60 protein-coding genes (1 of these 60 cut by a window edge) are annotated in these 54,913 nt (G+C 62.8%); 39 read left to right on the forward strand and 21 right to left on the reverse strand.

Going from position 1 to position 54,913, the window contains the following annotated elements:
- Positions 1-155: 155 nt before the first annotated feature.
- From NMG80_RS26570 to NMG80_RS26585, 4 genes are read right to left on the reverse strand one after another with little or no spacing between them, the layout of a single operon-like run.
- Complete coding sequence (locus NMG80_RS26570) at positions 156-746, reverse strand: DUF447 domain-containing protein (protein WP_254020864.1); 591 nt, start codon at positions 744-746, stop codon at positions 156-158.
- A gap of 3 nt (positions 747-749) precedes the next feature.
- A complete protein-coding gene (locus NMG80_RS26575; protein WP_254020865.1) occupies positions 750-2,144 on the reverse strand; it encodes a DUF6513 domain-containing protein in 1,395 nt (464 codons plus the stop codon).
- Positions 2,137-2,688, reverse strand: a complete 552-nt coding sequence (locus tag NMG80_RS26580) for a flavoprotein (RefSeq protein ID WP_254020866.1) — start codon at positions 2,686-2,688, stop codon at positions 2,137-2,139. The genes NMG80_RS26575 and NMG80_RS26580 overlap by 8 nt, the downstream gene beginning before the upstream one ends.
- Positions 2,689-2,691: 3 nt before the next feature.
- Complete coding sequence (locus tag NMG80_RS26585; RefSeq protein ID WP_254020867.1) at positions 2,692-4,533, reverse strand: (5-formylfuran-3-yl)methyl phosphate synthase; 1,842 nt, start codon at positions 4,531-4,533, stop codon at positions 2,692-2,694.
- A 224-nt stretch (positions 4,534-4,757) separates the two neighbouring features.
- On the opposite strand from NMG80_RS26585, the gene NMG80_RS26590 reads away from it, so the two are divergent.
- The 6 genes from NMG80_RS26590 (at position 4,758) to NMG80_RS26615 (ending at position 9,967) form a co-directional block, all read left to right on the forward strand.
- The gene (locus NMG80_RS26590; protein ID WP_254020868.1) at positions 4,758-6,008 is read left to right on the forward strand and encodes an ABC transporter substrate-binding protein; all 1,251 of its coding nucleotides are present in this window, start codon (positions 4,758-4,760) and stop codon (positions 6,006-6,008) included.
- Positions 6,009-6,074: 66 nt separating this feature from the next.
- Positions 6,075-7,001 carry a YVTN family beta-propeller repeat protein gene (locus tag NMG80_RS26595; protein ID WP_254020950.1) on the forward strand — a complete coding sequence of 309 codons (927 nt, stop codon included), beginning with the start codon at positions 6,075-6,077 and terminating at the stop codon, positions 6,999-7,001.
- A gap of 73 nt (positions 7,002-7,074) precedes the next feature.
- Positions 7,075-7,578: a cupredoxin domain-containing protein gene (locus tag NMG80_RS26600; RefSeq protein WP_254020869.1), complete on the forward strand. Its 504-nt coding sequence runs from the start codon at positions 7,075-7,077 to the stop codon at positions 7,576-7,578.
- Between the two features lie 99 nt (positions 7,579-7,677).
- Entirely contained in the window at positions 7,678-8,466 is a 789-nt protein-coding gene (locus NMG80_RS26605) for an ATP-binding cassette domain-containing protein (protein ID WP_254020870.1), read from the forward strand.
- Positions 8,463-9,338: an ABC transporter permease gene (locus NMG80_RS26610; protein WP_436798689.1), complete on the forward strand. Its 876-nt coding sequence runs from the start codon at positions 8,463-8,465 to the stop codon at positions 9,336-9,338. Before NMG80_RS26605 ends, NMG80_RS26610 begins: the two co-directional genes overlap by 4 nt.
- Positions 9,338-9,967 (forward strand): hypothetical protein, encoded by a 630-nt coding sequence (locus tag NMG80_RS26615; RefSeq protein ID WP_254020871.1) that lies wholly within the window; start codon positions 9,338-9,340, stop codon positions 9,965-9,967. The genes NMG80_RS26610 and NMG80_RS26615 overlap by 1 nt, the downstream gene beginning before the upstream one ends.
- Before the next feature lie 27 nt (positions 9,968-9,994).
- On the opposite strand, the gene NMG80_RS26620 is transcribed toward NMG80_RS26615, so the two are convergent.
- The 4 genes from NMG80_RS26620 to NMG80_RS26635 form a co-directional block, all read right to left on the reverse strand.
- Complete coding sequence (locus NMG80_RS26620) at positions 9,995-10,195, reverse strand: hypothetical protein (protein ID WP_254020872.1); 201 nt, start codon at positions 10,193-10,195, stop codon at positions 9,995-9,997.
- Positions 10,196-10,454: 259 nt separating this feature from the next.
- A complete protein-coding gene (locus tag NMG80_RS26625) occupies positions 10,455-11,267 on the reverse strand; it encodes an oxidoreductase (protein ID WP_254020873.1) in 813 nt (270 codons plus the stop codon).
- Positions 11,268-11,338: 71 nt separating this feature from the next.
- Positions 11,339-12,643, reverse strand: a complete 1,305-nt coding sequence (gene fabF / locus NMG80_RS26630; protein WP_254020874.1) for a beta-ketoacyl-ACP synthase II — start codon at positions 12,641-12,643, stop codon at positions 11,339-11,341.
- 47 nt (positions 12,644-12,690) lie between these two features.
- The gene (locus tag NMG80_RS26635; protein ID WP_254020875.1) at positions 12,691-13,269 is read right to left on the reverse strand and encodes a TetR/AcrR family transcriptional regulator; all 579 of its coding nucleotides are present in this window, start codon (positions 13,267-13,269) and stop codon (positions 12,691-12,693) included.
- A gap of 122 nt (positions 13,270-13,391) precedes the next feature.
- On the opposite strand from NMG80_RS26635, the gene NMG80_RS26640 reads away from it, so the two are divergent.
- Positions 13,392-13,850, forward strand: a complete 459-nt coding sequence (locus NMG80_RS26640; protein ID WP_254020876.1) for a nuclear transport factor 2 family protein — start codon at positions 13,392-13,394, stop codon at positions 13,848-13,850.
- A gap of 376 nt (positions 13,851-14,226) precedes the next feature.
- Positions 14,227-14,586, forward strand: a complete 360-nt coding sequence (locus NMG80_RS26645) for a hypothetical protein (protein WP_254020877.1) — start codon at positions 14,227-14,229, stop codon at positions 14,584-14,586.
- A gap of 144 nt (positions 14,587-14,730) precedes the next feature.
- Here the strand turns inward: NMG80_RS26645 and NMG80_RS26650 are convergent, their stop codons facing one another.
- Positions 14,731-15,690: a LysR family transcriptional regulator gene (locus NMG80_RS26650; protein WP_254020878.1), complete on the reverse strand. Its 960-nt coding sequence runs from the start codon at positions 15,688-15,690 to the stop codon at positions 14,731-14,733.
- A 119-nt stretch (positions 15,691-15,809) separates the two neighbouring features.
- Here NMG80_RS26650 and NMG80_RS26655 point away from each other — a divergent pair, with 119 nt between their 5' ends.
- From NMG80_RS26655 to gph, 10 genes are read left to right on the forward strand one after another with little or no spacing between them, the layout of a single operon-like run.
- Positions 15,810-16,871 (forward strand): class 1 fructose-bisphosphatase, encoded by a 1,062-nt coding sequence (locus tag NMG80_RS26655; RefSeq protein ID WP_254020879.1) that lies wholly within the window; start codon positions 15,810-15,812, stop codon positions 16,869-16,871.
- A gap of 5 nt (positions 16,872-16,876) precedes the next feature.
- The gene (locus NMG80_RS26660) at positions 16,877-17,749 is read left to right on the forward strand and encodes a phosphoribulokinase (RefSeq protein WP_254020880.1); all 873 of its coding nucleotides are present in this window, start codon (positions 16,877-16,879) and stop codon (positions 17,747-17,749) included.
- Between the two features lie 10 nt (positions 17,750-17,759).
- Entirely contained in the window at positions 17,760-19,796 is a 2,037-nt protein-coding gene (gene tkt, locus NMG80_RS26665; RefSeq protein ID WP_254020881.1) for a transketolase, read from the forward strand.
- 13 nt (positions 19,797-19,809) lie between these two features.
- Complete coding sequence (fba, locus tag NMG80_RS26670; protein ID WP_254020882.1) at positions 19,810-20,889, forward strand: class II fructose-bisphosphate aldolase; 1,080 nt, start codon at positions 19,810-19,812, stop codon at positions 20,887-20,889.
- Positions 20,890-20,910: 21 nt separating this feature from the next.
- The gene (locus NMG80_RS26675; protein ID WP_436798690.1) at positions 20,911-22,404 is read left to right on the forward strand and encodes a ribulose-bisphosphate carboxylase large subunit; all 1,494 of its coding nucleotides are present in this window, start codon (positions 20,911-20,913) and stop codon (positions 22,402-22,404) included.
- 18 nt (positions 22,405-22,422) lie between these two features.
- Positions 22,423-22,857 carry a ribulose bisphosphate carboxylase small subunit gene (locus NMG80_RS26680; RefSeq protein ID WP_254020883.1) on the forward strand — a complete coding sequence of 145 codons (435 nt, stop codon included), beginning with the start codon at positions 22,423-22,425 and terminating at the stop codon, positions 22,855-22,857.
- A gap of 8 nt (positions 22,858-22,865) precedes the next feature.
- On the forward strand, positions 22,866-23,804 hold the full coding sequence (cbbX, locus tag NMG80_RS26685) for a CbbX protein (RefSeq protein ID WP_254020884.1): 939 nt from the start codon (positions 22,866-22,868) through the stop codon (positions 23,802-23,804).
- A 53-nt stretch (positions 23,805-23,857) separates the two neighbouring features.
- The gene (gene rpe, locus NMG80_RS26690; RefSeq protein ID WP_254020885.1) at positions 23,858-24,544 is read left to right on the forward strand and encodes a ribulose-phosphate 3-epimerase; all 687 of its coding nucleotides are present in this window, start codon (positions 23,858-23,860) and stop codon (positions 24,542-24,544) included.
- 20 nt (positions 24,545-24,564) lie between these two features.
- Positions 24,565-25,122, forward strand: a complete 558-nt coding sequence (locus NMG80_RS26695; RefSeq protein ID WP_254020886.1) for a thioredoxin family protein — start codon at positions 24,565-24,567, stop codon at positions 25,120-25,122.
- The gene (gene gph, locus NMG80_RS26700; protein WP_254020887.1) at positions 25,119-25,820 is read left to right on the forward strand and encodes a phosphoglycolate phosphatase; all 702 of its coding nucleotides are present in this window, start codon (positions 25,119-25,121) and stop codon (positions 25,818-25,820) included. Before NMG80_RS26695 ends, gph begins: the two co-directional genes overlap by 4 nt.
- A 99-nt stretch (positions 25,821-25,919) precedes the next feature.
- Here gph and NMG80_RS26705 read toward each other — a convergent pair whose 3' ends face one another.
- Complete coding sequence (locus NMG80_RS26705; protein ID WP_254020888.1) at positions 25,920-26,300, reverse strand: c-type cytochrome; 381 nt, start codon at positions 26,298-26,300, stop codon at positions 25,920-25,922.
- Positions 26,301-26,959: 659 nt separating this feature from the next.
- Here NMG80_RS26705 and NMG80_RS26710 point away from each other — a divergent pair.
- From NMG80_RS26710 to NMG80_RS26735, 6 genes are all read left to right on the forward strand, one after another.
- Positions 26,960-27,169 (forward strand): hypothetical protein, encoded by a 210-nt coding sequence (locus tag NMG80_RS26710; RefSeq protein WP_254020889.1) that lies wholly within the window; start codon positions 26,960-26,962, stop codon positions 27,167-27,169.
- Positions 27,170-27,211: 42 nt separating this feature from the next.
- On the forward strand, positions 27,212-28,195 hold the full coding sequence (locus NMG80_RS26715) for an ABC transporter substrate-binding protein (protein WP_254020890.1): 984 nt from the start codon (positions 27,212-27,214) through the stop codon (positions 28,193-28,195).
- Positions 28,192-29,019 carry an ABC transporter permease gene (locus tag NMG80_RS26720; RefSeq protein ID WP_254020891.1) on the forward strand — a complete coding sequence of 276 codons (828 nt, stop codon included), beginning with the start codon at positions 28,192-28,194 and terminating at the stop codon, positions 29,017-29,019. Before NMG80_RS26715 ends, NMG80_RS26720 begins: the two co-directional genes overlap by 4 nt.
- Entirely contained in the window at positions 28,988-29,728 is a 741-nt protein-coding gene (locus NMG80_RS26725; protein ID WP_254020953.1) for an ABC transporter ATP-binding protein, read from the forward strand. Before NMG80_RS26720 ends, NMG80_RS26725 begins: the two co-directional genes overlap by 32 nt.
- A 36-nt stretch (positions 29,729-29,764) precedes the next feature.
- Positions 29,765-30,736, forward strand: a complete 972-nt coding sequence (locus NMG80_RS26730) for a quinoprotein relay system zinc metallohydrolase 2 (RefSeq protein WP_254020892.1) — start codon at positions 29,765-29,767, stop codon at positions 30,734-30,736.
- Positions 30,737-30,841: 105 nt separating this feature from the next.
- The gene (locus tag NMG80_RS26735; RefSeq protein ID WP_254020893.1) at positions 30,842-31,705 is read left to right on the forward strand and encodes a quinoprotein dehydrogenase-associated SoxYZ-like carrier; all 864 of its coding nucleotides are present in this window, start codon (positions 30,842-30,844) and stop codon (positions 31,703-31,705) included.
- Between the two features lie 54 nt (positions 31,706-31,759).
- Here NMG80_RS26735 and NMG80_RS26740 read toward each other — a convergent pair whose 3' ends face one another.
- A complete protein-coding gene (locus tag NMG80_RS26740) occupies positions 31,760-32,113 on the reverse strand; it encodes a hypothetical protein (protein WP_254020894.1) in 354 nt (117 codons plus the stop codon).
- A gap of 720 nt (positions 32,114-32,833) precedes the next feature.
- Here NMG80_RS26740 and NMG80_RS26745 point away from each other — a divergent pair.
- The 9 genes from NMG80_RS26745 to pqqE all read left to right on the forward strand — a co-directional run bounded on the left by NMG80_RS26745 (position 32,834) and on the right by pqqE (position 40,359).
- Entirely contained in the window at positions 32,834-34,684 is a 1,851-nt protein-coding gene (locus NMG80_RS26745) for a methanol/ethanol family PQQ-dependent dehydrogenase (protein ID WP_436798693.1), read from the forward strand.
- A gap of 189 nt (positions 34,685-34,873) precedes the next feature.
- Positions 34,874-35,398, forward strand: a complete 525-nt coding sequence (locus tag NMG80_RS26750; protein WP_254020895.1) for a c-type cytochrome, methanol metabolism-related — start codon at positions 34,874-34,876, stop codon at positions 35,396-35,398.
- Between the two features lies 1 nt (position 35,399).
- On the forward strand, positions 35,400-36,260 hold the full coding sequence (locus tag NMG80_RS26755) for a substrate-binding domain-containing protein (RefSeq protein ID WP_254020896.1): 861 nt from the start codon (positions 35,400-35,402) through the stop codon (positions 36,258-36,260).
- 29 nt (positions 36,261-36,289) lie between these two features.
- Positions 36,290-36,847, forward strand: a complete 558-nt coding sequence (locus tag NMG80_RS26760) for a PQQ-dependent catabolism-associated CXXCW motif protein (protein WP_254020897.1) — start codon at positions 36,290-36,292, stop codon at positions 36,845-36,847.
- A gap of 158 nt (positions 36,848-37,005) precedes the next feature.
- Positions 37,006-37,101, forward strand: coding sequence for a pyrroloquinoline quinone precursor peptide PqqA (locus NMG80_RS26765; RefSeq protein ID WP_101954564.1), 96 nt, complete (start codon positions 37,006-37,008; stop codon positions 37,099-37,101).
- 153 nt (positions 37,102-37,254) lie between these two features.
- The gene (gene pqqB, locus NMG80_RS26770; protein WP_254020898.1) at positions 37,255-38,193 is read left to right on the forward strand and encodes a pyrroloquinoline quinone biosynthesis protein PqqB; all 939 of its coding nucleotides are present in this window, start codon (positions 37,255-37,257) and stop codon (positions 38,191-38,193) included.
- Positions 38,190-38,948, forward strand: coding sequence for a pyrroloquinoline-quinone synthase PqqC (gene pqqC / locus NMG80_RS26775; protein WP_254020899.1), 759 nt, complete (start codon positions 38,190-38,192; stop codon positions 38,946-38,948). Before pqqB ends, pqqC begins: the two co-directional genes overlap by 4 nt.
- Positions 38,945-39,241, forward strand: coding sequence for a pyrroloquinoline quinone biosynthesis peptide chaperone PqqD (pqqD, locus tag NMG80_RS26780; RefSeq protein ID WP_254020900.1), 297 nt, complete (start codon positions 38,945-38,947; stop codon positions 39,239-39,241). The genes pqqC and pqqD overlap by 4 nt, the downstream gene beginning before the upstream one ends.
- Positions 39,238-40,359: a pyrroloquinoline quinone biosynthesis protein PqqE gene (gene pqqE, locus NMG80_RS26785; protein WP_254020901.1), complete on the forward strand. Its 1,122-nt coding sequence runs from the start codon at positions 39,238-39,240 to the stop codon at positions 40,357-40,359. The genes pqqD and pqqE overlap by 4 nt, the downstream gene beginning before the upstream one ends.
- A 71-nt stretch (positions 40,360-40,430) precedes the next feature.
- Here the strand turns inward: pqqE and folP are convergent, their stop codons facing one another.
- Positions 40,431-41,264 (reverse strand): dihydropteroate synthase, encoded by an 834-nt coding sequence (folP, locus tag NMG80_RS26790; RefSeq protein ID WP_254020902.1) that lies wholly within the window; start codon positions 41,262-41,264, stop codon positions 40,431-40,433.
- Between the two features lie 104 nt (positions 41,265-41,368).
- Here folP and NMG80_RS26795 point away from each other — a divergent pair, with 104 nt between their 5' ends.
- The 3 genes from NMG80_RS26795 (at position 41,369) to NMG80_RS26805 (ending at position 42,989) form a co-directional block, all read left to right on the forward strand.
- Positions 41,369-41,839 (forward strand): SRPBCC family protein, encoded by a 471-nt coding sequence (locus NMG80_RS26795; protein ID WP_254020903.1) that lies wholly within the window; start codon positions 41,369-41,371, stop codon positions 41,837-41,839.
- 22 nt (positions 41,840-41,861) lie between these two features.
- Positions 41,862-42,278 carry a GFA family protein gene (locus NMG80_RS26800; RefSeq protein WP_254020904.1) on the forward strand — a complete coding sequence of 139 codons (417 nt, stop codon included), beginning with the start codon at positions 41,862-41,864 and terminating at the stop codon, positions 42,276-42,278.
- A gap of 264 nt (positions 42,279-42,542) precedes the next feature.
- On the forward strand, positions 42,543-42,989 hold the full coding sequence (locus tag NMG80_RS26805; protein WP_254020905.1) for an SRPBCC family protein: 447 nt from the start codon (positions 42,543-42,545) through the stop codon (positions 42,987-42,989).
- 282 nt (positions 42,990-43,271) lie between these two features.
- Here the strand turns inward: NMG80_RS26805 and NMG80_RS26815 are convergent, their stop codons facing one another.
- A complete protein-coding gene (locus NMG80_RS26815; RefSeq protein ID WP_254020906.1) occupies positions 43,272-43,991 on the reverse strand; it encodes a DUF899 domain-containing protein in 720 nt (239 codons plus the stop codon).
- A gap of 213 nt (positions 43,992-44,204) precedes the next feature.
- Here NMG80_RS26815 and NMG80_RS26820 point away from each other — a divergent pair, with 213 nt between their 5' ends.
- Positions 44,205-44,789 carry a GNAT family N-acetyltransferase gene (locus NMG80_RS26820; protein ID WP_254020907.1) on the forward strand — a complete coding sequence of 195 codons (585 nt, stop codon included), beginning with the start codon at positions 44,205-44,207 and terminating at the stop codon, positions 44,787-44,789.
- Between the two features lie 62 nt (positions 44,790-44,851).
- On the opposite strand, the gene NMG80_RS26825 is transcribed toward NMG80_RS26820, so the two are convergent.
- Positions 44,852-45,790, reverse strand: coding sequence for a carbon-nitrogen hydrolase family protein (locus tag NMG80_RS26825; RefSeq protein WP_254020908.1), 939 nt, complete (start codon positions 45,788-45,790; stop codon positions 44,852-44,854).
- A 495-nt stretch (positions 45,791-46,285) separates the two neighbouring features.
- Here NMG80_RS26825 and NMG80_RS26830 point away from each other — a divergent pair, with 495 nt between their 5' ends.
- Positions 46,286-49,366 carry an ATP-binding protein gene (locus NMG80_RS26830; RefSeq protein WP_254020909.1) on the forward strand — a complete coding sequence of 1,027 codons (3,081 nt, stop codon included), beginning with the start codon at positions 46,286-46,288 and terminating at the stop codon, positions 49,364-49,366.
- A 22-nt stretch (positions 49,367-49,388) separates the two neighbouring features.
- Entirely contained in the window at positions 49,389-49,643 is a 255-nt protein-coding gene (locus tag NMG80_RS26835) for a nickel-binding protein (RefSeq protein ID WP_128180888.1), read from the forward strand.
- Positions 49,644-49,733: 90 nt separating this feature from the next.
- Here the strand turns inward: NMG80_RS26835 and NMG80_RS26840 are convergent, their stop codons facing one another.
- The 7 genes from NMG80_RS26840 to NMG80_RS26870 form a co-directional block, all read right to left on the reverse strand.
- Positions 49,734-49,889, reverse strand: a complete 156-nt coding sequence (locus NMG80_RS26840; RefSeq protein WP_254020910.1) for a hypothetical protein — start codon at positions 49,887-49,889, stop codon at positions 49,734-49,736.
- A gap of 520 nt (positions 49,890-50,409) precedes the next feature.
- On the reverse strand, positions 50,410-51,246 hold the full coding sequence (locus NMG80_RS26845) for a 3-oxoadipate:acetyl-CoA acetyltransferase (RefSeq protein ID WP_254020911.1): 837 nt from the start codon (positions 51,244-51,246) through the stop codon (positions 50,410-50,412).
- A 9-nt stretch (positions 51,247-51,255) separates the two neighbouring features.
- Entirely contained in the window at positions 51,256-51,690 is a 435-nt protein-coding gene (locus tag NMG80_RS26850) for a type II 3-dehydroquinate dehydratase (RefSeq protein ID WP_254020912.1), read from the reverse strand.
- Between the two features lie 4 nt (positions 51,691-51,694).
- Entirely contained in the window at positions 51,695-52,996 is a 1,302-nt protein-coding gene (locus NMG80_RS26855) for a TRAP transporter large permease (protein WP_254020913.1), read from the reverse strand.
- Positions 52,993-53,511: a TRAP transporter small permease gene (locus NMG80_RS26860; RefSeq protein ID WP_254020914.1), complete on the reverse strand. Its 519-nt coding sequence runs from the start codon at positions 53,509-53,511 to the stop codon at positions 52,993-52,995. The genes NMG80_RS26855 and NMG80_RS26860 overlap by 4 nt, the downstream gene beginning before the upstream one ends.
- 72 nt (positions 53,512-53,583) lie before the next feature.
- Complete coding sequence (gene dctP / locus NMG80_RS26865; RefSeq protein ID WP_254020915.1) at positions 53,584-54,570, reverse strand: TRAP transporter substrate-binding protein DctP; 987 nt, start codon at positions 54,568-54,570, stop codon at positions 53,584-53,586.
- 48 nt (positions 54,571-54,618) lie between these two features.
- A protein-coding gene (locus NMG80_RS26870) for a shikimate dehydrogenase (protein WP_254020916.1) crosses the window boundary here: on the reverse strand, positions 54,619-54,913 show its 3' end. The gene runs 614 nt beyond the window's last position; 295 of the gene's 909 nt are visible here — the last part of the coding sequence; its start codon lies off the right edge, out of view; it ends in the stop codon at positions 54,619-54,621.

Raw genomic sequence — 54,913 nt, forward strand, 5'->3', positions numbered from 1 at the left:
GCCCGCATCGAAAAACCTTCACCACTCCGGTCATCGTGCATACCGGGCTCAATGACCGCAAAAGGATCGAAAACTGCCATTTGAGATCAGGGCCACCGCCACCGAGTGCTAAAACGCGTCAGCCTGGACGCTTACTCTGGTTCAGCATATCCCGTTCAGCCGCGTACCTCCTCACCGCTGGCATCCTTGGCCGCAAGGTGATCGCCGACACGCTGCATCAGCCAGCCCCAGGCTTCCTTCTCGCCCTCGCCCGCGGTCTTTTCGATGGCAATCGAAAGGTAGGCGATTTCCGCCTCGATCTTGTCGCGCGGCAGCATGCCGAGCCGGCTGACCAGGATGGCCAGTTCCAAAACCGCCGCCTTGGCGCGGTTGAAGCCGGTGAACGGCGTATGCGTTTCCTCCTGCACCACGCGGCAGAAATGGCGAGGCCGCATAGCATCGTCATCGACACTTTCGACTTCGAGGACCGAATGCGCGAGCGCCGCCTCGAGCCGCGGCACCGGAAACCCGTTGACGGCAACGGTTGGCCAATGCCTGCGGCCGGTCAGGCAGCCGGCAAAGATGCGCACGTCGTCGGTGTAATTGGCGATGGCGAACGGCACTTCGGCGAGATTGTCGAGCGTGACCGACGGCCGGAACGGCGCGATGACCCAGCCGTCCTTCTCGGCGATGATGCCGATCGGCGCGATGTGGACGTCGCCGGCTTTGTTGACCGTGGTGATGATCGATTCGCGAATGTAGGGCATGGTTTAGCGCTCATTTTTCGCGCGAAGCGTATGGCCCGCTTCCGCAAGGCGGCTGCGGTCGGTTTCGGGAGCCGGCGCGGCAACGCCCCATGCGAGCGGCTCGTCCTGCACATAGCGCTTGCCGAGGCGCCACGCGATCTCGGCCTTCATCAGTTCCGCGCCGAGATAGAACGCGTGTGCTCCATCGGCCTCAACGCCAAGCCCGGCAAAGAGTTCGAACGCATCCGTGGCAACCGCGTGCCCCTTGCCGTTGAAAACATGGATCCCGTCCTCGGCGGTCATGATGCGGAAGTTGGTGTCGCGCACCTCGGCCGCCAGTGCTTCGATATCCCCGGTCGAGGCGGTGAACGGCTTGCGGTCGTGAACCTGCAGCAGCCCGGGATGGTAACTTCGCGGCAGCGCACCGTCACTCTTCGCGGCAAACAGGATGCGGCGGGCAATGTCGTGCTCCTCGATCGTTCGCAGCGTGTGCGGGCTGACATGCACGGCAAGCACGTTTCGGATCTCAAGTTCCGAGCAGAGCCCGGCCAGAGCCGCGGTAACGCCAGAACTGTCGGCGTCGGTCAATTCGGTGAGATTGCCGGTGCCCATCAGCAGTTCGACCTCAGGCCAGCGGCGGCGCGCCTCGATGAAGCGCCCGAGTGAGGCGGCAAAGCCGAAATGGATCGGGTCGAGCACCGGATCGGCGATGAAGGCGACGCCGGCCTTTTGCGCCGCTTCGATGGCCCGGCCAAGCGAATCCAGGTCGCCGGGTGCGGACGGGATCAGCACTGGTACGGCCTTGCAATCGAAGGCCAATGGCAGCGTGTTCTCATCGAGGCTGAGAAGATAGTCCGCACCGGCGCCTGCGCCGATCGACAGTTCGTCGGAGCTGGCCGAATCGACGCTGACCAGAAATCCCTGTGCCTTCAGCTCGAGCACGGCCTCTTCCAGCAATGGAAACGGTGTTTCCGGCAGGCAGCCGAGATCGATGACGTCCGCGCCGGCCGCAGCCAGCGTCCGTGCTCTCGCCACCAGCGCCTCGATCGACAGCATTGGCGCGTCGACGATCTCCGCGAAGATGCACATGTCGTGACGCGAAAGGTCAGCCGGCTCGCCCGCCCGGCCGAGAAAGGCCGGCAGATCGGCGATCTCGTCGGGTCCGCGTATGAAGGGCACGCCGAAATGCTCCGACAGATGCTCGATGTCGCCGCGATAGCGGCCGGGCAGGATGACGCGGTCGGTGCCGCCTGTCAGGCTGAGTCGCCGCTTGATGATGTCTTCGCTCATCAGCGCCGCGACCTTGACGCCGATATCGATGATCTCCCAGGCAAACTCGGTTTGACCAAGTCCGGCCAGCAGCCTTTCCAGCCGGACCCTGGCCAGATGGCCGGTAAGAAAGACCAGCCGCTCAGCCATGGCTTGCGAGTTCGGCGTGGCGCCGCCTGACCGAGGCTTCGAGATCGGCAAGCGATTCGACCACCTGGGTTCGCTCAAAACTCTTCAGCTGGTCGGTATTCTCCAGGTCGATCCTGCGCAAATAGACCTTGACCAGCCCATGCGGCGCCATGGTTTCGAGTTCCGGCGCGGTGTCGCAGGCAAATACGATGGCCGGCACCCGGCATTTTCCGGCCTGGGCAAAGACGTTGGTGGCGAGCGTGTCGGAAATGCCGTGCACGCATTTGGCGACGGTGTTGGAACTGGCCGGCGCCACCACCACCGTATGATAGACGCCGTGATAGAATTCGCCGACTGGGATCGCGCTCGCCGTCTTGTCGTGCAGCACGCGCGTCGTCTCCGGGAAATCGAGCTTGAGCTTGTACATGCGCAGCACTTCGTTGGCGGCTTTCGACACGAAGACATCGCAATGCTCGAGCTGCTGAATGAGTGCGAAGCTCTCCGTAAAAAAATGACCGGAACCGGTCAAAACCCATGCCCAGCGCGGCGTATGCAGCGTCGCCATCGCCTAACCTGCTTTTCTTGCCGACCGGATCGGAGCCGCGATCCGAATGCCGGGCAGATTGCCCGCCGCGAGCAGCGCTCCAGCCTCGGCGGCATCTTTCGGGCCGGCGAGATGGACATCGACACCGCCGGGCAGCATGGCGGCGAAGCCGCCGTCGACGATGCCTCTGGCCGCCAGGCTGTCGATCGTGTCGCTGCCGAAAAAGGCGCCGGTCTGCTTGATCAAGAGCAGCGCATTTGCGCCGAGCTTGCCGGCAAGCCAGGCGGCAAGCGAATCGGAGGTAACGTCCCAGGACGCCGGAATGTCCGGCGCCGGCAGCGCCAATGACGACGGCAGCCACACCGGGACCTTCCCCGCGTCCAGGGCACGCAGCATTTCTTCCAGCGACCGTGCCGGCGCCAGCCTTTCGTCACGGTCGAGGATGACCTGGGCGAACTGCTCCATGGCGAGGATCGCCATGGCGTGGGCGGCGGTGTTGGAAAAATCCATGTAAATCTGCGTCTCGCGCACCTCGTCGGCAAAGCGGCCGCCGCCGGGCACGATCACGATCGGCAGCTTGGAACCCGCCAGCGCCGCGATCCAGTCCGCCATTTCCGCCGCATCGGCCGTGCTGCCGCCAAGCTTGACGACGGCTCGCTTGGCGATGGCGCGCCTGATGACTTCGGACCTTTCTTGTCGCGGCTGGGAAACAGCGCCTTGGTCTTTTCGGCCGGCAGGGCGGGAGGCGACGCCGCGGCCAGCCGATTGGCGCTTGCGTTCGATCTCGACGCCGACGCCGCCTGGGCCGAGTTCGAGTTTTTCCACCCTTACCGTGACACGCACGACACGCGGGTTCTCCAGAATGTAGGTCGCCACCTGCTCGGCCAAGGCCTCGCTAAGCTGGATGTGCCCCCGCGCAACAATGGTGCGAATGCCGTCCATGATGATGTCGTAGGAGAACACATGGCGCATGTCTTCGGGATGGTCGGTGACTTGCAGCACGTCGGCGGTCACGTCGAAACGCACCTTCTGGGTATGGCCGTGCTCGAAGCTGTAGGCGCCGATCTGGACCGGCAGGACAAAGTCCCGCACGAAGATCTTGTCGGTGCCCAGTGTCGGATCGGTGCTCGGCGAATAGCCCCTCGCCGCCAGCAGGCGGTAGTCGACGCTCGACGCGCCGCCGGCCCGGGATGCTTCCGGGATCAAGTCGCGGATCTGTGAAACCGCCTCGGCGCTGATCGAACCCACGCGGCCGGAATAGCCGCACAGCGCCCCGCGAAAGCCGAGAAAATCGGGAAGGAAGGGCAGCAGGCGCGGAATATCAGGGGCTTCCAGCGATCCGCTCAGCCCAACCATGAGACCTAGCGACTTGGCTCGATCGACGAATCCCGGGATACGCTCGGGCGGTAGATGGTCGAGCAGCCGCCCGTTGGCCTTGTTCGCAGTGTCGACCATGGCGCCATGGAAGCGATGTTTGGCAAGTATCGCCAGAAGCTCGAAATCCGGCGCCAGATCGGCAAAAAGCACGGCGATCAGTTTCGTTCGGGCGGCGAGCGGCGCGAGCGCTGCCGCGCAAGCGGCGGCATTTGCCGACGGGAAAAAGCCTATCTTGACGTAATCGACGCCGGTTGCTGCGATCTCTTCGGCCTTGGCGCGGATCGTCTCCGGTTCCATCGGCAGGTCGCCGCAGACCGCGCTGACCGGAGCCCGGCCGGCGATCACCGAAATCGTCCGGCGGATGGTCTGCGTGGACACCGCGCCCAGCGCTCCCGCCTTCGGATCCTTCAGGTCGATGATGTCGGCACCGCCTGAAAGCGCGATCTCCGCCTCGTCGACGCCGGTGACGCTGGCCAGCATTCTGGTCATTGGAGGACTTTCTCCGGCATGAGGGACAGCACGTTCTTGGGCCCGAATACCGAGTTCCGCTCGGTTGCCGTTCCGGCGAGCAGGCATGGCACTAAAGCAGACAGGAGAAGTCCACTTTCAGGGTTTGAAAAAAATTGCGGGTCAGCTAAGCTCATCATGGGCACCTTGACTTTGCGCCGGTCCGACAACAATCGGACTTTAGCGCAAGAACGGGTAATTTATCGATGACGAGCGCGGTGCCGGGCACTCTCGCGGCCTTTTTGTGCTTTTTTTCCCTGACCGTCAACGTTCCGGGCGCGCTAGCCCAGGAAGCGACGGCCGGGCAACCGGCTGCAGCGGCCAAGCCGGAAAAAAAGCTAACCGAAATCAAGATAGGCTATTTGCGCGCCTACGCGCCGCAGCTGGCCCTGTCGGTGCTCGACATCCCGCCGCGCGATGAAGGCGTTGCCGGCGGCAATGTGGCGATTGCCGACAACAACACGACCGGCAGCTTCCTTGGCCAGAAATTCAGCCTCGACGTGACCGAGGTGAAGCCGGATGCCGATGTCGTCCCGGCCTTCAAGGACATGATTGCCAAAGGCAACCGCTATGTGGTCGCGGACCTCTCGGCCAGGCAATTGCTGTCGATCGCCGATCTTGCCCGCGACAACGGCATTTTGATCTTCAACGCCGGCGCCACCGATGACAATCTTCGCGAGGAGGAATGCCGCGCCAGCATCTACCACACCATCCCGACGCGCAGCATGCTGGCCGACGGGCTGGCGCAATATCTCATCTGGAAGCAATGGCGGCGCTGGGTGCTGATCTACGGCTCGCACGAGCGCGACCAGCTTTTTGCCGAGGCGCTGCGCCGGGCGGCGACGCGCTTCGGCGGCGAGATCGTCGGCGAAAAGTTGTTCGAGGATACCGGAACGGCACGGCGGACCGATTCCGGTGTCGTCCAGATCCAGCGCCAGATGCCTGTCTTCACCCAGGACCTGCCGGAGCACGATGTGTTGCTGGTCGCCGACGAAAGCGAGGTGTTCGGCACCTACGTTCCGTTCCGCACCTGGACTCCGCGGCCGGTCGCCGGCACCGCCGGCCTCACCCCGTCGGCCTGGCATCCGGCCGGCGAGCAATGGGGCGGCACCCAGATTCAGAACCGCTTCGCCAAGGCAAACGGCCGCCGCATGGTGTCGAAGGACATGGCGGCGTGGACCGCGGTGCGCATCCTCGGCGAGGCGGCGACCCGCACGCAGGGCGCCGACCCGGGCAAGATGGCCGATTTCATCCGCTCCGACGATTTTTCGATCGCCGCCTTCAAGGGGCAGAAACTGACCTTCCGCAAGTGGAACCAGCAGTTGCGGCAGCCGATCTTCCTCGGCGACACCAGGTCGGTCGTCTCGACCTCGCCGCAGGAGGGATTTTTGCACCAGGTCTCCGAGCTCGATACGCTCGGGATCGATGAGCCGGAAACAAGATGCGTGCTTAAATAGAAAAGATTGGGAGGAATTTCAGTGCAGAGACGAGCTTGCGCACTCGCCATAGTTGCGAGCGGCTTCATGGCCGGTCCGGCGTCGGCCTACATGGCCTATGTCTCGAACGAAAAAGACAACACAATGACCGTCGTCGACACCGCGACGATGCAGGTGATGAAGACCGTCAATGTCGGGCAGCGTCCGCGCGGCATCACCATCTCCCACGACGGCAAGCAGATTTATCTCTGCGCCAGCGACGATGATTCGATCGAGGTCATCGACACGGCAACCCTGGAGATCGTCGACACATTACCTTCCGGGCCCGACCCGGAGCTGTTCGTGCTCTCGCCTGACGGCAAGACGCTCTACGTCGCCAATGAGGACGACAATCTCGTCACCGTCATCGACATCGAGGGCAAGAAGGTGCTGGCGGAAATCCCGGTCGGCGTCGAACCGGAGGGGATGGGTGTCAGCCCGGACGGAAAGACCATGGTCAACACGTCGGAAACGACGAACATGGCGCATTTCATCGATACGTCGACGCACGAGATCACCGACAACGTGCTGGTTGACGCGCGTCCGCGCTTCGTCGAGTTCACACCCGACGGCAAGCAGGCCTGGGTGAGCGCCGAGATCGGTGGCACGGTTTCGGTGATCGACAATCAAACGCGCGAAGTCGTCCAGAAGATCACCTTCGAGGTTGCCGGCCTGAGGGCCGAATCCATCCAGCCGGTCGGTGTGCGCATCACCGCCGACGGCAAGAAAGCCTATGTGGCGCTCGGACCGGCCAACCGCGTCGCGGTGATCAACACGCAGACATACGAGGTCGAGAAATACGTGCTGGTCGGGCAACGCGTCTGGCAGCTCGCCTTCACCCCGGACCAGAAAACCATCATCTCGACCAACGGCGTGTCGAACGACATCACCTTCATCGACGTGGCGACCGACGAGCCGGTGCAGTCGGTGACCGTCGGCGCGCTGCCGTGGGGCGTCGTCGTCTCTCCCAAATGAATCCCGCCAAATGAACCATTGAATAAACCAAGTGAATCAAACCGACAGAAAAACAGCAGAAGGGGAGGAAATCATGCGGAAATTTCGCGCAGTCGCTTTCGCCGCGCTGGTGGGCATGGTGCTCACCCAGGGCCAGGTCTGGGCGCAGGGCGACAACGGCGATGACGATGACGCAGCCGCCGGCGCGGCCGCCAGCACGGAGGCCAGTCCGCAAGCCGAGAAGGCGACCCGGGCCAGCAAGGACGTGCCGGAACTCATCCTCGGCAGCAAGCAAGACCAGTTCACCGCCAACCAAAAGGACTTCCAGCTGATCGCCGGCCAGGGCTATCGCTGGAAGATCACCGCGGCAGGCGGGCTGGAGTACAAATTCCACACCGACCTGTTCCGCAATGTGTGGAACAACCAGATCGTCATCAACGACCTCGAGGTGCACATGAACGGCGCACCCGCATGGCTCGAATTCGACGCCGACGGCACCATCCAGGTACAGTTCACCACCGTGAGGCCCGGCATCTACACATGGTCGGTACCCGACCTCGCCGACAGGGGCATGAAGGGCACGATTACGATCAAGTAGGATCACCGGATCCAGGACCTTCGCGATCGGGCCCGATGCGCTAGACTCCTGGTGCGCCAGGTGCGCTAGACTATCGTCGACGACAAGGAGCCAGCCGGCGTGCAGCATGTGAGGACAAGCGGACCAGGAGATCAGGCGGCGGCGCTCGATGTCGCCGGCGTCAGCCATTCCTATGGTTCGAAGCGGGCGCTCAACGACGTCTCTTTCTCGATCGCGCCGACGACTTTCACGGTTCTTCTCGGCCTCAACGGCGCCGGCAAGACAACGCTGTTCTCGCTGATCAGCCACCTTTACGACACCCGCCGCGGATCGATCCGCATTTTCGGCCATGACGTCAGCCGCGCCTCGGGCGAGGCGCTCAGGCGTGTCGGCATCGTGTTCCAGGCGCGCACGCTCGACCTCGATCTCAGCGTCCACCAGAACCTCTCCTACCACGCATCGCTGCATGGCATCGGCGCAGGCGAGGCCCGGCAGCGCATTGCCGCGCTGCTCGATATCGTCGACATGCCGGGCCGGCAGCATGACAAGGCACGCAGCCTTTCCGGCGGTCAGATGCGGCGCATCGAGATCGCCAGGGCGCTGCTCCACCGCCCGTCGCTGCTGCTGCTCGACGAGGCGACGGTCGGTCTCGACATCCAGTCGCGCGCCGGCATTCTCGCCACCATCCGCAAGCTCGTCGAAACCGAGGGCATTGGCGTGCTGTGGGCAACGCATCTGATCGACGAGGTTGAAGACGGCGACCATGTCGTCGTGCTGCGGCAGGGCGGACTGGTCGCCAAGGGCAAGGTTGCCGATGTCGTCAGGACGAGCGGCGCCGGTTCGATCCGCGACGCCTTTTCGAGGCTCAGCCGCATCGACGCGGCCGGCAACGCGGAGATATCGCCATGAGCGCTCCCGCAATGCCCGAAAAAGTCGCCGGCATCAGCGCGGTGAAGTTCGAGAAATTCGGCCTGCGCCATTATCTCATTTGCCTCAAGGGCGTCGTCCTGCGGGAGTGCCTGCGCTTCCTGCACCAGCGCGAGCGCTTCATATCCTCACTGGTTCGGCCGCTCATCTGGCTGTTCATTTTTGCCGCCGGTTTCAGGCAAGTGCTCGGCGTGTCGATCATCCCGCCCTACAAGACATACGTGCTCTACGAGGTCTACATCACGCCGGGCCTGTGCGGCATGATCCTGCTGTTCTCAGGCATGCAGTCTTCGCTGTCGATGGTTTATGACCGCGAGATGGGCAACATGCGCACCCTGCTGGTCAGCCCCTTCCCGCGCTGGTTCCTGCTGGTGTCGAAGATGCTCGCCGGCGTCTCCGTATCGATCGCGCAGGTCTATGCGTTCCTGATCGTTGCCTGGTTCTGGGGCGTCAAGGCGCCGCCGATCGGCTATCTCATGGTGCTGCCGGCGTTGTTCCTTTCGGGCATGATGCTATGCGCGCTCGGCATGCTTTTGTCGTCGATGATCAAGCAGCTCGAAAATTTCGCCGGCATTATGAACTTCATCATCTTTCCCGGCTATTTCGCCTCGCCGGCGCTCTATCCGTTGTGGCGCATCCAGGAGGCGAGCCCGCTGCTCCACAAGATCTGCCTCGCCAACCCGTTCACCTATGCCGTCGAACTGATCCGCTTCGCCTTCTACGGCCAGATTGACTGGCTGTCGCTTGGCGTCGTTGCCGGCTGCACTGTTCTGTTCCTTGCCGCCGCCATCATCGCCTACGACCCTTCGCGCGGCCTGGTGACCCGCAAACAGGACACGGGAGGAAATGGCTGATGGCACGAATGAGCCTTGTTCGCAGCCTGGCTGTGGTTGCCATGCTGACGCCGAGCGTGAACGCCAGGGCGGCGAATACCGATCCGGACTGGCCATGCATACAGCGCAAGGTGCCGCAACTCTCGCTCGGCCAGATCTGGAACGGGCCGGAGCTTCCGCCAGCGGCGAAGGATTTTTCGAAGGACCCTGCCGTCTCCGCCCTGGTCGAGGAGGTGGCGGCCCGGCGGGTGCCGATTGCCGAAGCCCAGAAGAAGATCAAGGATTTCGCCGCCTCGCTGCCGGCCGAACAGCTTGCGCCGAAAATGGCGATGCTGGTGCAAGGCATGTTCGATCACATGGACGCCGAGCGTTCGCAGGTGATCTCAGGCATTTCCCGTTACGCCCGCAAGCAGCTCGAAATGGCCGCCGCCTTGCGCAAGGAAGCCTCCGACGTCGATGCGTTGCGGGCAAAGCCGGATGCGGATCCCGACGACATCGAACGGCGAACCGAGCAGCTGAAATTCGCAACGCGAATTTTCAATGAACGCGTCCAATCACTGACTTACGTCTGTGAAGTGCCGACGATCATCGAGCAGCGGCTTTATCAATTGTCCAAGGCCGTCTCGAAAACCCTCGCCGCGACGAAGTAGAACCTCTATCTATCTCCGCAGCGGATCTCACGATCCCCGGCCGGGCAGCACGCGCCAGCGCTGCACGAAATAACCGGGATGCGTTTCGATCCACTGGGCTACCAGCGGCTGCGCCTGCATGAAGGCGGTCCCGGGGTGCATCGCCAGGCCGTCCACCATCTGTTCGCGTTCTTCACAGGTCTGCGGCACATCCGTCAGGCAGACCATCATAACCAGCGTGTAAAGCATTACCCCTTGTCCCCATCGAATCCCGAACCCGTGCCCGGGAGTTTCAGTGATACCGACCAGTCTGCAGGGGTCGCACATACAGATTGCTTACGGGCGTGAAAGGACGTGGCCCCCGCTCTTTCGCACTGCAACATAACATATCGCTTATCTAACGCAAACGATCGCCGGGCGTTCTCCAGAGCAATTGCTTCAGGTTTGCGCCGCGCCAATTTGGCGCCGACGTCGATGATTCCGATCTCGCACGGTGTCTTCAATGTCGTCAGGCCGGCAGCCCGTTCTGCTTACGCAGGCTCTTGTCGAATGCGGATGCGGGGACGAAACGGCGCAGGAGACTGACCTGGCGCGCCATTTTTCCAGCAGCATAGCGCCTCTTCGGAACGGGATCGGTCGCAGCCGCCAAAACGGTCTTGGCGACCAATTCGGGCGAATCGCCTTTTTCCATTGCTTTCCGCACGACTGCATTCATGCCAGCGCGCGCAGCGTCATAGATATCAAGCAACTGGTCCGGCCTGGCGAGATTATCTTCAAAGGACGTGCGGGTATAAGCGGGTTCTACCAATGCAACACGAATCCCGAACGGGCGCAGTTCATGGTCGAGCGATTCGGAATAGCCTTCGATGGCATGTTTGGTCGACGCATAAAGCGCGAAATAGGGAGCTGGGATGAACCCCTGCACCGAACTCAGATTGACGATTCTGCCCTTGCCTTGACGGCGCATTATCGGCAGGACCGCCTTGGTCACGCGGAGCACGCCGAAGACGTTCACATCGAACAGTGCCTGAGCCTGGACCATTGAGGACTCTTCCGCGCCACCAAACAGACCCATGCCGGCATTGTTGACGAGCAGGTCGATGCGCCCGGTCTCGGCCAGCACGTCATCGACCAGTTTCGCCACCGACGCGTCATCGGTCACGTCACAGGCCAGCATGGTCAGGCCGTCGGAGTTTTTGGCTGCGCGACGACTGGTGCCGAACACGCGAAAACCGGCGCTTTGCAAAGCTATGGCCGTCGCGCGCCCGATGCCGGAGGACGTCCCCGTCACCAGGGCGACGCCAGGATTGGACTTGTTCATGGAAATCATTTCTTTCTTTGGGTTGGACTGATTTTGGATTGGCGTGGGAGAAGCACGAAAGGCCGGAGGCGTCAGTTATGAGCGCCTTTGGCGTTCGCACCGGCGAGTTCATCCGTCCAGCGCCGGAACACCGCGCTGGCGTTGACGCCGCCAAAGCCGAAGCCGTTTGATATCGCGTAGTCCATTGCCATCGGCCGGGCCTGGTTTGCGACGAAGTCGATGCCGTCGCCGGCTGGATCCGGCGCGCCGAGATTGAGAGTTGGCGGCGCCACCTGATCCCTGAGCGCCAGGATTGCGAAGATGGCTCCAAGCCCGCCGGCGGCTCCGAGCAGGTGTCCGGTCGCCGATTTCGTTGCGCTGACGGCGATGGTGGAATCTGCGCCGAAGAGTGTTTTGATCGCCGCGATTTCCCCGAGATCACCGATCGGCGTGGAGGTCGCGTGCGCATTGAGGTGGCGAACCTCACGCGGCGAAATGCCGGCTTGGGCAATCGCGATCTGCATGGCTCGGCGCGCGCCGTCGCCATCCTCGGGAGCGGAGGTGACGTGATGCGCATCTGCCGTCGTGCCGTAGCCGACGAGCTCAGCGAGCGGTTTCGCGCCGCGCGCCCGCGCGTGGCTCAACTCCTCGATGACCAGCACGCCGGCTCCTTCGCCCATGACGAAGCCGTCCCGCGACACGTCGAAAGGCCGTGAGGCCTGAGCCGGCGCCCAATTGAAGCCGGTTGAAAGAGAGCGTGCGGCAGCAAAACCACCGAGACTGACGATGTTCATGCAGGCTTCGGTTCCGCCGCACAGGGCGATATCGGCCTCGTTGGCGCGGATGAGGCGGGCCGCATCGCCGATCGCCTGGATGCCGGCCGCGCACGCTGTCACCGGCGCGCCGAGCGGCCCGTTGAAGCCATGGCGGATCGAGATGTGGCCCGCCGCAAGGTTCACCAGGAAGGACGGTACCGTAAACGGCGACAGACGGCGGACGCCGCGCTGATCGACCGTGCGCACCGCCTCGGTTATGGCGGGGAAGCCGCCAATGCCGGAGGCGATGATCGTGGCCGTGCGCAGGCGATCGGCTTCCGACGCGGGCGCCCATCCTGCTTGCGCGAGGGCTTCTTGTGCAGCGGCGAGCCCGAAGATGATGAACCGGTCTACCTTGCGCTGGTCCTTTGGCGCCAGCACGGCATCCGGATCGAAACCAGCATCCGGATCGTCTTCCAGCGAGGGGACCACCCCGCCGATCTTCGCCGGGAGGTCTGCCACCACATCGTCCGGAAGCCTGCGGATGCCCGAGCGGCCGGCCAGGAGCCGCGACCACGACGCTTCGACTTCGGCAGCAAGGGGCGTGACCGCTCCCATGCCTGTGACAACAATCCGCCGCATCTATTTTCCTATCGATTTGGGTGCGCCGCCAGCGCTGCGCAGGCCGTTCAAGCGCCGGCTGCTTCGCGAACCTGTTCGGTCGCCGCGTCCAGAAAGGCCTGGGCGAGATCCGGGTCGTTGACAACGCGGGATAGCGTCAGCGCACCGACCATCGTCGAGAGAATGGCCATGGCCTTTCTATCGGGCTGCTCACCATTGGCCTCGGCAATGAAACGGCTGAGGATTTCGAGATGCTCCTTGATTCCGGCTTCGAACGACGCTTTCACGTCGCTGCCCTGTCTGGCGGCATCCGAACCGAGCGCGACAATCGGGCAGCCGTCCATCTTTTCTCCGCGATGGTCCATACTGAGGTAGAATGCGATCACCGCGCCAAGCGGATCCTCGGATTTTGCCGCAGTCGCGACCGACCACCGCAGCGTGGCGCTCTCCATCGCCCGCCTCGACGCCTGCACCGCCAGATCGTCCTTGGAGGCGAACTGCTTGTAGAACGCGCCCTGGGTCAGCCCGGCAGCCTCCATCAGGTCTTTGAGGCCGATGCCGTCAAAGCCGCGCTCCCGAAAAAGCCGGCTTGCCACATTGATCACGGTTTCGCGGTTTTCCGCCGCCTGAATGCGACTCACACGCATCGTCGACCTCCTTAATTAGCTTGCGTTCGACATCTATAGCAGGTATAGCGTACGAACGCAATCCAATTTGGCTGCGCACGTTGCCTCGATCACGCATCGAACAAATTTGGAGGAGAGGTCAAATGCTATACAGTTATGTCGTCGAGAAATCGATCCGGCAGAGCTTCGACCACGTCAACAACCATCGCTGGGATGAGGCGGTGAAAGCGCTCGTGCCGCATGTCCATCACCGCGTTTCCGGCGCCCACGCGCTTGGTGGTGAGCGCCACGACAAAGAAGCTGTGCGCCGCTGGTTTGAGCGCCTCGGCCGCGTCCTGCCCAATCTCCATCTCACGGTCAACCAAGTCTGGGTGAAAGGCTGGCCGTGGCATACCACCGTATTTGCCCAGTGGGACGGCACCGCAACGCTGCTCAACGGCGACGCCTCCTACGTCAACAGCGGTCTCCATGTGTTCACCCTGCGATGGGGCAAGGTCTATGCACTTGAGGAATTCTACGATTCACAAGCAGCGGCCCGCGGTCTCGCCACCCAAGCGGCAACTGGCCTCGAAGAAGCTGTCGCCGAACCAATTGTAGGCTAGCAGAAGCGCAGTCAGCGGCCCGCAGCGTTGCGTAACCGCGGGTACGCTAGCCCGTGACCCTCATCGCTGGCTGGCGGTCGCCTCGCTCGGCAAATTTCGCCACCATGCCTCCCGATCCTCGAATATCAGAATCGACCAGCTGAACTCGCGTGGAGAACCTGCCCGACGGTGACGCCGCGGCTGCGGCCGATCATCGGTGGTAGGCGCTCCCAGCGCCTGCCTGGACGTCTGCGCCGCTTTGAAGCCGATGCCGTCAAAGCCGCACTCCCGATTGCAGCGCCTCACACGCATCATCAATTTTTCATTTTTTAGATTGCATTCGTAATCTAACTCATATATAGAGTTTGAACGTAATCTAAAAAAGAGGAGATACGAGATGATCCGCAAAACCCTGAGCGCCTCAGTTTTGGCCGCGCTGTTTCTTGCCACCCCGACATTTGCCGAGGAAGCCACCATAGGACGCCCGATCGAAGCCGGCAGCCTGCACGAGGGACACCTCGACATGGTCGTCTATTACATCCCGGTCGAGGGCCACCTCCTGGAGGTCACCGCCACCTTCGCGCCGAAGATCGGCGGCGATCCGCAGCGCGTGGTCATGGGCCTCGCCGACGGCGACTCCGTGGCCTTTTCGATGCCGGGCCACCGCGGCCCGCTCTACGCGTTCTCGAGGGCCGGCGATGAGGTGACGGTGTCGTCCGAGACCGACCTGCCCCTGCGAGCCGAAGCAATGCACTGACCCGCCTTGCAGACGGCAGCCTGTGTGCTGCTGGCCGAGAGCTCCCGTCCGTGGCGCCGATGCAAAGGTCAAACGCAAACTTTTTTGACAGGCGACGAACGGCCGTCGTTTGCTCGAAGCGTTTTGCCCCTGGGGCCGCGCGGCCTAGCTCGCGCGACCTCCAATATTCGTTCCTTCGTGCGGATAGAGCTTGCCGAACAGCGGCAGGTACATCGCGCCCTTGCGCATCAGGAAATCGTGGAACGTCGCCATCGCCGGCGAGATCGCGTGATCGCTGCGCATCACCGAAAACCATTGCCGGCGGATCGGCATGCCGACAACGTCGAGGATGACCAGCCGGCCGGCTTCGGTTTCGGCGGCGATGGTGTGGGCAGAGATGAAGGCGATGCCGAGCCCGGCCATCACCGCCTGCTTGATCGTCTCGTTCGAGTCCATCTCGACGCCGAGATCGTCGATGCGGCCGGGCACGTCGCTCAGGAATATTTCCAGCGAGATGCGCGTGCCGGAGCCGGGCTCGCGAATGAGGAAATGCTCTTCGGCGATCCGCTCCTTGGATATCTCGCGCACTGAGGCCAGCTTGTGGTCGGGCGGCGCGATGATGACCAGCGGGTGATCGCCGAAGACCGAGGCACGCACCGGGACTTCCCTGGCCGGGCGTCCCATCAGCGCGATGTCGATGTCGTGGTTCTTCAGACTGTCGATGGTTTCGGCGCGGTTGCCGATGGCGAGGCGCATGTCGATGTCGGGATGTTCCTTCATGAAGCCGGCCATCAGCCGCGGCGCGAAATATTTGGCGGTGGAAACGACGCCGAGCCGCAAGCTGCCGATGCGCACGCCCTTGATCGCATCCATCTTGTCTTCGAGCAGGCGAAGCCGCTCCTCGATCGCCTGCGCCGTCTCGACGAAGGCCAGGCCTGCGGCAGTCGGACGCATGCCGTCCGACGTCCGGTCGAACAACGCCAACTGGAACTCCTCCTCGACCTGCCGCAACTGGATCGTCACCGCTGGAGGAGACAAGCCTAACACCTTGGCCGCGCTAACGATTTTTCCATGGCTGATGATGGCCTGGACGGTCTTGAATTGCTTGAGCGTGAGGTTTCTCATGTGCCATACTAAATTTTTTTTATCCGGAAAGTAAAGTTATTGAATTTTACTTATCATGGGCAGTTTGTTCTCATTCCCCAATCCGGCCGGAGGAGTTGCGGCTGGATCGGGAGGGTACGATGCCAGCGGCAACGCTCGACGCATTTCTGAATTCCTATCTCGGCCCGCCCGACGAACTGCGTTCCGCGGTCGTCGCGACCGTCCGTCAGCTGACGCAGGCCGCCACCAAGGTCCGCAACACCATCAATCAGGGGGTGCTCGGCACCGCCTTTGCCGGGACCCGCAGCGCCAATGCCGACGGCGACATCCAGAAGGATCTCGACATCTTCGCCGACGACATCTTCCTCGACGCCATGCGCCACGCTCCGGTCGCGCTCTACGCCTCCGAGGAACTGGAGCAGCCGGTCCTGCTCGACAGCCAGGCGCCTCTCGCCATCGCCATCGACCCGCTCGACGGCTCTTCCAACATCGATACCAACGTGTCGATCGGAACGATCTTCTCGCTCCTCCCTGCAGCTGGCCTCCCTGCAACTGGCGCGCCGGACGGAAATCCGGCCGCCGCTTTTTTGCAGGCAGGCGTGAACCAGCTGGGCGCCGGTTTCTTCATCTACGGGCCGCAGCTGGCGCTGGTTCTGTCGCTCGGCAGCGGCACGCATGTCTTCGTTCTCTCGACCAGGCTCGGCACCTTCGTCCAGGCCTACGAGAGCCGGATCATCCCGCAGCGTACCCAGGAGTTCGCCATCAACGCCGCCAACTACCGGCATTGGGACGAGGCGGTGCGGCTCTACATCGATGACTGCCTCGAAGGCACCGAAGGCCCACGCGGAAAGGACTTCAACATGCGCTGGATCGCCTCCCTGGTCGCCGACTGCTACCGCATATTGATGCGCGGCGGCGTATTCCTGTATCCAGGCGACAAGCGCAAGGGTTACCGCCAGGGACGGCTGCGCCTCGTCTATGAGGCCAACCCGATCGCCTATCTCATCGAACAGGCGGGCGGAGCCGCCACCGACACCATCACCCGCATCCTCGAAATCGAACCCGAGAGCCTGCACCAGCGCGTGCCCGTGGTGTTCGGATCGGCGCGCGAAGTCGCACGCATCACCCGCTACCACACCGAGCCCAGCGCGATCGGCGAGCGTGCGCCGCTGTTCAGCCGCCGCGGCCTGTTCAGGGCCTGAGCATCATGTCGGCAAAGCACCCCATCATCACCATAACCGGGTCGTCAGGCGCCGGCACCACCTCGGTCAAGCGCATCTTCGAGCTGATCTTCCGGCGCGAGAACATCGACGCCGCCTTCATCGAAGGCGATGCCTTTCACCGCTACGACCGCGCCACGATGAAGGTCAAGGTGGCCGAGCAGGAGAAGGCCGGCAATCCGAACTTCACCCACTTCCATGCCGAGGCCAACGAGCTCGCAATCCTCGAAGAAGTGTTTGAGGAATATGGCCGCCGCGGAACCGGAAAGACCCGCACCTACATCCATGACGAGGACGAGGAGAAGCAGTACGGCACGCCGCCGGGCCATTTTACCGAGTGGCGCGAATTCCCGCCGAGCGACCTGCTCTTCTACGAGGGCCTGCATGGCTGCGTCGTCACCGACAAGATCAACCTGGCCCGGCACGCCGACCTCAAAATCGGCGTGGTGCCGGTCATAAATCTCGAATGGATCCAGAAGATCCATCGCGACCGGGCAACCCGCGGCTATTCCACGGAGGCGGTGATGGACGTCATCCTGCGCCGCATGCCGGACTATGTCCGCTACATCGTCCCGCAATTCTCGCAGACCGCCATCAACTTCCAGCGCGTGCCGATCGTCGACACGTCCAACCCGTTCATTGCCCGCTGGATTCCGACGCCCGACGAATCGATGCTGGTCATCCGCTTCGCCAACCCCCGCGGCATCGATTTCCCCTACCTGCTTTCGATGATCCACGACTCCTTCATGTCGCGGCCGAATTCCATTGTGGTTCCAGGCAACAAGCTCGACCTTGCCATGCAGCTGATCCTGACGCCGCTCATCCTGCAATTGATCGAACGCAAGAACCGTGTGTCGTGAGGAGGACGCCATGAACAGCCAAGCAGCAGCCCTGAAGCCCTTCGCCGCCGTCTCGGAGCGCGACATGGCGAACGCCATTCGCGCGCTGGCGATGGACAGCGTCCAAAAGGCCAATTCCGGTCATCCGGGCATGCCGATGGGCATGGCCGACGTCGCGACGGTGCTGTTCAGCCGCTTCATCAACATCGATCCGTCGGCGCCCAGCTGGCCCGATCGCGACCGCTTCGTGCTTTCGGCCGGGCACGGCTCGATGCTGCAATATGCGCTGCATTACCTGCTCGGCTACGAAGACATGCCGATCGAGCAATTGCAGCGGTTTCGCCAACTGGGCAGCCGCACCGCCGGACATCCCGAATATGGCCATGCGCTTGGCATCGAGACGACGACCGGCCCGCTTGGACAAGGCATCTCGACCGCCGTCGGCATGACGCTGGCCGAGCGCATGCTTGCTGCCCGCCACGGCGCCGATCTCGTCGATCATTTCACCTACGCGATCGCCGGCGACGGCTGCCTGCAGGAAGGCATCAGCCACGAGGCGATCGACCTTGCCGGTCACCTGAAGCTCGCCCGGCTGATCGTCTTCTGGGACGACAATGCGATCTCGATTGACGGACCGACCTCGCTGTCGACCTCGATGGACCAGCCGGCACGGTTCGAAGCCGCTAGATGGCATGTCCAGTCGGTGGACGGCCACGACACCGAAGCCGTCGCTGCGGCAATCGAAGCGGCGCAGCAGTCGGATCGGCCGTCTCTGATCGCCTGCCGCACGGTGATCGGCAAGGGCGCGCCCAATCTGGGCGGCTCGGAAAAGACGCATGGCGCACCGCTGGGCGACGCCGAGATCGCCGCGACGCGCGAGAACATCGGCTGGGCCTGGGCGCCGTTCGAGGTGCCGGACGACATCCTTTTCGCCTGGCGCGAAATTGCCGAGCGCGGGCAAGCAGCGCGGCACGCCTGGGAGCAGCGGCTTGCCGCCTCGCCGCAGCGCCAGGCCTTCGAGCGCGCGGTCGCCGGCACCCTGCCCGATGCGGTCTTCGAAGCGCTCGGCGCTTTCCGCAAGGAGCATGTCGAAAAGGCGACCAAGGTCGCAACGCGAAAAGCCTCCGAAATGGCGCTCGGCGCCATCAACGCCGCAACCGAGCTGACCGTCGGCGGCTCCGCCGATCTGACACATTCGAACCTGACGATCACCAAGGGCATGGACCGCATAACGCCTGGTGCCCATGCCGGCCGCTACATCCACTACGGCATCCGCGAGCATGGCATGGCTGCGGCCATGAACGGCATCGCGCTGCATGGCGGCTTCGTGCCGTATGGCGGCACCTTCCTGTGCTTCGCCGACTATGCGCGCGGCGCCATGCGGCTGTCGGCGCTCATGGGCCAGCGCGTCATCTATGTGATGACGCATGATTCCATCGGCCTCGGCGAGGACGGCCCGACCCATCAGCCGATCGAGCACCTGGCGATGCTGCGGGCGACGCCCAACCTCAACGTCTTCCGTCCGGCCGACATCATCGAAACGGCAGAGTGCTGGGAACTGGCGCTGAAGAGCAGGAACCGGCCGAGCGTGCTGGTGCTCTCGCGGCAGAACCTGCCGATGCTGCGCCAAGCGCATAGCGAGAAGGCACACAGCGACCAGGCACACAGCGACGAGAACCGGTCGAGCCAGGGCGCCTACGTCCTGCGCCAGCCGGCCGGGCACCGCGCCGTGACGCTGATCGCCACCGGCTCGGAGGTCGAGATCGCCGTTACCGCCGCCGAACGGCTGGAGACCGAGCACGGCATCGCCGCCGCGGTCGTCTCGATGCCGTGCTGGGAGCTGTTTGAGGAACAGGATGCCGGCACCCGCAAGGCCGTCCTCGGCTCGGCGCCGCGCATCGCCGTCGAAGCCGCTGCACGCCTCGGCTGGGACCGTTGGATCGGAGATACCGGCGTGTTCGTCGGCATGGCCGGTTTCGGCGCCAGCGCCCCTGCCCCGGATCTCTACCGGCATTTCGACATCACGCCCGAAGCCGTCGCGGCAGCGGCGCTGAAGCTCATCATCTAGGAAGGACCCCAAAATGGCCCGCATCACCCTTCGCCAGCTTCTCGACCATGCCGCCGAGCACGGCTACGGCGTTCCGGCATTCAACATCAACAACATGGAACAGGGCCTTGCCATCATGGAGGCGGCCAGGGCCTGCGACGCGCCGGTCATCATCCAGGCCTCGCGCGGCGCCCGCTCCTATGCCAACGACATCATGCTGGCAAAGATGATGGAGGCGTTGACCGAAATGCATCCGGCCATTCCGCTCTGCATCCATCAGGACCACGGCAACAACGAAGCCACCTGCCTTTCGGCGATCCGCCACGGCTTCACCTCGGTGATGATGGACGGGTCATTGATGGCGGACGCCCAGACGCCGGCAAGCTACGACTACAACGTCGCCATCACCGAACGTGTCGCCCGCATGGCGCATTGGGTCGGCGCTTCGGTCGAAGGCGAGCTCGGCGTGCTCGGCTCGCTGGAAACCGGCCAGGGCGAGGCCGAGGACGGCCATGGCGCCGAAGGTGTGCTTTCCCACGAACAGCTTTTGACCGATCCCGATCAGGCGGTCGACTTCGTCACCGCCACCAAGGTCGACGCGCTGGCGATCGCCTGCGGCACCTCGCACGGCGCCTACAAATTCAGCCGCAAGCCCGACGGCGGCATCCTCGCCATGCAGGTGATCGAGGCGATCCACGAAAAGCTGCCCAACACGCATCTGGTCATGCATGGCTCTTCCTCGGTGCCGCAGGAACTGCAGGACGTCATCAACCGATATGGCGGCGAGATGCCCCAGACCTTTGGCGTTCCGGTCGAGGAGATCGAGCGCGGCATCCGCTACGGCGTACGCAAGGTCAACATCGACACCGATTGCCGCATGGCCATGGCCGGGCAGTTCCGCCGCGTCGCGACGGAGGACCCGCGCGAATTCGATCCGCGCAAGTTCCTGAAACCCGCCATGGATGCCCTGCGCGACCTTTGCCGCGATCGCTTCGAGCGCTTCGGCACCGCCGGCAACGCCTCGAAGATCAAAGTTATCGCCATGGACGAGATGGCGAAACGTTACGCCGCGGGAAAACTCGACCCGCAAATCGCAACCGCGAAAGCCGCCTGAGCGGCAAACAGGAGACCTGTCATGAACAAGATCGACATGCCGTCAGCTGGCACGCTCAAGGAAGGCAAGGAACGCTACAAGTCGGGCGTCATCCCCTACAAGAAGATGGGCTACTGGGAGCCGGACTACCATCCCAAGGAGACCGACCTGATCGCCATGTTTCGGATCACGCCGCAGCCTGGCGTCGACCACGAGGAGGCGGCCGCCGCCGTCGCCGGTGAATCCTCCACCGCGACATGGACCGTGGTGTGGACCGACAGGCTGACCGCCTGCGAGCTCTACCGCGCCAAGGCTTTCAGATCCGAGCCGGTGCCGAACACCGGTCCCGGCACCAGGACCGAGCAGCAGTACTTCGCTTACATCGCCTACGACCTCGACCTGTTCGAGCCGGGCTCGATCGCCAACCTGACTGCGTCGATCATCGGCAACGTGTTCGGCTTCAAGGCAGTCAAGGCCTTGCGGCTCGAGGACATGCGCATTCCGGTGGCTTACCTCAAAACCTTCCAGGGGCCGGCGACCGGCATCGTGGTGGAACGCGAGCGGCTCGACAAATTCGGCCGGCCGCTGCTCGGCGCGACGACCAAGCCGAAACTTGGCCTGTCAGGCCGCAACTACGGCCGCGTCGTCTACGAGGCGCTGAAGGGTGGCCTCGACTTCGTCAAGGACGACGAGAACATCAACTCGCAGCCCTTCATGCACTGGCGCGACCGCTTCCTCTACTGCATGGAGGCCGTGAACAAGGCGTCCGCCGCCACCGGCGAAGTCAAGGGCCATTATCTCAACGTCACTGCCGGCACGATGGAGGAGATGTACGAGCGCGCCGAATTCGCAAAACAGCTTGGCTCCTGCATCGTCATGATCGACCTGGTCATCGGCTATACGGCGATACAGTCGATGGCCAAATGGGCACGCCGCAACGACATGATCCTGCACCTGCACCGCGCCGGCAACTCGACCTATTCGCGCCAGAAGAACCACGGCATGAATTTTCGCGTCATCTGCAAATGGATGCGGATGGCCGGCGTCGATCACATCCATGCCGGCACCGTGGTCGGCAAGCTGGAAGGCGACCCGCTGATGATCAAGGGGTTTTATGACACTTTGCGCGAGGAGCGCACGCCGCAGAACCTCGAAACCGGGCTGTTCTTCGACCAGGAGTGGGCCTCGCTCAACAAGGTGATGCCCGTCGCCTCGGGCGGCATCCATGCCGGCCAGATGCACCAGCTGATCCATTATCTCGGCGAGGACGTCATCCTGCAGTTCGGCGGCGGCACGATCGGCCATCCGGACGGCATCCAGGCCGGCGCGACGGCCAATCGCGTCGCCTTGGAGGCGATGATCCTCGCCCGCAACGAGGGCCGCGACTATCTGCGCGAAGGCACCGAAATCCTCGAACAGGCGGCCAGATGGTGCACGCCGCTGAAGGCGGCGCTGGAGACCTGGAAGGACGTCACCTTCAATTACGAATCGACCGACACGGCCGACTTCGTGCCAACCGCAACGCCCAGCTTCTAGACGAAAGGAACCGTCGCCATGATGACCAATCCGGGAAACAAGGTCACGCAGGGACAGTTTTCGTTCCTGCCCGACCTGACCGATGAGCAGATTTCGGCGCAGATCAAATACGCGCTGAAAAACCACTGGGCGGTCAGCGTCGAGTACACTGACGATCCGCATCCGCGAAACACCTATTGGGAAATGTACGGCAACCCGATGTTCGACCTGAGGGACCCGGCGGGCATCCTGCTGGAAGTCAACAATTGCCGCAAAGCCATGCCCAACATGTATGTCCGGGTCACCGCCTTCGATTCGAGCAAGGGCTGGGAAGCGCCGCGCATGTCGTTCATCGTCAACCGGCCGCCCAACGAACCCGGGTTCCGGCTGCTGCGCCAGGAGCGCGACGGCCGCAGCCAGGGCTATTCGATCGTGCCTTACGCGACCGACAGGCCCGAAGGCGAGCGGAGCTAGCCGAAACCATGCTGGACGCAATAGCAAAGGGCACCGCCGCGCAGGACGCGCCGGTCGATCTGCAGGCCGAGTTCGAGGCGTCCAACATCGACGAGGTGATGGACAAGCTCGACCGCGAACTCGTTGGCCTGAAGCCCATCAAGACCCGCATCCGCGAGATCGCGGCGCTGCTCCTGGTCGACCGGCTTCGCCGCAAGTTCGGGCTGACCTCGGGCGCGCCGACGCTGCACATGAACTTTACCGGAAATCCCGGCACCGGAAAGACCACCGTGGCGCTCAGGATGGCCGAAATCCTGCATCGTCTCGGCTATGTCCGCGAAGGCCACATGGTCGCGGTGACGCGAGACGATCTCGTCGGCCAGTATGTCGGCCACACCGCGCCTAAAACCCGCGAAGTGATCAAGCGCGCCATGGGCGGGGTGCTTTTCATCGACGAGGCCTACTATCTCTACAAGCCCGAGAACGAACGCGACTACGGCCAGGAATCGATCGAGATCCTGCTGCAATGCATGGAAAACAACCGTGACGATCTGGTTGTGATTCTTGCCGGCTACAAGGACAAGATGGACCGCTTCTTCGACAGCAATCCCGGCATGCGCTCGCGCATCGCCCATCACCTCGATTTTCCCGACTACGGCGTCAGCGAGCTCAAATCGATCGCCGAGATCATGCTGGCGGAACAGAATTACCGTCTCAGCGAGGCGGCGGCCAAGGCGCTCGAAGAGTATTTGCCGATACGCATGCGGCTGCCGCATTTCTCCAATGCTCGCTCGGTCCGCAATGGGCTCGACCGGGCGCGGCTTCGCCAGGCCAACCGGCTCTTCACGTCGCGCGACCGGGTGTTGACGAAGACCGACCTTATCACCATTGAAGAATCCGATATTCGCGGCAGCCGCGTGTTCGCGGAAGGCAAGCTCGAAGGCGAGCCGGAGACGAAGCCGCGCTGACAAGCCGGTTGCGTGCAGCGACCGAAAACGGAAGAACAGAACGGGAGCCGACCATGGGTACCAAGACAATCATCGCGCCCTCGGTGCTTTCTGCGGATTTCTCGCGGCTCGGCGACGAAGTCGAAGCGGTCGTCCGGGCGGGCGCCGACTGGATCCATCTCGACGTGATGGACGGCCATTTCGTGCCCAACATCACCTTCGGCCCGCCGGTGATCAAGGCGATTCGTGATCGAACCGACAAGGTCTTCGACTGTCACCTGATGATCGCGCCGGCCGACGCCTATCTCGCCGCCTTCGCCGATGCCGGCTGCGACATCATCACCGTGCATGCCGAGGCCGGGCCGCATCTCGACCGTTCGCTGCAGGCGATCAGGAATCTCGGCAAGAAGGCCGGCGTGTCGCTGAACCCGTCGACGCCGGAAAGCGTCATCCAATATGTGCTCGACCGGCTCGATCTGGTGCTTCTGATGACCGTCAATCCAGGTTTCGGCGGCCAGGCGTTCATTCCTTCTGTCGTCGACAAGGTCAGGCGGGTCAAGGCGCTGATCGGCAACCGCCCGATCGACATCGAGATTGACGGCGGCGTCACGCCCGAGACCGCCCCGCTGGTCACCGCGGCCGGCGCCAATGTGCTGGTCGCCGGCTCGGCCATCTTCAAGGGCGGCAGCGAGGCTGCCTATCGCGCCAATATCGGCGCCATCAGACAGGCGGCCGACGGGGCGATCCGGAAAGCCGCGTAACCGTTTCATCGGAGGAAATCTTGGCGGCAACCCCACCTGTTTGCGATTTCGGCTGGCAAGCCATCGATGCCGTCTTGCCCGGCGCCGACGGCAAATCGCATTCGATCCTCAGCCAGGCCGGTCCGAACGGGCTGGTGGTGGCCTTCATCTGCAACCACTGCCCCTATGTGAAGGCGGTGATTTCACGCATCGTCCGCGATGCCAACGACCTCAAGGCCGAAGGCATCGGCTTTGTCGCGATCAACTCCAACGATGCCGACGCCTATCCGGATGATTCCTTCGACAACATGAAGCTCTTCGCCAGGACGAACGGCTTCACTTTCCCCTACCTCCACGACGGGCGCCAGACGGTGGCGCGTGCCTATGGCGCCGTTTGCACGCCGGATTTCTTCGGGCTCAACAGCGAATTGACGCTGCAATATCGCGGCCGGCTGGACGCGGCGCGGCGAGACGCTGGACTGCCCGGACTAAGACGCGACCTGTTCGAGGCGATGAGGCAGATTGCCCGGACCGGCGATGGGCCGCTGGACCAGATCGCTTCGATCGGTTGCTCGATCAAGTGGAAGGATGCTGCATGAACGTCGGCGCAGGCAGGCGGTTTCGATCGCCGAAAGCGATCCTGTTCGATCTCGACGGCACGCTGGTCGATTCGGCGCCTGATATAGCGGCCGCCGTCAACGAGCTGCTGGCCGGTCGCGATCTGTCGCCGCTGCGCCTGGAACAGGTCAAGGCGATGATCGGTGGCGGCGTCAGGAAACTGGTCGAGCGCGCCTTCGCCGCTTCCGGTACGCCGCTGCTCGGCAGCGCGCTTGATGAGGCCAACCGCGCCATGGCGCCGATCTACCGCAGGCATCTGACCGGCCTGACGACGCTGATGCCTGGCGTCAGGGAGGTTCTCACCCACTTCCATTTGAGCGGAATAGCCATGGGCGTGGTGACCAACAAGCCGCAGCTGGCGGCTCGCGAAATCCTGCTGCATTTCGGGCTGACGGAGCATCTCGGCGCGATCGTCGGCGGAGACGCGGTGACTTGCCTGAAACCGGCGCCCGACGCTCTGCTGCTGGCGCTCGACCAGCTTCAGGTCGAGCCTCGTGACGCGCTGATGGTCGGAGACAGCGGCGCCGACGTGGCCGCCGCACGCGCCGCCGGCATGCCCGCTATTCTGCTGCGTGGCGGCTACACGCAAATTGCCGTTGAAGAGCTTGGCGCCGATCTGGTTTGCGACGGCCTGCTCGACCTGCCTTCCGCGATGCGCAGGCTGCAAGACGCCGCGTGACCGGCGCCACCACCAGGGCGCCGGCCGAACGCAGTTTCGAACGGCCGGCAAAGTTACTTCCTAGGGAAGAACCGGGTTACTTCCTGCGGAGGAACCAGGTTATTTGGAGTATTGCTTCAGATAGGCGATGACGTTGGCGAGATCCCCGTCCTTCTTGAGACCCGCAAACGCCATCTTCCCACCTTTGATCATGCCCTTTGGGTCGCGAAGGTAATTCGTCAGCGTGGCGTCGTCCCATTTGAGGCCGGATGCGCCCGCCTCGGTCATGGCTTTAGAATATTTGAACCCCGGATGCGTGCCGGCCGTCCGGCCGATGACGCCGCTCAATGACGGACCGACCTTGTTCTGGTCCTTGTCAACGACGTGGCAGACCTTGCATTTGGCGAAGACCTTCTCACCCGCGGCGGCATCCTGTGCCTGCGATTGGTTCGTGATAGCAGTCGCAACGGACACGACGGCGAAAAATGCGATTGCACGCATGGCATTTCCTCATTGATCGTCAAGGTGCCCTGGACGATTGGCACATGCCTTTGTTTGATCATCGGCATCCTACATCCTGGAAGCTACCCGGCAGATGAGGGATGTCAACCGCTACCCCGATTTCAAGGCAGTCGCTTCAGGCAAAGGAGCGTCCAAGTCGTATTGGCCACCGTCGACGTTGGCGCTGCCCCTCATCCGCCTGCCGGCACCTTTTCCCCGTATAGTGACGGGGCGAAGGGGCTGGCCGCAACGTCGGCGCCCTTTCTGCAACGCTGGAGATTGGCGAAATCCTTTGCGAAGGCGTCCTTCTCCCCGTCACTATACGGGGAGAAATGCCCGGCAGGGCAATGAGGGGCAGCGCAGAACTGAAGCGATTGCGCGCGTATTTTCATTGTTTTGTGACGGCAGTTGTGCTAGGAATTTATTCATGGTGCTGGTTTGCGCCAACGACCCGCCCGATGAGGCGGGTTTTTGTTTCAGGCATCGGCGCCGCTCTCCATTCGCCGTTGTTGACGGCCATTGGGCGAACGCGTAGCCTCAAACCATACCGGGTTTTCCATGGGCACCTCGGGACTCCGGCTGTTGGTGGTTTGTCCAGGCTCGCAGATCGGGCCGGATCTCGCCAAAGCGGGCGTCTTCAAGCGCGCAAGAGGTGCTGAATGGATATGGTCGACCTCATCTTGACGGTTTGCCTGATCGGCAATCCGGGCAATTGCCGAGACGAACATCTCTATTTCGAGAGCCGCGGCTCTCTGTTCCAATGCATGATGCTGGCGCCCACCGAAATCGCGAAATGGTCGCAGGAACACCCGACCCTCAAGGTCAAGCGCTGGAGATGCGCTCTCCCGAACAAAGACCGTGCGATCTGATCGGCGCCCCGGCCTGTTATGGCCCTGGGAGGAGACATCATCATGATTTCGCGTCGAGGAACGCTCCGTCTGGCGGCTCTCGGAGCGGCCGCAGCGCTTGTCTCAAAACCCTCCTTCGCCACCAACAAGATTCGCATCGGTGTGCTAAAATTCGGCACCGTGAGCTGGGCGCTTGACACGCTGAAGCACCACAGATTCGACGCAGCCAACGGCATCGATGTGGAGATCGTCGATTTCGCCGGCGAGGATGCAACCAACGTCGCCATGCTGGCCGGCGCGATCGACATGATCGTCTCCGACTGGCTGTGGGTCTCGCGCCAGCGCTCCGAAGGCGTCGACCTCACATTGGTCCCCTATTCGACCGCCGTCGGGGCGATCATGGTGAAGGAGGGAGCGCCGATCCGGACGATCACCGATCTCAGGGGAAAAAAGATCGGCGTCGCCGGCGGACCTCTCGATAAAAGCTGGCTGCTGATCCAGGCGCTGGCCAGACGCGATCACGGCCTCGACCTGGCGGCAACCAGCGACATCGTCTTTGGCGCGCCGCCGCTGGTTTCGGAAAAGGCGATGCAAGGCGAGCTCGATGCGGTGCTCAATTTCTGGCATTTTTGCGCCCGGCTGGAGGCCAACGGCTTTCGTCGGCTGATCGGCGCTGATGCTGCGGCGAAAGCGCTCGGGGCCTCGGGCGCCGTATCGGCGCTCGGCTATGTCTTTCATGACAAATGGGCGAACGGACATCCGGACGCTATCAGGGGCTTCATCAAGGCTTCGGCGCAGTCCAAGGACTTGCTGGCCAGATCCGACGATGAGTGGCTGCGCCTTGCGCCGATTATCCGCGCGCAAGGCAAGGAACTGGCAAAACTGCGGGATCGCTATCGCGAGGGCATTCCCAGACGGCCCGTCGCCGAGGATGCGGCCGACGCAGGAAAACTCTATCGCGTGCTGGCCGAGATCGGCGGCGAAAAGCTGGTCGGCCGCGCCCCCGAGATGGCGCCCGGCACCTTCTGGCAGGAACTGCCGCAATGAGCCCACCTGACACCGGCGATCGCCCGCCTGGCGCTGCGGCCGGCCCGTCCAGCCAATCCGGCCTTGCAGCGGCGCTGACACCGGTGCTGACGGTGGCGGTTTCCCTGCTCGGGCTTTGCCTGCTGTGGGGTCTTGCGGCACGTGCCTGGCCGAGCCGTGCCTTTCCAGGGCCGGGACAGGTCTGGCAGGTGCTGCTCGCAGAGGCGGCGAACGGCGATCTTTTCTACCATCTCGGCGCGACACTCGGCCGGGTTGCCGCGGCATATGTCGTCGCGATGGTTGTTGGCTCGGTCATCGGGGTTCTCCTCGGCAGCCACCGCAGCGCAGACCGGTTCTTCGCTCCCTGGGTGGTTCTGTTCCTCAACATTCCCGCGCTGGTCGTCATCGTGCTCGCCTACATCTGGTTCGGCCTCAACGAAGCGGCTGCGATTGGCGCGGTTGCCGTCAACAAGATCCCCAATGTCGTGGTGACGATGCGCGAAGGCGCCAGGGCGCTTGATCCGAGTTACGCCGAAATGGCCGCCGTCTACCGCTTCGGCCTCCTCGATCGCATTCGCCACGTCCTGCTGCCGCAACTGCAGCCCTATCTTGCCGCCGCCTCACGGTCCGGCATCGCCCTCATCTGGAAGATCGTCCTTGTGGTCGAGCTGCTCGGCCGCTCCAATGGCGTCGGCTTCCAGATCTATCTTTATTTCCAGCTTTTCGACGTCGCCGCCATCCTTGCCTACACGCTGGCTTTCGTGGCGGTGATGCTTGTCATCGAACTCCTTGTGGTGCAGCCCGTTGAACGACATGCAACCCGTTGGCGCCGCCGTCCCGCTTAGGGTTGACATCGCCGAAAAGACCTTCAGGTCCGCACAAGGCGTCTCGATCACGGCGCTTCAGGACCTTTCCTTCGAGGTCCGGCAAGGCGAATTCGCCTGCTTGCTGGGGCCGTCCGGCTGCGGCAAGACCACGACGCTGCGCATCTTGCTTGGGTTGGACAAGGACTTTTCCGGCTCGTTCCAACTGCCTGAAGGCGGCTCCGACCGGATCGCCGCCGTGTTCCAGGAGCCGGTCTTGCTGCCGTGGCGAACGGTGGAGCAGAATGTCAGGCTGGCGCTGCCGAAAAGCCTGAGAACGAAAAACCTCGACGGGCTGTTCGACACGCTCGGCCTCGCCGGCATGCGCTCGCTCTATCCGGCCGAGCTTTCGCTCGGCCTTGCACGCAGGGCAGCGCTTGCCAGGGCCTTCGCTACCGAACCGGCGGTGCTTTTCCTGGACGAACCCTTTGCCTCACTCGACGAACGGACCGCCGAGCGGCTTCGGCACCTGCTTTTGACCGTGTGGTCGGCGCGGCCCACGACCGCCCTGATGGTAACCCACAATCTGCGCGAGGCCTTGATGCTGTCTGACCGCATCATCGTGCTCGCGCAGCGGCCGGCCCATGTGCTCGGCATGTTCGACGTAAGGCTGCCGCGGCACTATCGCAATCCACAGGTGATGAGCGACCTTTTGCGGTCGTTCCAGCAAAAGTTTCCGGGCGTGGCCTGATCGCCTTACAGTTCGGAATCATATCGGGAGGAAGCCATGCCGATCGACAGGGCACGACGCAAGCTTGTGAACGGCTTCGCCTGCACCGCGGTCAGCGCCGCGATGCTGCCCTGTTGCCTCGGGCGGGCCGCTCTCGCCGCAGCCTACGGCCTTGAATTCAAGCTCAGGAAAGTCGATGACGGCGTCTTCGCTTTCCAGGGCGTCGATGAATTGATGAGCGCCGCCAACCAGGGCGCGATCTCCAACCTCGGCGTCGTCGTCGGCGCCGACGCCGTCGCCGTCATCGACAGCGGCGGCAGCCTGATCGAGGCGAACGCCCTCATCGCCGCAATCGGCAAGATAAGCGCCAAGCCGGTCCGCTACCTGATCAACACCCACATGCACCCCGACCATGTCTTCGGCAACGCGGCATTCCGGCAGATCGGCGCCACCATCGTCGGCCACCACAATCTGCCGCGCGCCCTCGAGGCGCGCGGCGCGTTCTACCTGCAAAGCTTTCGCGATCAGATCGGCGACGCGCTCATGAAAAGGGTCGAGATCATATCGCCGACGATGCTGGTCGACGACCGCCTGCAACTCGACCTCGGCGGACGCGTGCTCGAATTGCGGGCATGGAAGGCGGCTCACACCGACAACGACCTGACCGTCTTCGACAGCGCGACCCGCACGCTGTTTGCCGGCGATCTCGTTTTCATCGGTTCCTTGCCGACGCTCGACGGATCGCTGCTCGGCTGGCTCCGCCAGATGGATGCGCTCGCCGCGATCGGCGCAGTGCGCGTCGTGCCGGGTCATGGCCCGGTGCCGGCCGACTGGCCGGCGGCTCTGACGGCGCAGCGGCGCTATTTCGAAACTCTGGCGCGCGATGTTCGCAAGGCGATCGCCGACGGGATGCCGCTCCGCGAGGCCGTCAAGACCGCCGGCGCAAGCGAACGGGGCAATTGGCGTCTGTTCGACGACTACAACGAGCGCAACGCAACGGCCGCCTTTACCGAACTCGAATGGGAATAGATCACACCGACAAGCGCTGTGGATCGGTTTGCCAACGCATCGTCAAGGGTCTATCCTCGACATCGGCCTGGGCACCACCTCTCTGACATTGGTGGAGGCATCGAAATGCAGAACCACGCCTACCGGAGCCGGCAGCTCGGCTTGCCGCTCGCAGCTGTATTTGCCGCGATTGTCGTGGCCGTCGGCACGCTCGTTGGTTCCTCCGGAGCCGCCAACGCCCAGCAGACAACCGCGTCTTCGAACAGGATCTGGCAGGATCTGAAAGGCGACGTGTTCGGCGATCGGGCAATTCTGGTCGATAGCGGCGTCGTCAGGATCGAGGCGCCGAAGCGGGCGCAGGATGCCGCCATCGTGCCCGTCGACATCTATATCGACCCGGCCAAGGCGCCCGCCGGCATCAAATCCGTCACCTTGATCATCGACGTCAATCCCGCGCCGGTGGCGGCGACGTTCGAGATCGGCAAGGACGCCGGCGTGACGCATCTGTCGACGCGCGTGCGCGTCGACGACTATTCCTACCTGCGTGCCATAGCAGAGACGCAGGGCGGCGAGCTTCACATGGCCCAGACCTTCGTCAAGGCGTCAGGCGGATGCTCCGCCCCGGCGGTCAAGAACCAGGACGAGGCGATAGCGACGATGGGGCAGATGAAGCTGCGCCAATTCCCGCCGCAAGAGACGATGACAAAGGCGCAGGAATTGCAACTGATGATCCGCCACCCGAACAATTCGGGCCTGCAGCGCAACCCGCTGACCCAGTATTTCATCCCCGCGCATTTTGTTCAGAAACTGTCGGTCTCGCAGGCCGACCGGCTGATCCTGTCGATGGAAGGGGGGATATCGATTTCGGAAGATCCCAATTTCCGATTCGATTTCACCGCGCACGGCACTGGCCAAATCCAGGTCGAAGCGATCGATACGGATGGCAAGGTATTTCGCAATCAATGGCCGCTGGAGGTTACGGGGCTTTGAAGCCTCGAAACCGCATGCAACGCGTCATATGAATCCATTCCAACGCGACGCGCTTTAGAAGCAGCGCATGTCGGCTTCCGCCTGCGCGCGCTTCAGTTCCGTGCTTGCGGCTTTTGCCGGCGCGTTTTCGCGGAACAGCCCCGAACGCTCCCCTGTCGTCAGGGACATGCTCTTGAAGGTCTCGGCCCTTTCATAATCCTCGAATGGAACGATCGAGGCGATGACGTCGATCGAGCAGGAACAGCGCTCCAGCGCCTGACGCGTCTGGCCGTTGGTCTGCATGCAGCCGAGCACATAGTCGACAACCGTCACCGTCGGATAATCTTCGGCGGCGCCGGCCGGATCGACGAAGACCAGGGCCGACGTGAGCAACAGCGGCAAGCTCGACAAGCCGACATATCTGATCATGGGGAACCTCCGACTGGCGAGGGGCGTGACAGATCGAGCCCAATGGATCGAGACGGATCACCGCACCAGTTGGCCGCGCGAAACCACGCCAGTCAAGTTCTCGTGCAGGCCATATAGTACCAAAGGACAGGGCCGTCCCGGCCGGCAAAAGGCCTCCCCGACAGCACCAACATCCGCTCCGAATCCTGGTGCTGACCTTCATTTCATGTCTCCTCCACTATCGGCACGGGGAGCGACGCGCGCATACTTTAAGTCACACGCTCCAACGAATATAACCAAATAAAAATCAATACATTTCGCCCAAAAAATACGCTAAATTTGACCATTTATATAAATCGCGCTTCATCCACAGTCGATCAATAGCTTTCTATCCGAGCTTTTTCACATCTATTTCTCTATATTGCAGTGCAACATAGACAGAAGTGATTTTTCTTGCCTTCCGTCTGGGGATGACATAGCTTCATCCTGTTTCCGGCTTCAAGGGCGTCACCGTCATTAGGGAGCGGCGACAGTCTTTCGTAGGCCAAGTGGGATGGGCAGTAACGGTGCCCTCTGCTCATTCGGCTTAGGTCGTGACACGCTGCCGGAAATACTTCCCCCACATGAATCGCTTGGGCAAGCCCTCGTGGGCTCAACGGACGATTCGTCATTGTGCACCCTGGGAGGACTTTGATGCGTGTATTAGCGAAAACTGCCTACCTACTAACGACCGCGGCGCTCATGTCGTTCGGCGCGGTTCACATGGCGTCGGCCAATGAAGAGCTGATGAAAATGGCCTCTGATGCCAAGAACTGGGCAATGCCCACGGGTGATTACGCCAACACCCGTTATTCGAAACTGAACCAGATCAACAAGGACAATGTGAAGAACCTGCAGGTCAAGTGGACGATGTCCACTGGCGTGCTGCGCGGCCATGAAGGCGGCCCGCTGGTGATCGGCGACGTGATGTATATCCACACGCCGTTCCCGAATATCGTCTACGCCCTCGACCTCAACAATGAAGGCAAGATCCTCTGGAAATACGAGCCCAAGCAGGATCCGAACGTCATTGCGATCATGTGCTGCGATACGGTCAATCGCGGCGTCGCTTATGGTGACGGCAAGATCATCCTCAACCAGGCCGACACGACTGTTGTGGCGCTCGATGCCAAGACCGGCAAGGTCGTCTGGTCGGTCAAGAACGGCGAGACCGACGGCAGCAAGGGCGAATCCGGCACAGCCGCGCCTATGGTCGTTAAGGACAAGGTCATCATCGGCGTTTCAGGCGCTGAATTCGGTGTCCGCGGCTGGACCGCGGCGTATAACCTCAAGGATGGCTCGCTTGCCTGGAAGGCTTATTCCACCGGTCCGGATGCAGAGACGCTCATCGATCCGGAAAAGACCACTCATCTCGGCAAGCCCGTTGGGCCGGATTCCGGCATCAACACCTGGGAGGGCGAGCAGTGGAAAACCGGTGGCGGCACGACCTGGGGATGGTTCGCTTATGATCCCAAGCTGAACCTGGTTTACTATGGCACCGGCAACCCCTCGACCTGGAACCCGGTCCAGCGCCCGGGCGACAATCGCTGGTCGATGACGCTCATGGCGCGCGATGCCGACACCGGCGTGGCCAAATGGCTCTACCAGATGACCCCGCATGACGAGTGGGATTATGATGGCGTCAACGAGAACATTCTCGTCGACGGCATGGAGGTCAACGGCGCCAAGCGTGACGTGCTGGTGCATTTCGACCGCAACGGCTTTGCCTACACCATGGACCGCGCCAATGGCGAGCTTCTCGTCGCCAAGAAATACGATCCCACGGTGAATTGGGCGACCGAGGTCAACATGGACCCCAACAGCGACCAGTATGGCCGTCCGCAGGTGGTGGCCAAATATTCGACCCAGCAGAACGGCGAAGACACCAACTCGACGGGCATCTGCCCCGCCGCGCTTGGCACCAAAGACCAGCAGCCCGCGACCTATTCGCCGAAGACCGGACTGTTCTATGTGCCGACCAACCATGTCTGCATGGACTACGAGCCTTACAAGGTAAGTTATACCGCCGGCCAGCCCTATGTCGGCGCGACGGTGGCGATGTACCCGACGCCAAACAGCCATGGCGGCATGGGCAACTTCATCGCCTGGGACGCGGCCAAGGGCGAGATCGTCTGGTCCAAGCCCGAGCAGTTCTCGGTCTGGTCCGGCGCGCTTGCCACCGAAGGCGATGTGGTCTTCTACGGCACGCTGGAAGGCTACATCAAGGCCGTCGATACCGAAGGCAAAGAACTCTACAAGTTCAAGACGCCGTCGGGCATCATCGGCAACGTCAACACCTTCGAACATGGCGGCAAGCAGTATATAGCCGTCCTGTCGGGTGTCGGTGGCTGGGCTGGCATCGGCCTCGCAGGTGGCCTTTTGGGAGCCGAAGGCGCCGCAGCCTGGCAAACGGCAGTGGCGGGTGAGAAAGCTCCGACCGATGAGGAAAAGTCCATCTCCACGGCTGGTCTTGGCGCGGTCGGCGGCTATGCCGCTCTTGCCGACTACACGACGCTGGGCGGTCAGCTCACCGTGTTCGGCCTCCCGGATTGATCTTCCGGGACATCGCACGACCCTGGCGATGCAAAGGCCCATGGCCTGAGAAAATGGCCTGAGAAACGAGAGCCCGGATTACCGGTGAATGCCCGCCGGGCTCTCGATTTCGCCGCACTCTAAAACATCGATCAATGCCGCTTCACGACAGCAAGACCGTGTGCAGGCGAAATGAAGGAAAGAGCCTGAATGTCCGTTCGCATTGTAATTTCCGCTCTCGCTCTGGCTCTGCTGCCTCTGGCAGGTTCAAGCCTCGCACAAGCCCAGGACAGCGCGGAAAAAGCCAAGGCAGTGACGGAAGAAAACGGCAAGTATTTGGACGCGGACGGAAATCCGACCTACAAGATCGAAAACGGAACCGTGGATTGGTACACGTTCAGCGGTTACCGCCGGTATCACTCCGACTGCCATGTCTGCCACGGGCCCGATGGCGTCGGCTCGAGCTACGCGCCGGCCCTGGCGGAGACCATGAGGAACACCGACTACGGAACCTTCCTGTCGATCGTGGCCGAGGGTCGCAAAAATGTCGGCGGCGGCAAGGAAAACGTCATGCCGGCCTTCGGCGACAACAAGAACGTCTACTGCTACATGGACGACCTCTATGTCTATCTGCGCGCACGCGCCGTTGGCGCTGCTCCCCGTGGCCGCCCGCCCAAGAAGGCGGAGAAGCCGCAGGCAGCGAAGGACCATGAAGCGTCCTGCATGGGAGGATGAGATGAGTTGGTACCGCGATAAGCTGCGCCTCTTCCTGTTCGCTGCCACGGCGGCCGCGTTCGTCCCCGCCCATGCGCTGGCGCAAGATGCGGGCCTCGGCGCCGCGGGAGAACTGGTCGACCCGGAAGTGCTGCGCGTCTGCGCCGATCCCTCGAACATGCCGTTCACCGACCAAAGTGGCGAAGGCTTCGAAAACAAGCTGGCCGAACTGGTTGCCGAGAAGACCGGCCGGAAATCAGTCGCCTATACCTGGTTTCCCATGATCACCGGTTTCGTGCGCAACACGCTGACAGCCAACCGCTGCGACGTCATCATGGGATACGCGCAGGGCGACGAACTGGTCCAGAACACCAATGCCTATTACCGGTCGGCTTATGTGCTGGTTTATCGGGAGGGCGGCGGCCTCGGCGGCGTCGAAACCATCGAGGATGCCAGGCTCGCGGACAAGAAAATCGGAATTGTCGGCGGAACGCCGCCGGCTTCCAACATGGCCGCGGCCAAGCTGATGCGGAGCGCCAAGACCTACCCGTTGCTGGTGGACACGCGCATCGCCCCATCGATGGCTGAAGTCATGATCAAGGATCTCTTGCAAGGCACGATCGACGCCGCCATCGTGTGGGGGCCGATGGCGGGCTACTACGCCAAAAAATCGGGCGCCGATCTCACCGTCGTTCCGCTGGTGAAGGAAAAAACCGGCTCGCGCATGTCCTACCGCATCACCATGGGCGTGCGTCCATCCGACCAGGAATGGAAGCGGACGCTCAATCGGGTGATCAGGGAAAACCAGGCGGAGATCAACAGGATCCTGCTCGACTACAATGTGCCGCTGATCGACGAACACGACAATCCGATCACGCAATGAAGATGCCGGTAGGAGGGGAAGATACCGGTATGAAGGGAAAGGAGACGATTTTGCTGGTGGCCGCTGGCCTTCTGGGTCTGACCGAACCGATCTGGGCTGGCGACATCGCCGAGCCCAGCGGCTACCGGATGGACGACTATCGGGCGCCAGTGCCGCAGACGCTGCAGGGCGCGAAGGTCGTGACGACGGCGGAGGCGGAGGCGCTGTGGCGGGAGAACAAGGCGGTGTTCTTCGACGTCATGCCGAACACGCCGAAGCCGGCTAATTTGCCGGCAGGAACGATTTGGAGAGCCACGATCAGAAAGGACATCCCAGGCAGCACCTGGCTGGCCAATGTCGGTTACGGCGCTCTCTCCGAGGAGACCGCCAACTATTTTCGCCAGGGCCTCGCGGCCGCAGCCGGTCCCGACAAGTCGCGTGCCATTCTGTTCTATTGCATGACGAATTGCTGGATGTCGTGGAATGCCGCGAAACGGGCCATCGAATGGGGCTACAGTTCGGTGATCTGGTATCCGCCCGGCGCCGATGGATGGGAAGATGCAAACCTTCCGCTGGAGGAAAGGAAGCCTTATGTGATTAGCAATTGAGCATGAGCATTGTTATTTTCTTGTTTTTCGATTTTTCAGAACCTGCCGTTTCATTTGTCCATTTTGAGAGCTGATGGACGAGCCATTGCAATGGTGCCCAGCAATGGTTGACTGAGAAAAGGATCGGCCCCTCGGGCTGGTAGAAGAGGAGAAATGCCATGAAGAAGAGCTGGACAAAACCGACCATGTGCCAGGTTGCTGCGGGCTTCGAAATTTCGCGGTATCTGCCTGCTGAAATTCCTCCCAAGAAGTAGGCCGCAGAGGTGCGTGTCCCCGGCAACGGGGACACGCACTGGCTTGCCGCGCGAGGTCTTCGTGAAAGGCTTTGACGCGTTCAATGCGGGCGCGAAGCCATTCGCGGTCGAAGATTTGCCGTTGGTTGAACAGGCCGCAGAGCGGGCATTGCAATGCGCTTGAAGATCATCGGCTCGGCGGCAGGTGGCGGCTTTCCGCAGTGGAACTGCAACTATCGCCTGAGCCGCGCGGCTCGCACCGGGATGGCTGGCGTGCATTCGCGAACCCAATCAAGCATCGCCGCATCAGTGGATGGGGCCGGCTGGGTTCTCTTCAACGCCTCGCCCGATATTCGCCAGCAGATTGCGCAAACGCCTGAATTGCAGCCCGCGCAGGATGCGCCGTTGCGTTCGACGCCTATCCGCGCGGTGCTGCTGACCAATGCCGATGTCGATCACGTCGCCGGCCTTCTCAGCCTGCGTGAGCGGCAGCCCTTCGCCATCTACGCAACGACGCAGGTTCTGGCGACGCTGGAGGCGAATTCGATCTTCAATGTTCTCGATCCGGCGCTCGTGCCGCGACGCACCTTGCCGCCGGCGGAAGAACTGGCGATCTGCGACGCAGACGGCCTCAACACCGGCGTGACTGTCGAGAGTTTTGCCGTGCCCGGGAAGATAGCCCTCTATCTCGAGGAAAGAAGCCGGCCGGATGCCAATTTCCGTTCCGACGCCGGCGACACGATCGGCGTCCGTATCGGCAGTGCCGGCAGTCGCGGCTCCGTCTTCTACATCCCGGGCTGCGCGCGCATCGATGCGGCCCTGCGCACGCGCCTGGCCGATGCCGCCTGTGTTCTTTTCGATGGCACGGTCTACACCGACGACGAGATGATTGCCGCCGGCGTCGGCCAAAAGACCGGTGCGCGCATGGGGCACCTGGCAATGTCGGGAGACGATGGGTCGATCGCCGGCCTGGCCGAGTTGAGGATCGGCCGCCGTGTCTTCGTCCACATCAACAACACCAATCCGGTTCTGGACGAGAATTCCGCCGAACACGCAGCCGTCAAAGCGGCTGGCTGGGAAGTCGCCCGCGATGGCATGGAGATGGAATTTTGAGTGATTTCCATGATGCGGCCAGGAACGGCCTGTCCTCCAGCGAGCTCGAAGCCGTGCTGCGGCAGGTCGGCGCCGCGCGCTATCACAACCGCCATCCCTTCCATCACAGGATGACCAGCGGTGCCCTGTCGAGGACCGAGATGCAGGCCTGGGCGCTGAACCGCTATTGCTACCAGGCCGTCATCCCGCGCAAGGATGCCATGATCCTCGCACATGCCGAGGACCCGGCGTTTCGCGCCGCCTGGCGCAAACGCATCGAGGACCATGATGGCGAGAACGGCTGGAGCGGCGGCATCGCGCGCTGGCTGCATCTGGCGACCTCGCTCGGCCTCGATGCCGATGACGTGAAGAGCGAGAGGCTGGCACTGCCGGCGACACGTTTCGCGGTCGGCGCCTACCTCGCCTTTTGCACGAACCGGACGCTGTTCGAGGCGGTCGCATCGTCGCTGACCGAGATGTTCTCGCCGCTCATCATCGGCGAACGGGTCCCGGCGATGCTGGCCAAATACGATTATATCACCGAGGATACGCTGGCCTATTTCAGCCGACGGCCCGAACAGGCCTCGCGCGACGCCGACTTCGCCCTCGCCTATGTGCTCGGCCATGCCGACACGGCGGAACGCCAGCAGCAGGCGATCGATGCGCTGGTGTTCAAATGCGATATACTGTGGGCCATGCTCGACGCGCTTCAACACGCCTATGGCGAGCCCGGAAACATCCCGCCCGGCGCCTTCCGTCCGGAGCCAGCCCAATGACGGCGCTGCGCGAAAGAGCTTTGGTTTCGTCACGATCAATGCCATCGCTGCCGAAGCACGTGCGCATCCAGTACGACCCCGTGCGGCAGGCGTTCGCCGTGCTTTCGCCGGAAAAAATATTTTGGCCGAACGACATCAGCCTCGATATACTGCGCCGCTGCGATGGACGGTCCACGGTCGGCCACATCATCGCCGAGCTTGCCGCGGATTACGACGCCGAACAGGAGGCCGTGGCGGCCGACGTCGTCGCCTTCCTGCAAGAATGGTCGGACAAGCTGCTGGTAAAACTATGAACGAGCCCCTTCTCCCTCCGATTGGCATGCTGGCGGAACTGACGCATCGCTGCCCGCTGCAATGCCCCTATTGCTCCAATCCGCTCGAATTGCTGAAAGCCAATCGCGAACTGGATACACAGACCTGGCTCGACCTGTTCTCGCAGGCCGCCGATCTCGGCATTCTCCAGGTGCATCTGTCCGGCGGTGAACCGACACTGCGCCGCGACCTCGATCAATTGATCGCCGGGCTTTCGGCGCGCGGCGTCTACACCAACCTGATCACCGCCGGCGTCGGCATTGCCGAAGGCCGCATCGAGGCGTTTGCCGAGGCCGGGCTCGACCATCTGCAACTGAGCTTTCAAGGCGCACGGCCGGCGACCACCGACCGCATCGGCAATCACAAAGGCGGCCACGAAAAGAAGCTGGAGACGGCACGCCGCGCCCGCGCGGCCGGCCTGCCGCTGACCATCAACGCTCCGATCCATCGCCACAACATCGAGGAGGTGCCGGAATTCATCGACCTGGCACTTTCGCTGGGCGCGGAGCGGCTCGAGATCGCCAACGTGCAGTATGCCGGCTGGGCGCTGACCAATCGCGATCAACTGATGCCCGAGCGTGCTGCGGTCGACCGGCAGGCGGAGATCGTCGCGGCGGCACGCGAACGGCTCACCGGCATCATGAACATCGATTTCGTCACGCCGGATTATTTCGCCATCTATCCCAAGCCGTGCATGGGCGGCTGGGCGCGCGACGCCTTCATGGTGGCGCCGGACGGCACCGTGCTGCCATGCCATGCCGCACAGACCATCCCGTCGCTCAGTTTCGAGCGTTTCGGACCGCGCAGCCTGGCCGAGATCTGGAGAAACTCGCCGGCATTCAATGCCTTTCGCGGCACCGACTGGATGCAGCAGCCCTGCCGCAGCTGCGAACGGCGCGAGATCGACTGGGGCGGCTGCCGCTGCCAGGCGATGGCGATCGCCGGCGACGCCGCCGCGACGGACCCAGCTTGCGCGAAATCGCCGATCCATGCGCGCATGGCCATGCTGATCGATGAAGCCCAGCGTGCTGCGGCAGTTCCTTCGCCGGGCGAACAATTCGTCTACCGGCGGATCGGCGTCGTCACCGAGCCCGCCTGACGCGCCTGAAGGTTCTTGTTTTAATGCGTGTCGTTATCCCAAAACCGCTGCGCACTTTTGGGCGACATGCATTATTCCACGGTCTCGCGCTCGCGCACCGCGTCGGCGAAAGCCAGTGCGTCGCGATTGACCGCGACGTTGTGCACGCGAAAGATCGAAGCGCCCTTCAGCCGCAGGATGACGCTTGTTGCGGCCGTGCCGACGTCTCGCCCCTCGTCACCGTCGCCGACCAGGTGACGGGCAAGGCGCTTGCGTGACGTGCCGACGAGCAATGGAAAACCGAGCGCGCGCAATTCACCAAAGCGAGCCATGAGCTCGAGGTTTTCTTCTCCGTCCTTGGCGAAAGCGAAGCCGGGGTCGAGCACGATCCGATCGTCCGGGATGCCGGCATCGCGCGCGATCTCCAGCGATCTGTTCAGGAACAGGAATTGGTCAGCGATCACATCCGCCAGTTTTTCGCGGCCGCGCCCGGTGTGCATGATGACCAGGCCGGCGCCGGTTTCGGCCGCGACCTGCGCGATGTCGAGTTCGCGCTGCAGACCATGCACGTCGTTGACGATATGCGCGCCTGCGGCGACCGCCAGCCGCGCCGTCTCGGCCCTGTAGGTGTCGACAGAAACCAGGCAGCCGCGCTCGGACGACAGCGCCTCGATGACCGGCAGGATGCGCGATTGTTCCTCGCGCGCCGAAACGGCGCCGGCGCCGGGCCGGGTGGATTCGCCGCCGACGTCGATGATCGCCGCGCCCTCGCCGATCATGCGCCGCGCCTGCTGCAGCGCCCGCTCCGGCCGGTCGAATTCTCCCCCGTCGGAAAAACTGTCCGGCGTGACGTTCAAAATCCCCATCAGCAACGATTTCGCGCCAAGATCGAGATGCCGTCCATGAGCAAGCTGCCAGCGCGTCATGCGTCAACCTTCCGTCATGTTAGAAGCCATTCGCGACACGATTGTCACTCACACGAACCCGGTTTCCCCATCTACCTATGCTCGCGAAACAAAGGAGCGTAGCAATGACCAAGGAAAGCTTTATCTATACGACCTATATTGTCTCGACACTGGGAAAGGTGTTCGAGGCGATAACCAAACCGGACCTCGCACGGCGCTACTGGGGCCACGAGAACGTCTCCGACTGGAAGCCCGGTTCGAGCTGGCAGCATATCCGCACCAATGATGAACGGACCGTCGAGCTCGTCGGCACGGTCGTCGAGGTCTCGCCGCCGACCCGTCTCGTCATCACCTGGGCAAACGCCTCGCAGGCGTCCGATCCGGCGAGCTACAGCCGGGTGACCTTCGAGCTCGAGGAATACGAGGCCATGGTCCGGCTGACCGTCACCCATGACGAACTCGAAGCCGGCAGCGGCATGGCGAACGGCATCAAAAAGGGTTGGCCGATCGTCCTCTCCAGCCTGAAATCCTTTCTCGAAACGGGTCAGGCAATCGATGTCTTCGCCAAGCCGCGCGCGTCCGAACTGGCGGCCTGACCCAGGACAAAGGACCGAGCAGATGAGCACTCTCTACACCGGCGGATGCGCGTGCGGCGCGGTGCGCTACGAGGCAAAGGCAGCCCCGATCTTCGAGAACCACTGCCAATGCCGCGATTGTCAGAAAAGAAGCGGCACCGGTCACCAATCCTATCTGACGTTTGCGTCGCGGGCAGACGTGAAGATCACCGGCACGGCGACGGACTGGCGCATTGCCGGTGACAGCGGCAACGACAACATCCATTCGTTCTGCCCGGTCTGCGGAACGCCGGTCTACCTGACATTCGCCGCCATGCCGGAGCCGATCGCGGTCTATGCCGGAAGTCTCGACGATCCGAGCCGGTTCAATCCGACCGTTGTCACCTACGGTAGCCGGGCCCTCCCTTGGGACAGGATGGATCCCGCGCTGAAGACGTTCGAGAAGATGCCACCAGGCTGACGGCCCGGCGGCAGGGCGGACGCGCACCGCGGCAATTCCGGCTTCTGGAATCGGATCACGTGCCCCACCGCGGGCGCGGTCGTCGGCTGACGTCGATGCACGCCCCACTGCTGCCGCAGCCGCCGCCGACCTGAAAGATCGCACCAGACGCCCGCTCGGTCGGTCCGAAGAGCGGAATGTGAGCAAGACGGACCTAGCCCGCGCCCGTTCATCCCCTGTGGAGACCACCGGTCCCACGCCGGCGCCAACCCAAGGAGTACTGACATGGTCGACATTCTGCACCGAGTGGGCATCAATGCTTCGCCGCGCAATATCTACAACGCCCTCACCACACTCGACGGGCTTTCCAGTTGGTGGACGAACGAGACAAAGGGGCGGACGGAGATCGGCGGCGTGATCCACTTCCAGTTCGGCGACCGCGGCTTCTTCGACATGAAGGTGCTCAAGCTCGAGCCGGAGAAGCGCGTGGTGTGGGAAGTGGTGGACGGGCCGAAGGAATGGATCGGCACCAAGGTCATCTGGGACCTCTCGCCGGAAGGCGAGGGAACGACTATCCGCTTCAAGCATCAGGGCTGGCGGGAGCCCGCGGACTTCATGCACCACTGCAGCACCAAATGGGCCAGCTTCCTGTTCAGCCTCAAGGCACAACTCGAAAACGGCAAGGGCAGCCCCTTTCCGAACGATTTCCTGGTCAGTATCGACTTTGACTGAAGCGGCGCGGAGGCCGGCCAGATTTACTCCGCACGCAGTTTGGCCTGCATCCGGTCGCGTCGGGACTTCCGCCGGAGCTGGAATTGTCCCTTAAGCGAGCGACCACAGATATGCGTGGACCCCACAAAGTTGAACGTCTCCGGCTTGTCAAGGCTGGCCGGCTTGCGGTTGGCCGCCGCAAAGCGGCTCCTTCATCGCAGAGGACTTCCCCCGCCAACTCCTTGCCGGTCTCCCGGCGCACCTGTCACCGTAATTCGCGGTTGTGCCCAGGACACTCACCGCTCAGCGATTGCCGTACTCGTCATGGCGGCGCCACCACGCCTGGGGGAACTCGAGCCCGTTCTCGTTCCTTCCCCACGGAGCCAAGTCGAGGAAACGGTAGACCCCCATAAACAGTTCGGTGCCACGGGCGCAGGTCGAGTAGGTGTGGTAGACGGCACCGTCCTGGAGCGCGAAGACGCTCATTCCCTCCTTCTGCGGCTCGGCCCTGTCGACATGCTGATAGTTGTAGTCGGCGCCGTCTCTCTGCTGCTCTTCGGTGAAGGCGGCGCCGAAGTCGTATTTGAAATCGCTCCCGAGCGACGAAACCCACGGGAAGCGCCAGCCCATCTGCTGCTTGTAATCCTGGATTTCCTGCAACGGGGCGGTCGATTCGCAAACGAGGGTAATGTCGCGGCCGTTCAAGTGGGGGATGACGCAGTCGAAGTGATCGGCGATCAAGGAGCATCCGGTGCATCCCTGGCGCTCATCGGTGAGCCGGTATCCGTAGCCGAACATGAAATGATAGACGAAGAGTTGCGAGCGCTCCTGGAAAAGGTCGGCGAGCGAGGCGCTTCCCGCCTCGGTCTCCAATAGATACTCCTTATCGATCCGAACCCACGGCAGCTCCTGTCGCTGTCGCGCCAGCTCGTCGCTCTGCCGCATGAGCCGTTTCTCCGCCTCGAGCAGTGCGAGCCGCGCTCCCAGCCATTGCTCGCGTGTTCCGGTCTTGTGTTTCGTCATCGCTCCTGTCTCCTTTGCTCGGGGTTTCCTTTCCGTTTCTCGAAACGACTTGTTGCGTCAGGAGATAAACTTAACGCCGCAGGCGAAACATGGTAGCCAGATGTGGGGCGGGTTCCGATGGACTGCCTGATTACGGACTCCTGCCCGCTTGTTGCGGCACCCGTTGAGAGCGCGGGCGCCTCGTCGAACCACCTGCGTCACTCGGAGGGCAGCATGAAATCGCCGACAGTGAGAGTTATGGCCGCGGCCGATGAAGATCCGGCGATCGGAACAATCTTGCTGGCGTTTGCAGCGGATCCCATGGCGCGATGGACCTGGCCGCATGCACACCAGTACCTTGCGGCCATGCCGCGACTGGTCCGCGCCTTCGGGGCCAGGGCATTCTCAAACGGAAGCGCCTTTTGCACCGATGGCTATGTCGGGACGGCGCTGTGGCTGTCGCCCGGTGTGCATCCCGACGAGGAAGGGCTTGGTGCCCTTGTCGAGAGCACGGTTGCGCCCTCTCTTGCCCCTGAAGTCGCCGCTATATTCGAGCAGATGGCCAAGTACCACCCGACCGAACCGCATTGGTACTTGCCCGCGATCGGCGTCGACCCGGCGCACCAGGGCGAAGGTCACGGCGACGCCTTGATGGCGTACGCGCTCGAGCAGTGTGATCGCGATCACGCGCCCGCCTATCTGGAATCCTCGAACCCGCGCAACATTCCGTTCTATCGGCGCCACGGCTTCGAACCGCTCGGCGCGATCCAGATCGGTTCATCGCCGACGCTCGTCCCGATGCTGCGGCGACCGCGTTGAGCCAGGTAGGGCAGACGAGCGAAGCGTCAGCCGCCGTCCCGTGGAATCGGCGCAAGGGCGGCTCAGTCGGTGAACGCGACGGGTGCAAGCGGTTTGCGCCTGATCGACAGCGAGAAAATATCCGGCCGGGAATAGTGCCCTGCGACGTCGAGCGACCGCCGGGCGCGGCCGACCGCCTCGCGATCAATTTCGGCGAACAGGATTCCCTTGCCGCGGTTCAGCGGTCCGGCCGCGATTGTGCCGCCCGGCTTGACGACGACGGCGTCGCCGTCGTTGATCCACTCTTCTGCCTTGAACAGTCGGTCGCGATCGGGAAAGTCGGCCGGCAGATCGCTGCCCTGCATTGCCGTCGCGGTTCCGATGACCCAGCATCCGCCCTCGCGGGCGATGTGACGCAATGTTACGAGGCAGAGTTCACCATTGTCCCACGTCGGATTGACGAGAATGTCGATGTTCTGGGCGTAGAGAGCGTACCGCGCAAGCGGCATATAGCTTTCCCAGCAGATCAGGCACCCCAGGCGGCCGACCGGCGTGTCGACAACTCTGAGGCCGCTCGCGTCGCCCGTCCCCCAGACCATGCGCTCGGGGTTGGTCGGCATCAACTTGCGATGTCGGTTTTGGAGTGTGCCATCCGGTCCAATCACGACCACGGTGTTAAACAGCGTCGTGCCCGAGAATTGACTATCGATCTCGTTCAGGCCGACGACAATCGTCACCGCACGCCGGCTGGCGGCCTGCTGCAGAGGCTCAAGATGATTTCGCTCGATATCGACGGCGTTCCTGCGCAGCCTGGCGTGAAGCTCGCTTGACAACGCCATATCGGTGCCGGGCTTCAGCCGCCAGACCCACGTCGGATATCCCGGTATCCAGGCTTCAGGAAAGACCACCAGGCTGGCGCCGGCATCGGCGGCTTCGTTGATCGCCTCGACGGCTCTGGCGATGGTCGCCTCGCGATCGAGAAAGACCGGCGGCTTCTGAACGACGGCAATTTTCGCGGGCATGGCGGTTTCCTCTGATGCATGTTCCCACTGCACTTCAGCTGCAATGGTAGTCTTGTGAGCACTTCTGTCGGCGTGCCGTAACACGAAGACATAGTCGCCGGCTTTCAACGACGGCAGCAGCTTGTGCAATCGCCAATGCCGTGGCCGATGCGGATGATCTCATGTTCAGGCCCCCAGCCTTCACACCCCAGTCGAATATCCCGGTAGCCATGCTTAGGGAAAGACGACCAGGGCGGCGTCACGTTCGCGGCTTGGATCGCCTTTCTGATGGTGGCTTCGCGGCGACAATCATCTCGCAGGGACTGCCGTTGATCGCGGGACGCCATCCCAGATTGGGGCCCATTGAATGGTTGTGCCGCTGTTGTGGTTGTCATCTGCCGGCTCCTCAAGGCTGTTTCGCAAGACCGTGTTCACCGCTAAACTTGCCGACGATCGTGGAAGCGCCCGTGGAAACCGGCGTGGAATCATCTCTAGGCAAGGGCAGGCAGGCCAGCGATGCAACGTCCGTTCCCGCTCCGGGTACGTCTGTTCGGCGAGCTCCAGCTTGTCGGCGCCGACGGGAAGGCCTTTGCTTTGCCCGCCTCCCGCAAAACGCGCGCGCTACTTGGCTATCTCATTGCCACCGGCCAGGTGCACCGGCGTGAACGGCTCTGCGATCTGTTCTGGGACGGACCGGACGATCCGCGCGCCGAGTTGCGCTGGAGCCTCAGCAAGATCCGCGCGCTGCTCGGCGACGGCAGCAGAGCTCGGCTCGTGGCGGATCGTGAGCGGGTCGGCATCGAGCTTGGCGATGCGCTGGTCGACCATGCGGTCGTGCGCTCGCTTGCCGCAAGCAGCGTCTCCGCCGCGACCACCGAGGTGCTGACCGAGACTGTGGCGCTGTTTGGAGGAGAGTTCCTCGACGGGCTCGATCTGCCGCTCTGCTACCGCTACCAGGAATGGTGCATAGCTGAGCGGGAGGCGATGAGCCAGCTCCGGTTCAGGGTTCTCGCCGCGCTTATCGCGCGACTGGAAGACGTCCCGACGGATGCGCTGCCCTATGCCTACGCATTTGTTGCGGCCGACCCGCTATCCGAAGCCGGTCATGCTGCGGTGGTCCGGTTGCTTGGGAAGATGGGCCGGACCAACGACGCGCTCGTTCACTACGAGCGGGCGCACCGCATATTCGAAGCCGAGCTAGGCGCGCCGCCAGGCGAGGAACTGCAGGCGGCGAGGCAGGCGCTGCGACCGAGTCCAATCGCAGCTGCCCGAGCCGCACCTTCCGGTGCAGCCAGGGGAACCCTGGATGACGCTCCGCGGCCTGTGGCTTCCGGGCCCATGGTTGGGCGCGACGCCGAGCGCACGACCATCGATCGCCTCGTCGGGATGGCAGCCGACAGCTGCCCCGATGTCATCCTCGTGACTGGGGAGCCGGGCATCGGCAAGAGCCACATGCTCGGCTATTTCAGCGAACGGATGGCCGCTGCCGGCGGGCGCGCCTTCAGGGCACGCGCATTCGAAGCCGAGACGGCACGATCCTATGGCATCTGGATCGATCTCCTGCGCTCGGTCCAGCGGCAGCGACCGCGCCATGGATTGCCTTCGCTTCTCGGCCCGCTGCTCCCCGAACTTGGAGGCGGCGAAGGCGGGGTCGAGGATCGCACTCAGCTGTTCGACGCCATTGTCGAGGTGCTTCACGGGCTCGCCTCCGAGGCGCCGGTGGGTATTGCCCTCGACGACGTCCAGTGGATCGACGACGCGTCCGCGTCGCTGCTTCACTACGTTGCTCGCCGGACGGAGGCAGCCCCCGGTCTGGTCATCGCCTGCGCAGCGCGTTCTGGAGAAGTCGTAGACAATATCGCGGCGTCGCGGGTGCTGCGCTCGCTCGCCCGCGATGGCCGACTGACGGAGATCGAGCTCGATACGTTGAGCGCCGAGCACACGGCAGAGCTGGTCCGGTGGCTCGACCCGGCTCTGGACGCAGCTCAAATCATCGCCGCGAGCGATGGCAATCCGCTGTTTGCGCTTGAACTTGCCCGCGCTCACCTGCGCGGGAATCCCGGCCCCGGCCGTACCGTGAAAGCCCTGATAGAAGGACAACTGGCTGGGCTGACCGACCAGGTGCGCGAAACGCTGGTCTGGGCTGCAGCGCATGGCCGCACGTTCGCGCCGGAGGATCTTGCGCGCTTGATGCCATTTGATACTGCCGGGCTTCTGATGGCACTGGGGGAGCTTGAGCGGCGCGGGCTGGTGCGGCCGGCAGGCGGCGACGCCTATGACTTCACCCACGACCTCGTCCGGCAAGTCACCTACCGCAGCTTGTCCCATCCCAGGCGCAAGCTGCTGCATCGGCATATTGCGCGCGCGCTTCGACCGGCGGCGGAGCGCGGCGGTGACGCTGCAGCCGATCTCGTTCATCACGCCGTGCTCGCCGAGGATGACGAGATGGCCGCACGAGCTTGCATCGTCGCCGGCGAGCGGGCCCTTCGGCTCTTCGCCAATGCCGAGGCGGCCGGCCTGGCCGAGCGAGGGCTACGGCATGTCGCGCGGCTTCCGGAAGCGCCGGAGAAACTGGTTTCCCGGATTGCTCTGCTCAAGATCCGCGTTCTTGCGGCGACTGGTCCCGGATTGCGATCACTTCCGCCCATTGAAGAGGCGATCGCCGATGCGACCACCGCAGCGGAGGAACAGGGGCTGCAGGCTGCCGCGGCGACAGGGCACTATCTGCTTTCCATTCTCCATCAGCAGGCCGGACAAATGGAGCAGGCCGAGGCAAGCACGCTTCGTGCGGCCGAGTTAGGGCGCAACGCTGACCGCAAAATCCAGGCGCATCAGCTCGCCAACACGGCTCGCTGCCTGCTTGAGCTGGAGACAGAAATTGCGCGCGCCCGCGAATTGATCGCCGAGGCCGGCGATATCGCGCAGTCGCTTGGTACAGAGTTGTGCGAACTGCATTGGGCCAGCGGACTGTTGGAGCGGTGGGACGGGCGGCAGGATCAAGCCGCCGTGTTTCTCGCTCGCTCTCTTGCCCTGGCGCGCCGAAGTGAAGACCGCTGGCGCGAGTACAAATGCCTGACTTGGCTGGCGACGCTTCATTTCGAAATGGCACGATATGCCGACATGCACGCCCACTGTGATGAGCTACGGTCGGTTGCCGCACGGATTGGGGAAGAGACACCTTTCGTCGATGCCCTGCAGGCGCTTACTGCCCTCATGACGGATGATGCAGCCGACGAGGCGCTGGAGAGCGCCTTGGCGCGGCTTCGTGCCGCCGACGACAAGTCTTATCTGGCCTACGCTCTCAACAGCGCCGCGAGTTTTTACTGTCGTGCCGGCCGAATGGAGCAAGTCCGGCTCCACGCCAGCGAGGCGCTGACAGTCGCCTCCAAGATCCGCCGGCGCTGCGAGATCGCCATTGCCAAGGCCCTGCTCAGCGCGGCCGCCGACAGTTCTTCGGCACCGGAAATCGCCGACGATTGCCGGGCATCGATCGAGCTTGAGGATTTCAGCGCGAGGGCGCGAGCAGTTTTGCGCCATCCCGCCGAACCGGCGCGCAGCGTTCCAACGGCCGCATCCACGCCAGGCCTTCAGACTTGAACTAGCCGAACAGGAGAGCACCATGCCTCGCATAATCGTCGAGCGGACTTTTGAAGCCCCCTTCACCCAGCAAGAACTCGACGCGGTAGAGGCGCGGATGGCGCCCTGCCTCGACCTCTACGATGTCCGCTGGATCCGTAGCTACTGGTCATCCGACCGGCTGCGCATGATCTGCGAATACGAAGCCGCTGATATTGCCAGCGTTCGAAACGTCCAGCACGAGGCTGAAGCCAGGTTTGAGCGGGCCTGGGCTGCCGATGTGCTGGGCGAGCCGTGAGCTCCCACTCGCCAGGCTAAGCGGGTGAAAGTTGCAAGCCGTGTGTCGGAACCGTAGCAGGCAACAATTTATCTCCAGAGCGGGGCTCGCTCATTCCGGCGGCGCAATCTGGTTGACGACCCAGAAACAGGCTCCGTCATCCAGCGTTTGGTCGTCCAGCGGCCGGACGCAGGTCATCGCGTCGTCGCGATCCTTGATCGCAACCTCCAGGCCAACGCCGAGTCCACGGCAGGAGAAGTCCTGCATGCCCTTTGCGCCCAAATCTCGATGTAGGCGGGGTCGGTATCCGGCATATCGATCAGACGGCCGGCGATCGTCCTGTCCTTGCAACCTAGCCCGTCTCCCGCCATCCGGTCGGCGGCGTCGGCCGAGCCGACGGTCACCAGCGGCACGATTGGGACCATCGAAAGGATTCTCATGCCGTCTCCGATCCAAAGATGCCGCCCGAGACGCAGGCGCTCACCAGCAGCCGGCGATGGCGGTCCGCGATCTCGCGCGAGATTCTAATTTAGTCTGGTCGACCGCCGATCACCAGCGCGCGTAGCGCGCCTCGAACACGGCCTTCGTCTCGAGCGCCTCAGCCCGGTTCGAATTACGGTGACAGTGTACTTTTTTGTCATGCTCGGTGCCGGCCTTATTGATGTCAGGGTGCGCCAGGATGTCGAGCTTCCTCCTTGTCGCGGATAGCGATGTCTGAAGGATCGGCGAGGACGGTTGCCAAGGCGCAACAGGTCCGACAGCGCGGCGCGAAGTTGCGGCCCAGGAATTACGATCCTGACGCCAGACCAAGCGTTTGGCGCGCCTCGTTGACGGTGGCCACGCGGCGGCCAAACCTCTCGACCGAGGCTGCCGCGAGTTCGACAAGCTCGGCGTTGCTGCGCGCCAGGCGTTCCCTGGTGATCCTGATATTATCCTCAAGTCCGGTGCGCACTGCGTCTGCTCCACGCGCCAACGCCCATTGCATTACGATCGTCTGCTTGCGGCCTATTCCGGCCGCTGTCCAGGTGGATTGTGGAAACAGGAGTTTCGCTTCCCCGAGGAGCACATCGAGCAATCTCTCCTGCGCAGGCAATGCGTTTTGCACGCCCATCACAAACTGGATGTGCGGGCGCTCACCTATAAGTGCCCCGTCGGCCAGCCGCCTGGCAGTGTGAGGGTGCGACAGGTCGAAGATCTCGATCTCCGGCAGCACGCCATTTGCCTTCATCGCGGTTGCCAGATCACCGATCAGGGCGGGATGGTTCTCGTAGACTATGGATGGGAAATTGACCGAACCGGTCGAAAGCGAGGCCATGTCCGGCTTCAGATATAGCGCCGAGCTACGCGCCGCAGGATCACGACCGCGCCCGCCGGTCGAAAACTGGACGATCATGCCGGGGCAGTGCCTGCGCACCCCCGCCTGAACGGCAGCGAAGCGCGTTGGTTCAGACGATGAACTCTGATCGTCATTGCGCACGTGGATGTGCACCAGTGACGCACCTGCTTCAAAGGCTTCCTGGCTCGACTCGATCTGTTCGGCCACGCTGATTGGCACCGCAGGATTGTCTTCCTTGCGCGGCAGCGAGCCGGTGATCGCAACGGCGATGATACAGGGTTCAGGCATGGCGATACACTATCGGTCGACCTGATCGATGAGCCAGCGGATCGCGAGCGGATATCCCTTGGCGCCAAGTCCCGCGATCACGCCGGTGGCGACCTTCGACACCAGCGACCGATGATAGATTTCCTCGCGGCGATGGATGTTCGAGATATGCAGTTCGACGATCGGGCCCGGAAACATTTTGAGTGCATCAAGCACCGGGATCGAAATGAAGCTCAAACCCGCGGGATTGATCAGAATGCCCGCGCCGTCGTCGATCGCCTCATGGATCCAGTTGACGATTTCGCCCTCAATGTTCGACTGGTGAAAACGGATCGGATGGTCGCCGGCGGCATCACGGCACATCCGCTCGATCTCTGCGAGTGTCGTCCTGCCATAGATCTCCGGCTCGCGCATGCCGAGCCGGTTGAGATTTGGGCCGTTGAGAACGAAGATTGGCTTGGTCATGGTCCTATCCTTGATAGCCAAGCAGGCGCGGCAGCCACAGCACCAGCGATGGGAAGAAGGTGATCAGCATTAGGGCGGCAATCATGGCGTAGAGAAACGGCATTACGTCGTGCACAAGGTCGCGCAGCGGCACCTCTGCGATGCGGGTCATGATGAACAGCAGCAACCCGTAGGGCGGGGTGACGAGCCCGAGCATGATGTTGACGACGACCATTACGCCGAAATGCACCATGTCGACACCGAGCGTCTCCGCCGTCGGAATCAGCACCGGCACGATTACCAGCAGGATAGTCGTGCCCTCCAGCACGCAGCCCAGGATCAGCAGCAGGATGTTGACCAGGATCAGGAAACCCATCGGCGAAAGATCCCAGGACTGCAGGATCACCGACAGCGACTGGGGAATGTTCTCAACCGTGACAACGTAGTTGAACACCAGGGCGCCGGCGATGAGCATGCCGATCGAGGCGGTGGTGCGGGCGCTGTTGAGAAGCGCATGGTAGAGCTGACCCGGCGTCACGCTGCGATAGATCACGACCGAGATGAGCAGCGCGTAGCCGGCGGCGACCGCCGCGGCCTCGGTCGGGGTCATCACGCCGCCCCTTATGCCGACCAGCAGAACGACCGGCAGCATCAGCGCCGGAAATGCGCGCAAGGTGATCGCCGGAAATTCCCTGAGCGGCACCGGCTTCTCGACCGGAAAGTTCTTCCGGCGCGCGTCGATGGCGACGATGATCATCTGCGTCAGGGCGAGAAGAAGGCCCGGCACGATACCCGCAATGAAGAGGTAGCCGATGGATGCATCCGAGATTAGCGCGTAGATGACCAGCGGAATTGACGGAGGAATGATCGGGCCGATGACGGAGGTGACGGCTGTCAGCGCAGCGGCATAGCTCGCCGGGTACTTGCCATCCTTAGTCATGAGTTGCTGCATCATCTTGCCGGTGCCCGCGGCGTCGGCGATGGCCGAGCCGGACATGCCGGCGAAGATGATCGACTGCAGCACGTTGACTTGCGCCAGGCCGCCGCGGAAACGGCCGACGACGGCATTGCAGAATTGCAGCAGCCGGTCGGTCATTGTCCCGGCGTTCATCAACTCCGCGGCGAGAATGAACATTGGTACGGCAAGCAGAATGTAGCTTGTGTAGAGCCCGTTGAGGAGTTGCTCGGCGGAGGTGCCCATGTCGAGCCCTGCAAGCCAGAGATAGAGAATCGACCCGGCGATCATCGAGTGACCGATCGGCAGGCCAAGCAGGGCCAGCGCTGTGATCGCAACGACTGACAGCGAAAAGGGACTCGCGAGATTCATACGCCGGAGCTCGCTTTCGTGGGGTCAAACTCCGCCGGTGCTTCGCCGCGCAGAGCACGCCACCCTAACCACAGGTAGCGGGCGATCACGGCGACCACGAAGACGAGATAGATCGAGAACAGCCAGTCGAAGCGTATCTTGAGGTAGGCGGTGCTCTCGACCTTCATGAAGGTCACGTAGCTGAAGACGGCCGGAAAGGACCAGCCATAGAGCGCGACGAGAGCGATTGCGAAGGCAAGCGTCATTACCCGCCTAATGTCCGGACCGACTGTGGCGTAGAGGAGATCAAAACGGATTTCCTCTTCTTCACGAACGACGAACGCTGCGCCGAACAGCACAACCCAGATCCAGAGTACGACGGTGAGCTCGTTGCTCCAGCCGGTCGGCCAGTTGAGAAGGTAGCGAAAAGCAACCTGCAGCAGGAACGCGGCGAACATGGCGCCGATTGCGATGGCTATTGCGTTCTCGGCGCGTCGGTAGAGCCAGCCGCCGACCCTTCTCAATCCCGGGTTCATGATGCCTCCCTAACGGGCGCCTGGCCAACGGGCCAGCCGGTCGCAAGCGGACCGGCCGGCGAGTTCGTCGCGTCAAAACGCGTTGATCTTGTCGACCATCCCGGCAGGCCATTCCCTGGCCAGGTCGGAGGCAAGATATTGCTCCTGCACATGCTTGCGGAATGCTGCGACATCGGGCTCGTAGATCTTCAGGCCCTTGCCCTTGAATGTTTCAACGAGTTCCTTCTCGCGCGTCAGGTGCTTCTCTGTCGAGAAGTCGATCGCCTTGTCCGCCGCGGCCTGGACCTTTGCCTGCTTCTCGGCCCCCATCTCGTCCCACACCTTCTTCGAGATGCTGAGAAGGTCGAAACCGACGAGGTGCGAGGTAAGTACGATCTGCGACATCACCTCGTAGAACTTCATGTTCTCGACGTTGGGCAGAGGGTTGTCCTGCCCGTCGATTGCGCCCGTCTGCAGCCCGGTATAGACCTCGGCGTAGGCCATGGGCGTCGGGTTTGCGCCGAGCGCCTGGCCGAGGAATTGCCAGGCGTCGCCACCCGGCATACGCAGCTTGATGCCTGCCATGTCGGCGGGAGTCTTGATTGCCTTGTCCGGCTTCAGGCCGACCTGGCGCAGGCCGAAATAGGTGGGGCCGAGCACCCTCACGCCGAGCTGGTCCTCGGTCATCCTCTTCAGCTCCGCACCGGCATCGCTGGCAAAGAACGCTTTCACGTGCGCGGCGTCACGGAAAAGGTAGCCGGCAGTGACGATAGACCACGCCGGAATCTGCTTGGAGATGTCCTGCGGGGCAACGTTGCCCATCTCGAGGTTGCCGCGCTGGATGGCGACAAGTTCGGTGCCCTGCTTGAACAGGTTCCCGCCGTAATAACCCTCGAAGGCAAAGTCGTCCTTGATGGCGTCGGCGAACATTTTCATCATCTCGGCCCTGATGTCCTGTTCCGAGAACACGGCCGAGAAACGCAGCTTCGGTTTGTCCTGCGCGAAGGCGGGAACGGCGGTCCCGGCGGCGAGTGCGCCGGCGGCGACCATGAACAGGCGTCGGTTCATTTCAGCTTTCATGTCGATTTCCTCCCAGTGGTCTTCATGCAACTACAGGCGTCATTGCCTTCATGCGGCAGCCTCGAAATGATCTGCCATGGCGCGGCGGTCGGCCTTGCGCCCGGTGAAGAGTTCGAATGCGCGGACGGCCTGATAGATCGCCATGCCGATGCCCGGCAGCGTTCTGCAGCCGATCGTACGGGCGTCGACCAACAACTCTGTTTCGGTCGGAAAGTAGATTATGTCGGCGACCCATTTTTCGGCTGTCAGAAGAGCCGTGTCGAACGGTGTTCCGGGGTATTTCGCCATGCCCACCGGCGTCGTGTTGACGATGCCGTTGGCCATGCGCACGGCTGCGGCCGGG

This window comes from Mesorhizobium escarrei (assembly GCF_935825525.1).
GTDB classification, from domain to species: domain Bacteria; phylum Pseudomonadota; class Alphaproteobacteria; order Rhizobiales; family Rhizobiaceae; genus Mesorhizobium; species Mesorhizobium escarrei.

What these genes read in the sequence shown, in the direction of transcription:
- NMG80_RS26610 (WP_436798689.1), top strand. Translation starts at nt 8,463, where the DNA reads ATGAGCGCTCCCGCAATGCCCGAAAAAGTCGCCGGCATCAGCGCGGTG.
- fba (WP_254020882.1), top strand. Translation starts at nt 19,810, where the DNA reads ATGGCCCGCATCACCCTTCGCCAGCTTCTCGACCATGCCGCCGAGCAC.
- NMG80_RS26650 (WP_254020878.1), bottom strand. Translation starts at nt 15,690, where the DNA reads ATGAGAAACCTCACGCTCAAGCAATTCAAGACCGTCCAGGCCATCATC.
- fabF (WP_254020874.1), bottom strand. Translation starts at nt 12,643, where the DNA reads ATGCGGCGGATTGTTGTCACAGGCATGGGAGCGGTCACGCCCCTTGCT.
- NMG80_RS26740 (WP_254020894.1), bottom strand. Translation starts at nt 32,113, where the DNA reads ATGATCAGATATGTCGGCTTGTCGAGCTTGCCGCTGTTGCTCACGTCG.
- NMG80_RS26760 (WP_254020897.1), top strand. Translation starts at nt 36,290, where the DNA reads ATGAAGGGAAAGGAGACGATTTTGCTGGTGGCCGCTGGCCTTCTGGGT.
- NMG80_RS26845 (WP_254020911.1), bottom strand. Translation starts at nt 51,246, where the DNA reads ATGCCTGAACCCTGTATCATCGCCGTTGCGATCACCGGCTCGCTGCCG.
- NMG80_RS26675 (WP_436798690.1), top strand. Translation starts at nt 20,911, where the DNA reads ATGAACAAGATCGACATGCCGTCAGCTGGCACGCTCAAGGAAGGCAAG.
- NMG80_RS26830 (WP_254020909.1), top strand. Translation starts at nt 46,286, where the DNA reads ATGCAACGTCCGTTCCCGCTCCGGGTACGTCTGTTCGGCGAGCTCCAG.
- NMG80_RS26815 (WP_254020906.1), bottom strand. Translation starts at nt 43,991, where the DNA reads ATGACGAAACACAAGACCGGAACACGCGAGCAATGGCTGGGAGCGCGG.
- pqqE (WP_254020901.1), top strand. Translation starts at nt 39,238, where the DNA reads ATGAACGAGCCCCTTCTCCCTCCGATTGGCATGCTGGCGGAACTGACG.
- NMG80_RS26800 (WP_254020904.1), top strand. Translation starts at nt 41,862, where the DNA reads ATGAGCACTCTCTACACCGGCGGATGCGCGTGCGGCGCGGTGCGCTAC.
- NMG80_RS26570 (WP_254020864.1), bottom strand. Translation starts at nt 746, where the DNA reads ATGCCCTACATTCGCGAATCGATCATCACCACGGTCAACAAAGCCGGC.
- pqqD (WP_254020900.1), top strand. Translation starts at nt 38,945, where the DNA reads ATGACGGCGCTGCGCGAAAGAGCTTTGGTTTCGTCACGATCAATGCCA.
- NMG80_RS26755 (WP_254020896.1), top strand. Translation starts at nt 35,400, where the DNA reads ATGAGTTGGTACCGCGATAAGCTGCGCCTCTTCCTGTTCGCTGCCACG.
- NMG80_RS26620 (WP_254020872.1), bottom strand. Translation starts at nt 10,195, where the DNA reads ATGCTTTACACGCTGGTTATGATGGTCTGCCTGACGGATGTGCCGCAG.
- NMG80_RS26635 (WP_254020875.1), bottom strand. Translation starts at nt 13,269, where the DNA reads ATGCGTGTGAGTCGCATTCAGGCGGCGGAAAACCGCGAAACCGTGATC.
- NMG80_RS26860 (WP_254020914.1), bottom strand. Translation starts at nt 53,511, where the DNA reads ATGAACCCGGGATTGAGAAGGGTCGGCGGCTGGCTCTACCGACGCGCC.
- NMG80_RS26855 (WP_254020913.1), bottom strand. Translation starts at nt 52,996, where the DNA reads ATGAATCTCGCGAGTCCCTTTTCGCTGTCAGTCGTTGCGATCACAGCG.
- NMG80_RS26580 (WP_254020866.1), bottom strand. Translation starts at nt 2,688, where the DNA reads ATGGCGACGCTGCATACGCCGCGCTGGGCATGGGTTTTGACCGGTTCC.
- NMG80_RS26730 (WP_254020892.1), top strand. Translation starts at nt 29,765, where the DNA reads ATGCCGATCGACAGGGCACGACGCAAGCTTGTGAACGGCTTCGCCTGC.
- NMG80_RS26585 (WP_254020867.1), bottom strand. Translation starts at nt 4,533, where the DNA reads ATGACCAGAATGCTGGCCAGCGTCACCGGCGTCGACGAGGCGGAGATC.
- NMG80_RS26705 (WP_254020888.1), bottom strand. Translation starts at nt 26,300, where the DNA reads ATGCGTGCAATCGCATTTTTCGCCGTCGTGTCCGTTGCGACTGCTATC.
- NMG80_RS26805 (WP_254020905.1), top strand. Translation starts at nt 42,543, where the DNA reads ATGGTCGACATTCTGCACCGAGTGGGCATCAATGCTTCGCCGCGCAAT.
- dctP (WP_254020915.1), bottom strand. Translation starts at nt 54,570, where the DNA reads ATGAAAGCTGAAATGAACCGACGCCTGTTCATGGTCGCCGCCGGCGCA.
- rpe (WP_254020885.1), top strand. Translation starts at nt 23,858, where the DNA reads ATGGGTACCAAGACAATCATCGCGCCCTCGGTGCTTTCTGCGGATTTC.
- NMG80_RS26850 (WP_254020912.1), bottom strand. Translation starts at nt 51,690, where the DNA reads ATGACCAAGCCAATCTTCGTTCTCAACGGCCCAAATCTCAACCGGCTC.
- NMG80_RS26655 (WP_254020879.1), top strand. Translation starts at nt 15,810, where the DNA reads ATGCCAGCGGCAACGCTCGACGCATTTCTGAATTCCTATCTCGGCCCG.
- NMG80_RS26590 (WP_254020868.1), top strand. Translation starts at nt 4,758, where the DNA reads ATGACGAGCGCGGTGCCGGGCACTCTCGCGGCCTTTTTGTGCTTTTTT.
- NMG80_RS26750 (WP_254020895.1), top strand. Translation starts at nt 34,874, where the DNA reads ATGTCCGTTCGCATTGTAATTTCCGCTCTCGCTCTGGCTCTGCTGCCT.
- NMG80_RS26835 (WP_128180888.1), top strand. Translation starts at nt 49,389, where the DNA reads ATGCCTCGCATAATCGTCGAGCGGACTTTTGAAGCCCCCTTCACCCAG.
- NMG80_RS26795 (WP_254020903.1), top strand. Translation starts at nt 41,369, where the DNA reads ATGACCAAGGAAAGCTTTATCTATACGACCTATATTGTCTCGACACTG.
- NMG80_RS26840 (WP_254020910.1), bottom strand. Translation starts at nt 49,889, where the DNA reads ATGCAGGACTTCTCCTGCCGTGGACTCGGCGTTGGCCTGGAGGTTGCG.
- tkt (WP_254020881.1), top strand. Translation starts at nt 17,760, where the DNA reads ATGAACAGCCAAGCAGCAGCCCTGAAGCCCTTCGCCGCCGTCTCGGAG.
- NMG80_RS26600 (WP_254020869.1), top strand. Translation starts at nt 7,075, where the DNA reads ATGCGGAAATTTCGCGCAGTCGCTTTCGCCGCGCTGGTGGGCATGGTG.
- cbbX (WP_254020884.1), top strand. Translation starts at nt 22,866, where the DNA reads ATGCTGGACGCAATAGCAAAGGGCACCGCCGCGCAGGACGCGCCGGTC.
- NMG80_RS26825 (WP_254020908.1), bottom strand. Translation starts at nt 45,790, where the DNA reads ATGCCCGCGAAAATTGCCGTCGTTCAGAAGCCGCCGGTCTTTCTCGAT.
- NMG80_RS26645 (WP_254020877.1), top strand. Translation starts at nt 14,227, where the DNA reads ATGATCCGCAAAACCCTGAGCGCCTCAGTTTTGGCCGCGCTGTTTCTT.
- NMG80_RS26710 (WP_254020889.1), top strand. Translation starts at nt 26,960, where the DNA reads ATGGATATGGTCGACCTCATCTTGACGGTTTGCCTGATCGGCAATCCG.
- NMG80_RS26595 (WP_254020950.1), top strand. Translation starts at nt 6,075, where the DNA reads ATGGCCGGTCCGGCGTCGGCCTACATGGCCTATGTCTCGAACGAAAAA.
- NMG80_RS26745 (WP_436798693.1), top strand. Translation starts at nt 32,834, where the DNA reads ATGTCGTTCGGCGCGGTTCACATGGCGTCGGCCAATGAAGAGCTGATG.
- NMG80_RS26660 (WP_254020880.1), top strand. Translation starts at nt 16,877, where the DNA reads ATGTCGGCAAAGCACCCCATCATCACCATAACCGGGTCGTCAGGCGCC.
- NMG80_RS26640 (WP_254020876.1), top strand. Translation starts at nt 13,392, where the DNA reads ATGCTATACAGTTATGTCGTCGAGAAATCGATCCGGCAGAGCTTCGAC.
- pqqB (WP_254020898.1), top strand. Translation starts at nt 37,255, where the DNA reads ATGCGCTTGAAGATCATCGGCTCGGCGGCAGGTGGCGGCTTTCCGCAG.
- folP (WP_254020902.1), bottom strand. Translation starts at nt 41,264, where the DNA reads ATGACGCGCTGGCAGCTTGCTCATGGACGGCATCTCGATCTTGGCGCG.
- NMG80_RS26725 (WP_254020953.1), top strand. Translation starts at nt 28,988, where the DNA reads ATGCAACCCGTTGGCGCCGCCGTCCCGCTTAGGGTTGACATCGCCGAA.
- NMG80_RS26720 (WP_254020891.1), top strand. Translation starts at nt 28,192, where the DNA reads ATGAGCCCACCTGACACCGGCGATCGCCCGCCTGGCGCTGCGGCCGGC.
- NMG80_RS26820 (WP_254020907.1), top strand. Translation starts at nt 44,205, where the DNA reads ATGAAATCGCCGACAGTGAGAGTTATGGCCGCGGCCGATGAAGATCCG.
- NMG80_RS26680 (WP_254020883.1), top strand. Translation starts at nt 22,423, where the DNA reads ATGATGACCAATCCGGGAAACAAGGTCACGCAGGGACAGTTTTCGTTC.
- gph (WP_254020887.1), top strand. Translation starts at nt 25,119, where the DNA reads ATGAACGTCGGCGCAGGCAGGCGGTTTCGATCGCCGAAAGCGATCCTG.
- NMG80_RS26625 (WP_254020873.1), bottom strand. Translation starts at nt 11,267, where the DNA reads ATGAACAAGTCCAATCCTGGCGTCGCCCTGGTGACGGGGACGTCCTCC.
- NMG80_RS26615 (WP_254020871.1), top strand. Translation starts at nt 9,338, where the DNA reads ATGGCACGAATGAGCCTTGTTCGCAGCCTGGCTGTGGTTGCCATGCTG.
- NMG80_RS26575 (WP_254020865.1), bottom strand. Translation starts at nt 2,144, where the DNA reads ATGGCTGAGCGGCTGGTCTTTCTTACCGGCCATCTGGCCAGGGTCCGG.
- NMG80_RS26765 (WP_101954564.1), top strand. Translation starts at nt 37,006, where the DNA reads ATGAAGAAGAGCTGGACAAAACCGACCATGTGCCAGGTTGCTGCGGGC.
- NMG80_RS26735 (WP_254020893.1), top strand. Translation starts at nt 30,842, where the DNA reads ATGCAGAACCACGCCTACCGGAGCCGGCAGCTCGGCTTGCCGCTCGCA.
- NMG80_RS26715 (WP_254020890.1), top strand. Translation starts at nt 27,212, where the DNA reads ATGATTTCGCGTCGAGGAACGCTCCGTCTGGCGGCTCTCGGAGCGGCC.